The 56449-nt window shown below is 72.7% G+C and carries 51 protein-coding genes (1 of these 51 cut by a window edge); 14 read left to right on the plus strand and 37 right to left on the minus strand.

Going from position 1 to position 56449, the window contains the following annotated elements; genetic code table 11:
- Window positions 1-528: 528 nt before the first annotated feature.
- The 10 genes from tyrS to argC all read right to left on the minus strand — a co-directional run bounded on the left by tyrS (window position 529) and on the right by argC (window position 11273).
- A complete protein-coding gene (tyrS, locus tag SM418_RS29685; protein WP_371944349.1) occupies window positions 529-1809 on the minus strand; it encodes a tyrosine--tRNA ligase in 1281 nt (426 codons plus the stop codon).
- 174 nt (window positions 1810-1983) lie between these two features.
- Window positions 1984-2619: a DNA-3-methyladenine glycosylase gene (locus SM418_RS29690; protein ID WP_371944350.1), complete on the minus strand. Its 636-nt coding sequence runs from the start codon at window positions 2617-2619 to the stop codon at window positions 1984-1986.
- Window positions 2620-2702: 83 nt separating this feature from the next.
- Window positions 2703-4121 carry an argininosuccinate lyase gene (argH, locus tag SM418_RS29695; RefSeq protein WP_371944351.1) on the minus strand — a complete coding sequence of 473 codons (1419 nt, stop codon included), beginning with the start codon at window positions 4119-4121 and terminating at the stop codon, window positions 2703-2705.
- Between the two features lie 145 nt (window positions 4122-4266).
- Complete coding sequence (locus SM418_RS29700; RefSeq protein WP_371944352.1) at window positions 4267-5469, minus strand: argininosuccinate synthase; 1203 nt, start codon at window positions 5467-5469, stop codon at window positions 4267-4269.
- Between the two features lie 64 nt (window positions 5470-5533).
- On the minus strand, window positions 5534-6037 hold the full coding sequence (locus tag SM418_RS29705; RefSeq protein WP_371944476.1) for an arginine repressor: 504 nt from the start codon (window positions 6035-6037) through the stop codon (window positions 5534-5536).
- Between the two features lie 8 nt (window positions 6038-6045).
- Window positions 6046-6963, minus strand: coding sequence for an ornithine carbamoyltransferase (gene argF / locus SM418_RS29710; RefSeq protein WP_371944353.1), 918 nt, complete (start codon window positions 6961-6963; stop codon window positions 6046-6048).
- A 2-nt stretch (window positions 6964-6965) separates the two neighbouring features.
- The gene (locus SM418_RS29715; RefSeq protein ID WP_371944354.1) at window positions 6966-8159 is read right to left on the minus strand and encodes an acetylornithine transaminase; all 1194 of its coding nucleotides are present in this window, start codon (window positions 8157-8159) and stop codon (window positions 6966-6968) included.
- The gene (gene argB / locus SM418_RS29720; protein ID WP_371944355.1) at window positions 8156-9094 is read right to left on the minus strand and encodes an acetylglutamate kinase; all 939 of its coding nucleotides are present in this window, start codon (window positions 9092-9094) and stop codon (window positions 8156-8158) included. The genes SM418_RS29715 and argB overlap by 4 nt, the downstream gene beginning before the upstream one ends.
- Window positions 9091-10248 carry a bifunctional glutamate N-acetyltransferase/amino-acid acetyltransferase ArgJ gene (gene argJ, locus SM418_RS29725; protein WP_371944356.1) on the minus strand — a complete coding sequence of 386 codons (1158 nt, stop codon included), beginning with the start codon at window positions 10246-10248 and terminating at the stop codon, window positions 9091-9093. The genes argB and argJ overlap by 4 nt, the downstream gene beginning before the upstream one ends.
- Window positions 10245-11273: an N-acetyl-gamma-glutamyl-phosphate reductase gene (gene argC / locus SM418_RS29730; protein ID WP_371944357.1), complete on the minus strand. Its 1029-nt coding sequence runs from the start codon at window positions 11271-11273 to the stop codon at window positions 10245-10247. Before argC ends, argJ begins: the two co-directional genes overlap by 4 nt.
- Before the next feature lie 236 nt (window positions 11274-11509).
- Here argC and SM418_RS29735 point away from each other — a divergent pair, with 236 nt between their 5' ends.
- Genes SM418_RS29735 through SM418_RS29745 form a run of 3 tightly spaced genes read left to right on the plus strand, consistent with a single transcriptional unit; the run spans window position 11510 to window position 13820 of the window.
- Window positions 11510-12004, plus strand: a complete 495-nt coding sequence (locus SM418_RS29735) for a MarR family transcriptional regulator (RefSeq protein ID WP_371944358.1) — start codon at window positions 11510-11512, stop codon at window positions 12002-12004.
- Window positions 12001-12969: an ABC transporter ATP-binding protein gene (locus tag SM418_RS29740; RefSeq protein ID WP_371944359.1), complete on the plus strand. Its 969-nt coding sequence runs from the start codon at window positions 12001-12003 to the stop codon at window positions 12967-12969. The genes SM418_RS29735 and SM418_RS29740 overlap by 4 nt, the downstream gene beginning before the upstream one ends.
- Window positions 12966-13820: an ABC transporter permease gene (locus tag SM418_RS29745; RefSeq protein ID WP_371944360.1), complete on the plus strand. Its 855-nt coding sequence runs from the start codon at window positions 12966-12968 to the stop codon at window positions 13818-13820. Before SM418_RS29740 ends, SM418_RS29745 begins: the two co-directional genes overlap by 4 nt.
- Window positions 13821-14239: 419 nt before the next feature.
- Here the strand turns inward: SM418_RS29745 and SM418_RS29750 are convergent, their stop codons facing one another.
- On the minus strand, window positions 14240-14974 hold the full coding sequence (locus tag SM418_RS29750) for a DUF7873 family protein (RefSeq protein WP_371944477.1): 735 nt from the start codon (window positions 14972-14974) through the stop codon (window positions 14240-14242).
- Between the two features lie 70 nt (window positions 14975-15044).
- Window positions 15045-16664: an ABC-F family ATP-binding cassette domain-containing protein gene (locus SM418_RS29755; protein ID WP_371944361.1), complete on the minus strand. Its 1620-nt coding sequence runs from the start codon at window positions 16662-16664 to the stop codon at window positions 15045-15047.
- Between the two features lie 295 nt (window positions 16665-16959).
- Between SM418_RS29755 and SM418_RS29760 the strand changes: the two genes are divergently transcribed.
- From SM418_RS29760 to SM418_RS29775, 4 genes are all read left to right on the plus strand, one after another.
- Window positions 16960-19692: an ATP-binding protein gene (locus SM418_RS29760; protein WP_371944362.1), complete on the plus strand. Its 2733-nt coding sequence runs from the start codon at window positions 16960-16962 to the stop codon at window positions 19690-19692.
- 95 nt (window positions 19693-19787) lie between these two features.
- The gene (locus SM418_RS29765) at window positions 19788-20735 is read left to right on the plus strand and encodes an ABC transporter ATP-binding protein (RefSeq protein ID WP_371944363.1); all 948 of its coding nucleotides are present in this window, start codon (window positions 19788-19790) and stop codon (window positions 20733-20735) included.
- Window positions 20732-21505, plus strand: a complete 774-nt coding sequence (locus tag SM418_RS29770; RefSeq protein WP_371944364.1) for an ABC transporter permease — start codon at window positions 20732-20734, stop codon at window positions 21503-21505. Before SM418_RS29765 ends, SM418_RS29770 begins: the two co-directional genes overlap by 4 nt.
- Window positions 21502-22296 (plus strand): ABC transporter permease, encoded by a 795-nt coding sequence (locus SM418_RS29775; protein ID WP_371944365.1) that lies wholly within the window; start codon window positions 21502-21504, stop codon window positions 22294-22296. The genes SM418_RS29770 and SM418_RS29775 overlap by 4 nt, the downstream gene beginning before the upstream one ends.
- Before the next feature lie 51 nt (window positions 22297-22347).
- On the opposite strand, the gene pheT is transcribed toward SM418_RS29775, so the two are convergent.
- The 15 genes from pheT to SM418_RS29850 all read right to left on the minus strand — a co-directional run bounded on the left by pheT (window position 22348) and on the right by SM418_RS29850 (window position 38185).
- Window positions 22348-24855: a phenylalanine--tRNA ligase subunit beta gene (pheT, locus tag SM418_RS29780; protein WP_371944366.1), complete on the minus strand. Its 2508-nt coding sequence runs from the start codon at window positions 24853-24855 to the stop codon at window positions 22348-22350.
- A complete protein-coding gene (pheS, locus tag SM418_RS29785; protein ID WP_371944367.1) occupies window positions 24855-25964 on the minus strand; it encodes a phenylalanine--tRNA ligase subunit alpha in 1110 nt (369 codons plus the stop codon). Before pheS ends, pheT begins: the two co-directional genes overlap by 1 nt.
- Before the next feature lie 136 nt (window positions 25965-26100).
- Window positions 26101-27189 (minus strand): sensor histidine kinase, encoded by a 1089-nt coding sequence (locus SM418_RS29790; protein WP_371944368.1) that lies wholly within the window; start codon window positions 27187-27189, stop codon window positions 26101-26103.
- A 271-nt stretch (window positions 27190-27460) separates the two neighbouring features.
- Complete coding sequence (locus SM418_RS29795; protein ID WP_371944369.1) at window positions 27461-27964, minus strand: STAS domain-containing protein; 504 nt, start codon at window positions 27962-27964, stop codon at window positions 27461-27463.
- Window positions 27965-28240: 276 nt separating this feature from the next.
- The gene (locus SM418_RS29800) at window positions 28241-29056 is read right to left on the minus strand and encodes a TrmH family RNA methyltransferase (protein ID WP_371944370.1); all 816 of its coding nucleotides are present in this window, start codon (window positions 29054-29056) and stop codon (window positions 28241-28243) included.
- Window positions 29057-29090: 34 nt separating this feature from the next.
- Window positions 29091-29468: a 50S ribosomal protein L20 gene (rplT, locus tag SM418_RS29805; RefSeq protein ID WP_371944371.1), complete on the minus strand. Its 378-nt coding sequence runs from the start codon at window positions 29466-29468 to the stop codon at window positions 29091-29093.
- 70 nt (window positions 29469-29538) lie between these two features.
- Complete coding sequence (gene rpmI, locus SM418_RS29810) at window positions 29539-29733, minus strand: 50S ribosomal protein L35 (protein ID WP_067468638.1); 195 nt, start codon at window positions 29731-29733, stop codon at window positions 29539-29541.
- A gap of 183 nt (window positions 29734-29916) precedes the next feature.
- Window positions 29917-30465 (minus strand): translation initiation factor IF-3, encoded by a 549-nt coding sequence (gene infC / locus SM418_RS29815; protein ID WP_371944478.1) that lies wholly within the window; start codon window positions 30463-30465, stop codon window positions 29917-29919.
- A gap of 456 nt (window positions 30466-30921) precedes the next feature.
- On the minus strand, window positions 30922-31779 hold the full coding sequence (locus SM418_RS29820; RefSeq protein ID WP_371944372.1) for a shikimate dehydrogenase: 858 nt from the start codon (window positions 31777-31779) through the stop codon (window positions 30922-30924).
- Window positions 31752-32912, minus strand: coding sequence for an endolytic transglycosylase MltG (gene mltG, locus SM418_RS29825; protein WP_371944373.1), 1161 nt, complete (start codon window positions 32910-32912; stop codon window positions 31752-31754). The genes SM418_RS29820 and mltG overlap by 28 nt, the downstream gene beginning before the upstream one ends.
- On the minus strand, window positions 32909-33367 hold the full coding sequence (gene ruvX, locus SM418_RS29830; protein ID WP_371944374.1) for a Holliday junction resolvase RuvX: 459 nt from the start codon (window positions 33365-33367) through the stop codon (window positions 32909-32911). The genes mltG and ruvX overlap by 4 nt, the downstream gene beginning before the upstream one ends.
- A 37-nt stretch (window positions 33368-33404) precedes the next feature.
- The gene (gene alaS, locus SM418_RS29835) at window positions 33405-36074 is read right to left on the minus strand and encodes an alanine--tRNA ligase (protein WP_371944375.1); all 2670 of its coding nucleotides are present in this window, start codon (window positions 36072-36074) and stop codon (window positions 33405-33407) included.
- Between the two features lie 2 nt (window positions 36075-36076).
- Entirely contained in the window at window positions 36077-36412 is a 336-nt protein-coding gene (locus tag SM418_RS29840; protein WP_371944376.1) for a DUF6167 family protein, read from the minus strand.
- Entirely contained in the window at window positions 36409-36819 is a 411-nt protein-coding gene (locus SM418_RS29845) for a DUF948 domain-containing protein (protein WP_371944377.1), read from the minus strand. The genes SM418_RS29840 and SM418_RS29845 overlap by 4 nt, the downstream gene beginning before the upstream one ends.
- Before the next feature lie 103 nt (window positions 36820-36922).
- Window positions 36923-38185 carry a replication-associated recombination protein A gene (locus tag SM418_RS29850; RefSeq protein WP_371944480.1) on the minus strand — a complete coding sequence of 421 codons (1263 nt, stop codon included), beginning with the start codon at window positions 38183-38185 and terminating at the stop codon, window positions 36923-36925.
- Window positions 38186-38467: 282 nt separating this feature from the next.
- Between SM418_RS29850 and SM418_RS29855 the strand changes: the two genes are divergently transcribed.
- The 4 genes from SM418_RS29855 (at window position 38468) to SM418_RS29870 (ending at window position 40988) form a co-directional block, all read left to right on the plus strand.
- On the plus strand, window positions 38468-38965 hold the full coding sequence (locus tag SM418_RS29855) for a hypothetical protein (RefSeq protein ID WP_371944378.1): 498 nt from the start codon (window positions 38468-38470) through the stop codon (window positions 38963-38965).
- A gap of 106 nt (window positions 38966-39071) precedes the next feature.
- Window positions 39072-39674 (plus strand): thioredoxin-like domain-containing protein, encoded by a 603-nt coding sequence (locus tag SM418_RS29860; RefSeq protein WP_371944379.1) that lies wholly within the window; start codon window positions 39072-39074, stop codon window positions 39672-39674.
- The gene (locus SM418_RS29865) at window positions 39671-40357 is read left to right on the plus strand and encodes a DUF305 domain-containing protein (RefSeq protein ID WP_371944380.1); all 687 of its coding nucleotides are present in this window, start codon (window positions 39671-39673) and stop codon (window positions 40355-40357) included. Before SM418_RS29860 ends, SM418_RS29865 begins: the two co-directional genes overlap by 4 nt.
- A 64-nt stretch (window positions 40358-40421) precedes the next feature.
- Window positions 40422-40988 carry a TIGR03086 family metal-binding protein gene (locus tag SM418_RS29870; protein WP_371944381.1) on the plus strand — a complete coding sequence of 189 codons (567 nt, stop codon included), beginning with the start codon at window positions 40422-40424 and terminating at the stop codon, window positions 40986-40988.
- 39 nt (window positions 40989-41027) lie between these two features.
- On the opposite strand, the gene SM418_RS29875 is transcribed toward SM418_RS29870, so the two are convergent.
- A complete protein-coding gene (locus SM418_RS29875; protein WP_371944382.1) occupies window positions 41028-42263 on the minus strand; it encodes a DUF349 domain-containing protein in 1236 nt (411 codons plus the stop codon).
- Window positions 42264-42335: 72 nt separating this feature from the next.
- On the minus strand, window positions 42336-43082 hold the full coding sequence (locus tag SM418_RS29880; protein WP_371944383.1) for a peptidylprolyl isomerase: 747 nt from the start codon (window positions 43080-43082) through the stop codon (window positions 42336-42338).
- A 212-nt stretch (window positions 43083-43294) separates the two neighbouring features.
- On the opposite strand from SM418_RS29880, the gene SM418_RS29885 reads away from it, so the two are divergent.
- From SM418_RS29885 to aspS, 3 genes are read left to right on the plus strand one after another with little or no spacing between them, the layout of a single operon-like run.
- Entirely contained in the window at window positions 43295-44035 is a 741-nt protein-coding gene (locus SM418_RS29885; RefSeq protein ID WP_371944384.1) for an MBL fold metallo-hydrolase, read from the plus strand.
- Window positions 44036-44047: 12 nt separating this feature from the next.
- Window positions 44048-45328, plus strand: a complete 1281-nt coding sequence (hisS, locus tag SM418_RS29890; RefSeq protein WP_371944385.1) for a histidine--tRNA ligase — start codon at window positions 44048-44050, stop codon at window positions 45326-45328.
- Window positions 45325-47085: an aspartate--tRNA ligase gene (gene aspS / locus SM418_RS29895; RefSeq protein ID WP_371944386.1), complete on the plus strand. Its 1761-nt coding sequence runs from the start codon at window positions 45325-45327 to the stop codon at window positions 47083-47085. The genes hisS and aspS overlap by 4 nt, the downstream gene beginning before the upstream one ends.
- A 50-nt stretch (window positions 47086-47135) precedes the next feature.
- Here aspS and SM418_RS29900 read toward each other — a convergent pair whose 3' ends face one another.
- From SM418_RS29900 to ruvC, 8 genes are all read right to left on the minus strand, one after another.
- Complete coding sequence (locus tag SM418_RS29900; RefSeq protein ID WP_371944482.1) at window positions 47136-49310, minus strand: RelA/SpoT family protein; 2175 nt, start codon at window positions 49308-49310, stop codon at window positions 47136-47138.
- A gap of 625 nt (window positions 49311-49935) precedes the next feature.
- Window positions 49936-50460 (minus strand): adenine phosphoribosyltransferase, encoded by a 525-nt coding sequence (locus SM418_RS29905; RefSeq protein ID WP_371944387.1) that lies wholly within the window; start codon window positions 50458-50460, stop codon window positions 49936-49938.
- A gap of 18 nt (window positions 50461-50478) precedes the next feature.
- On the minus strand, window positions 50479-51657 hold the full coding sequence (secF, locus tag SM418_RS29910; protein ID WP_371944388.1) for a protein translocase subunit SecF: 1179 nt from the start codon (window positions 51655-51657) through the stop codon (window positions 50479-50481).
- A gap of 3 nt (window positions 51658-51660) precedes the next feature.
- On the minus strand, window positions 51661-53469 hold the full coding sequence (gene secD / locus SM418_RS29915; RefSeq protein WP_371944389.1) for a protein translocase subunit SecD: 1809 nt from the start codon (window positions 53467-53469) through the stop codon (window positions 51661-51663).
- A gap of 41 nt (window positions 53470-53510) precedes the next feature.
- Window positions 53511-53993, minus strand: coding sequence for a preprotein translocase subunit YajC (yajC, locus tag SM418_RS29920; RefSeq protein ID WP_371944390.1), 483 nt, complete (start codon window positions 53991-53993; stop codon window positions 53511-53513).
- A gap of 174 nt (window positions 53994-54167) precedes the next feature.
- Window positions 54168-55238, minus strand: coding sequence for a Holliday junction branch migration DNA helicase RuvB (gene ruvB, locus SM418_RS29925; protein ID WP_371944391.1), 1071 nt, complete (start codon window positions 55236-55238; stop codon window positions 54168-54170).
- A gap of 51 nt (window positions 55239-55289) precedes the next feature.
- A complete protein-coding gene (gene ruvA / locus SM418_RS29930) occupies window positions 55290-55892 on the minus strand; it encodes a Holliday junction branch migration protein RuvA (protein WP_371944392.1) in 603 nt (200 codons plus the stop codon).
- A protein-coding gene (gene ruvC, locus SM418_RS29935; protein WP_371966129.1) for a crossover junction endodeoxyribonuclease RuvC crosses the window boundary here: on the minus strand, window positions 55889-56449 show its 3' portion. 15 nt of this gene lie beyond the right edge of the window; only the last 561 of its 576 coding nucleotides appear in the window; its start codon lies beyond the right edge, outside the window; it ends in the stop codon at window positions 55889-55891. Before ruvC ends, ruvA begins: the two co-directional genes overlap by 4 nt.

Genomic DNA, 56449 nt, shown 5'->3' on the forward strand with positions numbered 1-56449 from the left:
TCAAAGAAACCCCGACCATCCCGAAAGACGGCCACGGGGCGACCCGACCCCAACAAGGGCCGAGCCGATAAAGGCACTGGCTTTTAACACGCTGTTGAGTTCTCAAGAAACGGACACCCACCGTGCCGAACCCCTGCTCACGCAGACCCGGCTCCGGGGCAACCCTTCAAGCTTACCCGATTCGCCCCGTTTGTCCAACCTTGGGGCGATTCGGCCTCCGCGTCCCAATCGTCGGAGACGTGACACGTCACCATCGAGATGGTCTGCAGAGGGTCCCCGTCGGGGCCGGCCGCCTGTTCGGCGTCCCGCTCCCCCGTGGGGCGAGTAGAACATTAGGTCCACCCGCCGGGGGCGTCAAATCGACCGTCCGCGGGCACGTTTCCCCAGTTCACATGCTGTTTTCAGGACTTTAACCATGCCCCGGACGGGGGCCTCGTAACCGCACTGTGACGTGTATCTACCGAAATTTTGCCCGCATCATGCCGACCGCCCGCCCGTGTCGGTCCGGGCGGGCGGTGTCGGGACGTTTCAGGAGGCGGCCGCCACCTCGATGCCGCCCACGTTGCGCTTGCCGCGTCGCAGGACGAGGAAGCGGCCGTGGAGCAGGTCGCCCGCCGCGGGCACGGCGTCCTCCGACTCGACCTTGGCGTTGTTGAGGTAGGCGCCGCCCTGGGCGATGGCGCGGCGGGCCTCCGACTTGCTCTTGCACAGGCCGGACTCCGCCAGGAGGTCCACGACGGTCGGCAGGTCGCCGGGCGGCACCTCGGCGCGGGGTACCTCGGCCAGCGCCGCCCTCAGCGTCCGCTCGTCCAACTCCTCCAGAGAACCCTGCCCGAACAGGGCTCGGGAGGCGGCCACGACACGGGCCGTCTCGTCGGCGCCGTGGACGAGCGTGGTCAGCTCCTCGGCGAGCGCCCGCTGCGGGGCACGCGCAGCGGGACGGTCGGCGCCCTGCTTCACCAGGTCCTCGATCTCCTCGCGGGGACGGAAGCTGAAGAACTTCAGGAACTTCTCCACGTCCCGGTCATCGGCGTTGATCCAGAACTGGAAGAACGCGTACGGCGAGGTCAGCTCCGGGTCGAGCCAGTAGGTCTCGCCGCCGGCGGTCTTCCCGAACTTGGAGCCGTCGGCCTTGGTGAGGAGCGGCGTGGTCAGCGCGTGCGCGATGCCGCCCTCCGCGCGGCGGATCAGGTCGACCCCCGCGGTGAGGTTGCCCCACTGGTCGCTCCCGCCCGTCTGCAGCAGGCAGCCGTACCGCCGGTACAGCTCCAGGAAGTCCATCGACTGGAGCAGGACGTAGCTGAACTCGGTGTAGCTGATGCCGGTCGAGTCGAGCCGGGCCTTGACCGTCTCCCGGGCGAGCATCCGGTTGACCGGGAAGTGCTTGCCGATGTCGCGCAGGAACTCGATGGCGGACATGGGGCCCGTCCAGTCGAGATTGCTGACCATGGTGGCGCCGGTCGGTCCCTCGTGGAAGTCGAGGTACTTCGACACCTGGCCGCGGACCCGCTCGACCCAGCCCGCGACGGTCTCCGCCGAGTTCAGGACGCGTTCGGCGCTCTTGCCGCTCGGGTCGCCGATCAGGCCGGTGGCGCCGCCGACGAGGCCGATGGGCCGGTGACCGGCCTGCTGGAAGCGCCGCAGCGTCAGGATCTGGATGAGGTTGCCGAGGTGCAGCGACGGCGCCGTCGGGTCGAAGCCGCAATAGAGCGTGACCGGTCCCGCGGCGAGCAGGGCCCGCAGTTCGTCCAGGTCGGTGGACTGCGCGATCAGGCCGCGCCACGCGAGATCATCCAGGATGTCGGTCACGGTCTCCCTCGTCTCCGGCTTGCTTTCCGTTCGCCCACCAGGCTGCACCAGCGGGCGCGTGTCATGCCAACGATATTCAACGGCCGCCCGCGAGGTGATCCGTAGCCCGGACTGGGCGGCGGCGCGGACGCGGCAACGTCCGCCGCGGCGCCCGCCGCCGGCGGGCCGCAGAGGTCACTCGTCGGCGGTGATCTTCTTGCGCCGCCTCAGGACGTGCGGGCGGTACGGGGACACGGTCGGGTCGCCGTCGATCCAGAACCGCCACGGCACCTCCTTGGCGCCGTTCACGCCGGTTCGCGGCCCGTTGCGGATCAGCGCGGGGTCCGCGGCCTCGCCCCTGAGGACGGTCATCTCCCCGCCGGGCGTGCACACGTCCAGCCCGTTCTGCTCCCGGACGACCCCGAGGGCCTGGCAGAGTCGGGCCGGGCCGCGCGCCAGGTCCCGGACGGTCGAGCGGGGACGGCGCGTCCGGGCCATGTCCTCCCCCGCGATGATCTCGCCCGCGCGGAGCAGCACCGCCATGGACGTCCCGTCCGGGCCGCAGACCAGGTTCATGCAGAAGTGCATGCCGTAGGTGAAGTACACGTAGACGTGCCCGGGAGGCCCGAACATGACCGCGTTGCGCCGCGTCCGCCCCCGGTAGGCGTGGGAGGCGGGGTCCAGCGGGCCCGCGTAGGCCTCCACCTCCGTCAGCCGGGCGGCCACATCCCCCTCCGCGGTGCGGTGGGTGATCACGTGCCCCAGCAGCGAAGGCGCGACCTCGTCGACCGGACGATCGAAGAAGTCACGTGGCAGCAGCTCTCCGTCCATCGCCTCACCGTGGTCTAGGGGGTCCGCCGGGACGCGCCCAGCCTAGGGGCGTCCCGGCGTCGACGGACCCGGCCCGGGCCGGGTCAGGCGTCGGAGCCGGACGCCCAGGCGGCGTGCTCGTTGACCAGCGTGCGCAGCTCGCCGATCTGCTCGCGGACGCGGTCGGGCGCGGTCCCCCCGTACGCCTTCCGCGACGCGAGGGCGCCCTGGACGTTCAGCACTTCGCGGACGTCCGGCGTGAGGTGCGGCGAGACCTTCCCGAGTTCCTCGTCGGTGAGGTCGTCGAAGTCCTTGTCGTTGACCTGGCACCAGACCACGAGGTGGCCGACGACCTCGTGCGCGTCGCGGAACGCCACGCCGCGCCGGACGAGCAGTTCGGCGAGGTCGGTGGCGAGGGCGAAACCGTCCGGGGCGAGGGCCTCCAGCCGCTCGGTGTTGACCCGCATCGTCGCGATGAGCCCGGACATGGCGGGCAGGACGAGCAGCAGCGTCTCGACGGCGTCGAACGCGCCCTCCTTGTCCTCCTGGAGGTCGCGGTTGTAGGTGAGCGGCAGCCCCTTGAGCGTGGTGAGCAGGCCGACGAGGTGGCCGATGAGGCGGCCCGCCTTGCCGCGCGCCAGCTCCGCGACGTCGGGGTTCTTCTTCTGCGGCATGATCGACGACCCCGTGGCGTAGGTGTCGTCCATCTCGATCCAGCGGAACTCCTGCGACGCCCAGAGGCAGATCTCCTCGCCGAGGCGCGACAGGTGGACGCCCGCGAGCGCCGCGGCGAACAGGAACTCGGCGACGAAGTCGCGGTCGGCGACGGCGTCCATGGAGTTGGGCGCGGCGGCGTCGAAGCCGAGCTCGTCGGCGGTCGCCTGCGGGTCGAGCGGCAGCGAGGACCCGGCGAGGGCGCCGGAGCCGAGCGGGGAGACCGCGGCGCGCCGGTCCCAGTCGCGCAGGCGCGCGATGTCGCGGGTGAGCGGCTGGACGTGCGCGAGGAGCTGGTGGGAGAACAGCACGGGCTGGGCGTGCTGCAGGTGCGTCATGCCGGGCGCGGCGACGCCGAGGTTGTGCTCGGCCTGCGCGATCAGCGCGGTCTCCAGCTCGACGAGCCGGGACACGACCTGGCGGGCGTGGTCGCGCAGGTACAGGCGCAGGTCGGTGGCGACCTGGTCGTTGCGGCTGCGGCCGGCGCGCAGCTTGCCGCCGAGGGCGCCGAGCCGCTCCAGCAGGCCGCGCTCCAGGGCGGTGTGGACGTCCTCGTCGGCGACCGTGGGCCGGAACTCGCCGGACCGGCACGCCTCCTCCAGGTCGTCCAGGGCGCCGATCATGCGTTCCAGCTCGTCGCCCGTGAGCAGCCCCGCCCGGTGGAGGACGCGGGCGTGCGCGCGCGAGCCCATCAGGTCGTAGGGGGCGAGCCGCCAGTCGAACTGGACGCTCACCGAGAGCCGCGCGAGCGCGTCCGACGGGCCGCCTTCGAACCGGCCGCCCCACAGCCGCGTCGGTGCCTTCGTCACGAAAAATCCTCTTCCCACCGCTGATCGTTTGTCGTCACCACGCCGTCCCACCGCGCGCGGGGACACCCTTGGGCGGCCTTTGCGCGCGCGGTGGGACGTCCGCCACAGGGTACGGCGAAACCGCCGGGCCCCGTGGACCGAGCCGTCACCCCTCCAGGTCGCGCTCCCGCTTGGCGGCGATCTTGCTGGGCAGGCTCCACAGCTCGACGAAGCCCTTGGCGAGGCTCTGGTCGAACGTGTCGCCGGTGTCGTAGGTGGCGAGGTCGTAGCTGTAGAGCGACGCGGCGCTGCGCCGGCCGGTGACGACGGCGCGCCCGCCGTGCAGGGTCAGCCGGACGTCGCCCGACACGTGCTTCTGGGCGTCGGCGATGAACGCGTCCAGGGACTCCTTGAGCGGCGAGAACCACAGGCCGTCGTAGACCAGCTCGCCCCACCGCTGGTCGACGGACCGCTTGAAGCGGGCGAGGTCGCGCTCGACGGTGACGTTCTCCAGCTCCATGTGCGCGGCCATCAGCGCGATCGCGGCCGGAGCCTCGTAGACCTCGCGGCTCTTGATGCCGACGAGCCGGTCCTCGACCATGTCGATCCGTCCGACGCCCTGGGCGCCGGCGCGCCGGTTCAGCTCGGCGACGACCTGGTACGGGGTCAGCTGGCGGCCGTCGAGCGCGACGGGCACGCCGGAGGCGAACGTGATGACGACCTCGTCGGCCTCGCGCGGCTCGGCGGGGTCGGCGGTGTAGTCGTAGACGTCCTCGATGGGGCCGTTCCAGATGTCCTCCAGGAACCCCGTCTCGACGGCCCGGCCCCACAGGTTCTGGTCGATGGAGTACGGCGACTTCGCCGACACGTCGATCGGCAGGCCCTTCTCCTCGGCGAACGCGATGGCCTTGTCCCGCGTCCAGGCGAAGTCGCGGGCGGGCGCGATGACCTTGAGGTCGGGGTTGAGGGCGGACAGGCCGGCCTCGAAGCGGACCTGGTCGTTGCCCTTGCCGGTGCAGCCGTGCGAGACGGTGGTGCCGCCGAACTCCTTCGCGGCCGACACCAGGTGCTTGACGATCAGCGGCCGGGACAGCGCGGACACCAGCGGGTAGCGGTCCATGTAGAGGGCGTTGGCCTGCATGGCGGGGACGCAGAAGTCCGCGGCGAACTCCTCCTTGGCGTCCACGACGACGGCCTCGGCGGCGCCGCAGGCGAGGGCCCGCTTGCGGATGGTGTCGAGGTCCTCGCCGCCCTGGCCGACGTCGACGGCCACCGCGATGACCTCCCCGCCGGTCTGCTCGGCGAGGTAGGGGATGGCGACGGAGGTGTCCAGGCCCCCGGAGTACGCGAGTACGACGCGCTCGCTCATGGTCATTGTCTCCTGTGCGAAGTGTTCGGATTCGGAAGGCTGGGATGGGGGCCGCGCGCGGCCCCTAGCTTCGTCGTTCGCGCCCGCCGGTCAGCCTGAGGAGCGCTTGCGCGACGTCCTCCCCGCCGCTTGGGTCGCGGGAGATCACGAGGATCGAGTCGTCGCCCGCGACGGTCCCGAGGATGGTCGGCCATTCGGCGTGGTCGATCGCCGAGGCCAGGTACTGCGCGGCCCCGGGCGGGGTCCGCACCATGACCAGGTTGGCCGACGCCTCGGCCGAGACGAGCAGCTCCGCGGCGAGCCGGGAGAGCCGTCCGGTGAAGGTCTCGGCGGCCCCGGTGCGGGCCCGCCGGATCCGCTCGCCGCCCTCTCCGGGGACGGCGTAGATCAGGCTGCCGTCGTCGGCGCGCAGCTTCACCGCGCCGATCTCGACCAGGTCGCGCGACAGCGTGGCCTGGGTGACCTCGACGCCGTCGTCGCCGAGGAGCTTCGCGAGCTCGCCCTGCGAGTGGACGGGGTGCCGGGTCAGCAGCTCGATCACCCGGGCGTGCCGGGCGGCCTTGGTCATGGGGGTGGTCACCGGGAGCGCTCCAGCAGCCAGACGAGCAGCGCCTTCTGGGCGTGCAGCCGGTTCTCGGCCTCGTCCCACACCCGGCTCTGGGGGCCGTCCAGGACGGAGGCGGCGATCTCCTTGCCGCGGTAGGCGGGCAGGCAGTGCAGGACGATCGCGGCCGGGTCGGCGAGCGCGAGCAGCTCCTCGTCGACGGCGTAGGGCTCGTAGAGCGAGGTGTCCTTGCCGTCCTGGCCCATCGACACCCAGGTGTCGGTGGCGAGGACGTCGGCTCCGGCGGCGGCCCCGGCGGCGTCGTCGGTGACGGTCACGGACCCGCCGGTCGCGGCGGCGATCTCGGTGGCGCGGGCCACGACGGCCGGGTCGGGCGGGAGGGACGCGGGCGCGCCGACGCGGACGTGCATCCCGGCGGTGGCGCAGCCGAGCAGGTAGGAGTGCGCCATGTTGTTGGCGCCGTCGCCGAAGTAGGCGAGGGTGACGCCGGCGAGGTCGCCCTTGGCCTCCCGGACGGTCTGCAGGTCCGCGAGGATCTGGCAGGGGTGGAACTCGTCGGTGAGGGCGTTGACGACCGGGACGGTGGTGCCGGCGGCCATCTCGTCGATGCGCTCCTGCCCGGCCGTCCGCCACACGATGGCGCTGACCTGGCGTTCCAGGACGCGCGCGGTGTCGGCGATGGTCTCGCCGCGGCCGAGCTGGCTCGTTCCCGCGTCCATGATGAGGGGGTTCCCGCCGAGTTCGGCGATGCCCACAGTGAAGGAGAGCCGGGTCCGGGTGGACGGCTTGTCGAACAGGACGGCGACCGACTGCGGGCCTTCGAGCGGCCGGTGGCCGAACCGGTCCTTCTTGACCTTCGCGGCGAGGTCGAGGACCTCGGCCTGCTCGGCGGGGGCGAGGTCGTCGTCCCGGAGGAAGTGCCTGGTCATGATCAATCCTCCGTCTCGGGGGAGGCGGCGTCGAGGGCGGCGGGGATCGCGCCGGTGAACTCCCGCGCCTCCTCGGCGGTCAGGATCAGCGGCGGCGCGATCCGCAGCGCGGCCGGCTGCACCGCGTTGATCAGGAAGCCGGCGTCGCGGGCGGCGGCCTCCACGGCGGGGGCGTGCGGCCCGGTGAGGACGGCGGCGCGCCACAGCCCGCGGCCCCGCACGCCGGCGAGCAGCGGGTGGTCGACGGCCTCGAGCCCGGCGGCCAGGATGTCCCCCACCGCGACGGCGTTGGCGAGGAGGCCGTCCTTCTCGATGGTGCCGAGGACGGCGAGGGCGGCGGCGGCGCTGACCGGGTTGCCGCCGAACGTGCTGCCGTGGTCGCCCTTCGCGAACAGCTCGCCGTGCGCGCCGAACGCGACGCACGCGCCGATCGGCAGTCCCCCGCCGAGGCCCTTGGCGAGGGTGATGACGTCCGGTCTGGCGTTCTCGTGCTCGAACGCGAACCAGGTGCCGGTGCGGCCGATCGCGGACTGGATCTCGTCGGCGACGAGCAGCGCGCCGGTCGCGTCGCAGATCTCCCGGGCGGCCTTGAAGTAGCCGTCCGGCGGCGGAACGACCCCGGCCTCGCCCTGGGTGGGCTCCAGGAAGACCGCGGCGCAGTCCCCGTCCACCGCGGCCTTCAGCGCGTCGGCGTCACCGTAGGGGACGAACCGGACATCGATGGCGAACGGCCCGAACGGCTCGCGGATCGACGCCTTGCCGGTCAGCGACAGCGCCCCCATGGTCCGGCCGTGGAACCCGTTCTCCGCCGCGACGAAGTACGGCCTGCCGTTCGCCTTCCCGTACTTGACGGCGAGCTTCAGCGCGCACTCGTTCGCCTCGGTGCCGCTGTTGCTGAGGAACACCCTGCCGTCGCCGCCGAGCAGCTCGCGCAGCCGCTCGGCGAGCAGCACCTCGGGCTCGTGCAGGAACAGGTTGGACGTGTGCGCCAGCGTCGCGACCTGCGACGACACCGCCTCGACGAGGGCCGGATGCCCGTGCCCGAGCGAGCTGACCGCGATCCCGGCGATCAGGTCGAGGTACTCGCGGCCGTCGGTGTCCCAGACCCGGCAGCCCTCGCCGCGCGCCAGCGCCACCGGCGGCACGCCATAGTTCGGCATGAACGCGGCCTCGAACCGTTCCCGGAGCCCGCTCACGCCGTCACCTCAACCGGGTCGCCCGGGGGGCTGGGCAGCACCATCGTTCCGATCCCTTCGTCGGTGAAGATCTCCAGCAGCAGCGAGTGCAGGACGCGGCCGTCCAGCACGTGGGCCTGCGGGACGCCGCCGCGCACGGCCGTCAGGCAGGCCTCCATCTTCGGCACCATCCCGGCCGACAGGCTCGGCAGCAGGGCGGCCAGCTCGTCGGTGCCGAGGCTGTCGATCACGTCGTCGCTGTCCGGCCAGTTCGCGTAGAGGCCGTCGACGTCGGTGAGGACGACGAGCTTCGCCGCGTCCAGCGCGACGGCCAGCGCGGCGGCGGCCGTGTCGGCGTTGACGTTGTAGACCTGGCCGTCGTCGCCCCGCGCGATGCTGGAGATGACCGGGACGCGGCCGTCGTCCAGCAGCGCCCGGACGGCCCCGACCTGCACCTCGACGATCTCGCCGACCTGGCCGATGTCGACCGGCTCGCCGTCCACGATCGCCTGCTTGCGCTCGGCGGTGAGCAGGTTCGCGTCCTCGCCGGACATGCCGAGCGCGAACGGCCCGTGCCGGTTGATGAGGCCGACGACGTCGCGCTGCACCTGCCCGGTCAGCACCATCCGGACGACCTCCATGGCCTCCGGCGTGGTGACCCGCAGCCCGGCTGTGAACGTCGAGTCGATGCCGTTGCGGGCGAGCGCCGCGTTGATCTGCGGGCCGCCGCCGTGCACGATCACCGGCTTCAGCCCGGCGTAGCGCAGGAACACGATGTCCTCGGCGAACGAGTGCCGCAGCTCCTCGTCGCTCATCGCGTGCCCGCCGTACTTGATCACGACGGTCTTGCCGTGGAACCGCTCCAGCCACGGCAGCGCCTTGATGAGCGTCTCGGCCTTGGACAGCACGCCCGCCCGGTTGCCGCGGATCTCCGCGCCGCTGGTGATCGCGCTCATGTCGAGTACGCCGAGTTCTCGTGGACGTAGTCGGCCGTGAGGTCGGTCGTCCAGACGGTGGCGCTGTGCGGGCCCGCCGACAGGTCGACGGTGATCGTCACGTCGCGGGGCCGCAGGTCGACCTTGTCGCGGTCGTCGCCGACCGAGCCGTTCCGGCACACCCACACGCCGTTGATCGCGACGCTGAGGTGGTCCGGCTCGAACACCGCGTCGGTGGTGCCGACCGCCGACAGCACCCGGCCCCAGTTCGGGTCCTCGCCGTGGATCGCGCACTTGAGCAGGTTGTTGCGGGCGATGGAGCGCCCGACGGTGACCGCGTCGTCCTCGGCCGCGGCGCCGACGACCTCGATCGCGATGGCCTTGGACGCGCCCTCGGCGTCCACGAGCAGCTGCCGGGTGAGGTCGCCGCACACCTCGGTGAGCAGCGCGGTGAACTCCTCCTCGTCCGGGACGGTCTCCGCCGCGCCGGAGGCCAGCAGCAGGACCGCGTCGTTGGTGGACATGCAGCCGTCGGAGTCGAGCCGGTCGAGGGTGACGCCGGTGGCCGCGCGCAGCGCCCGGTCCAGCGTCGGCGCCGGCAGGTCGGCGTCGGTCGTGATCACGCAGAGCATCGTCGCCAGGGACGGGGCGAGCATGCCCGCGCCCTTCGCCATCGCGCCGATCATGTAGCCGCCGGCGCCCTGCCGGAAGGAGATCTTGGCGACGGTGTCGGTGGTGCGGATGGCGTCGGCGGCGGCGAGGCCGCCGTCACCGCGCGACAACTCGGCGGCGGCCTTGCCGACGCCGGGCAGCAGCAGGTCCATGGGGAGCCGCTCGCCGATCAGCCCGGTCGAGCAGACGGCGATCTCGCCGGCGGAGTCGTCCAGCAGCTCGGCGGCCGCCTCCGCGGTGGCGTGGGTGTCCTGGAAGCCCGGCGCGCCGGTGCAGGCGTTGGCGCCGCCGGCGTTGAGCACGACCGCGCGGACGCGGCCGCCCTTGAGGACCTGCTCCGACCACAGGACGGGCGCGGCCTTCACGCGGTTGCGGGTGAAGACGCCGGCCGCCGCGCGGGACGGCCCGTCGTTGACGACGAGGGCCACGTCTCGGGTCCCGCTGTCCTTGAGTCCGGCGACGACGCCGGCGGCGCGGAAACCCTGGGGGGCGGTGACGCTCAAGGGGACACTCCGATCGTGGTCAGCCCGAGTTCTTCCGGGAGGCCGAGGGCGATGTTGGCGCTCTGGACCGCGCCGCCCGCGGTGCCCTTGGCGAGGTTGTCGACGGCGGCGACCACGACGATGCGGCCGGCCGCCTCGTCCAGGGCCGTCTGGAGGAGGACGGTGTTGGCGCCGAGCGTCATGGACGTGGCGGGCCACCGGTCCTCGGGCAGCAGGCCGACGAACGGCTCGCCGGAGTACGCCTTCTCGTAGGCGGCGCGGAGCGTCGCGGCGGTCACGCCGGGGCGGGCCTTGGCCGTGCAGGTGGCGAGGATGCCGCGGCTCATCGGCGCGAGCGTCGGGGTGAAGGAGACCGTGACCGGCTCCCCCGCGACCCTGCTCAGGTTCTGCACCATCTCCGGCGTATGCCTATGCGTCCCGCCGGCCGCGTACGCGCTCACCGAGCCCATGACCTCGCTGCCGAGCAGGTGCGGCTTGAGGGCCCGTCCGGCGCCCGAGGTGCCGGACGCGGCGACCACGACGACGTCGGGTTCGGCGAGTCCTGCGGCGAACGCCGGGAACAGCGCCAGCGACACGGCGGTCGGGTAGCAGCCGGGCACCGCGACCCGCTTGGCGCCGCGCAACGCGTCCCGGTGGCCGGGCAGCTCCGGGAGCCCGTAGGGCCAGGCGCCCGCGTGGGGCGTCCCGTAGAAGGCCTCCCAGGCGGCCGCGTCGGCGAGCCGGTGGTCGGCGCCGCAGTCGATGACCAGCGCGTCCTCGCCGAGCCGGGCGGCGAGCGGCCCGGACTGGCCGTGCGGCAGCGCCAGGAACACGACGTCGTGGCCGGCCAGGGTCTCCGGGGTGGTCTCGGCCAGGACGCGCCCGGCCAGGGATCGCAGGTGGGGCTGGTGCGCGCCCAGCTCGGTGCCCGCGTTGGAGCCCGCCGTCAGCGCGCCGATCTCGAACTCTGGATGTCCCGCCAGGATGCGCAGCAGCTCGCCGCCCGCGTACCCGCTGGCGCCGGCGACCGCCGTCCGGATTCCCATCTCCCCTGCCCTCTCGAAGACAACAGGCAAAAGTATGCATGACACTGGATGGCTATCCAACTCTGGGACCGTCTTTTCTCACCCAGTGAGATGAGCGCCACGCTGCGACCCCTCCCGCATTCGTCAACCGCAGTTGACATCCGGGCACTGTCAACCTACGTTGACATCATGGATCCGAGAGTATTTAGAGGTCTAAAGATTTGCTAGCTAAAGATGAGACCTCTAATATCGTCGCCATGGAGAACCTCGGCATCGGCGACCTCAAGCCCTTCGGGACCATGGAGGAGTGGCCGGTCGGCAGGCTCTTCGCCGCGGCCTCGCGCCTGTCGGGTCCCGTCGTGTGGCGGATCGTCGAGAAGCACGGCATCAGCCCGGCCGGGTTCTTCCTGCTGCGCCTGCTCATCGTCGAGGACGGCCTGCGTCCCGGCGAGGCCGCCAAGCGGCTGCACGTCACCCCCGCCACGGTCACCTCGGTGGCCGACACGCTGGAGCGCAACGGCCACGTGCGGCGCGAGCGCTCCTACCGCGACCGGCGCGGCGTGATGCTGCGCATCACCGACTCCGGCCGCCGGCTGCTCGCCGAGAAGGCCGGACCCATCGGCCGGGACCTCGGCCGCCTCTACGCCGTGGACGCGGCCGACGAGGAGGCCGTCCGGCGGTTCCTGCTCAACATGATCAAGCGGTTCGAGAACTACCCCCACGAAGAGGAAGCGGAGGGAGACGGCGCATGACCGAATCCCCGCAAGCCGCCGTTCGCACGGTCGATCTGCGGAAGACCTATCCCGCGTCCGGGCCGCGTCCCGCGGTGCCCGCCGTGCAGGGCGTCGACCTGGACGTCCCGCGCGGCGAGTTCTTCGGGCTGCTCGGCCCGAACGGCGCCGGCAAGTCCACCACCATCGGCATGCTCACCACGCTGGTCGTCCCCACGGGCGGCAGCGCGCGCGTGTCGGGCCTCGACGTCGTGAAGGACGCCGTCGAGATCAAGCGGCGCATCGGCGTCGTGTCGCAGAACAACACCCTGGACAGCGACCTCACCGTCGCCGAGAACCTGGAGTTCCGGGGCCGGTACTTCGGGCTCGGCGCCCGCGACGCCCGCCGCCGCGCCGCCGAGCTGCTGGAGTTGTTCGGGCTCACCGAGCAACGCGGCGGCAACCCCTTCGAGATCTCCGGCGGGCAGGCCAAGCGGGTGATGATCTGCCGGGCCCTCATGCACGGGCCCGAGGTGCTGTTCCTGGACGAGCCGACCGCCGGCCTCGACCCGCAGACCCGCACCAATCTGTGGGAGGTGCTGCGCGGGCTCCAGGCGGCGGGGCAGACGATCCTCCTCACCACGCACTACATGGAGGAGGCCGAGGCGCTCTGCGACCGGGTCGCGGTCGTCGACCACGGCAAGATCCTGGCCAGCGGCACGGTGGACCAGCTGAAGGCCGGCGCCGGCGCCGACACCGTCATCACCGTCACCTACGACGCCGCGGCGCCGAAGGAGATCAAGAAGCTCGCCGACCGGGACGGCATCAGCAAGGTCGAGGTGAACGACGGCCAGGTCCGCGTCTTCGCCGCCGAGCCGGACGGCATCCTCGGCGAGCTCGTCACGATCGGCTCGTCCGCCGGAGTCGGCGTCACCGACGCCACCCAGCTCCGTCCGAGCCTGGAGACCGTCTTCCTCACCCTCACCGGAAGGGACTATCGCGAATGAGCGCCTCCACCGCGGCCCCGGCCGTCCTGGCCCCGCCGCCGCCGGCGCGGGCGACGATCCCGCGCACGTTCGCCGCGATGATGGCGCGCGAGGCGCGGGTCATGCGCAAGAACTTCCTGTCGACGTTCACCCGGGTGCTGGTGCAGCCGGTGATGTTCGTGTTCGTGTTCGCCTACGTCCTGCCGAAGCTCGGCGGCGGCGCGATGGCGGGCGGGCCGGGCGGGCCGGCGTTCTCCACCATCCTCGTGCCGGGCCTCGTCGGCTCGTCCATCATCATGCAGGCGATGATGGCGGTGATCTTCCCGCTGATGATGGAGCTGACCTGGCAGAAGTCGATCACCGACCGGGCGCTGGCGCCGGTGCCGATCCCGCTGCTGGCCGCGCAGAAGATCATCGCGGCGGCGGCGCAGGGGCTGATCGGCGGGCTGCTGGTCTTCCCCGCGGTGCTGTTCATCCACGCCGACGGCCAGGCGCCCGAGGTGCACGTGGACAACTGGCCGGTGCTGATCCTGGTGATGGTGGCCGGGTCGCTGCTGGCCGCCGCGGGCGGCCTGCTGCTCGGTACGATCATGAACCCGCAGAAGGTCCAGGTCCTGTTCGCGATGGTGCTGCTGCCGATGACCATGCTCGGCTGCGTGTACTACCCGTGGTCGGCGCTGGACGGCATCCGCTGGCTGCAGATCCTCAGCCTGTTCAACCCCCTCGTCTACGTCAGCGAGGGGCTGCGGAGCGCGCTCACCCCAGACATCCCGCACATGCCGGAGTGGGCCTTCCTGCTGGCCATCGTCGGCGGGACGGTCCTGCTCACCTGGGCGGCGACCCGCACCTTCACCAAGCGCGTCCTCACCTGAACCGCGCGTGAGCGGGGCCCGGGGGTTTTGCCATCCCCCGGGCCCCTGTGGTTACCGCCCACTTCGCACGCCGATGTCGGGTGGACGCGGATCATCCTTGTCGTCTCCGGCGCGTTACCGTTACGCCATCGCCCCACGAGCGGAGCGAGCCGGATTCGAACCGGCATGCCCGGAGCGTCGTCCACGTCCGCGCGACCGGCGATCGGCGGTGAATGCTGAGCCTGGAGCGAGAATCTGAGGTTGAGCGGGCGGCTGCCTCTACCTGTTGGGCCACCCCGGCACGGGTGCCGGGGGCGGGATTCGAACCCGCACTGAACGCTCACCCTGGTCAGCTTCGGCTTCGGCTTCAGCTTGCGCTCCTCGCGCACCCCCCGCGCGGCGGCGGGGGGATCCTATTGAGTTGTCACGGGCGTTCCGGCTCAGCCGAAGATGTAGCCGAACACGGCGTCACCGACGCGCTGGTCGGTCACCTCGGCGCCGTTGCCCTCCTCCCGCGCGAACTTCACGGCGTCCCGCAGCTTCTCGACGCGGTCGAGCAGCTCGTTGACGCGCCTCGCCGGCAGCGAGCCGGAGAACTTGACCGTCGTCCAGTGGCCGACGGCGATGTCCTCGTAGTAGACCTCGACCTGGGCCGGGTGCTTCTCGGTCGCCTCCGCCTTGACGTGGTTGCGCGGCACCTTCTTCGTCTTCACCGTGCGGACGGGCTCGGTGCGCCACACGTCGGTGGACGGGTCGAAGGTCCACGTCTCCGCCGCGTCCAGGATCGGCAGCTTGCGCAGGAAGGCGTGCAGCTCGGTCAGCTGCTTCTCCAGGAACAGCAGGTAGGTGACCGGCACGTCGCGCAGCAGCGTCGTGCCGTCCACGGTCACGTCGGCGCGGGCGACGCAGTTCGCCCAGTCCTTGGTGGCGGTGACGTCGAACAGCCGCGTGAGCGAGCGCGTCACGTCGCGCAGCACGCCCTCCACCGTGACCTGGACGCGGGTGGACTCGGCGGGCAGCTGCTCGCCGTCCTCGTCCTTCGGCTGGTAGGTCCGCGAGATGCCCGACAGCAGCGGGGCCTTCTGGGTCGACTGGTGGGCCGCCGCCAGGTCCTGGACGGACTTGCTCTTCACGCCCTTCTCGACCGCGATGATCTGGTTGAGCTTCGTCGGCATCTCGTTCACTTCCCCTCGATCGCGAGTACGACCGTAACAGCGGAGATATCGCAAGATCACCACATTTTCGCTACTCCACCGGCTCGGTCTCGCTGAGACCGGCGGCGCGGTCCATGCGCAGCCAGCGGGTGATGGCGAGAGTGCGCAGGAACGGCGGGTCGTGGCTGACCACGATCAGCGCGCCCTCGTAGGCGGCGAGGGCCTGCGCGAGCTGCGCGGCGCTGGCCATGTCGAGGTTGTTGGTCGGCTCGTCGAGGAGCAGCAGCTTCGGCGCGGGCTCGGCGAGCAGCAGCGACGCGAGGACCGCCCGGAACCGCTCCCCGCCCGACAGCGTCCCGGCGCGCTGCTCGGCCCGCGCGCCCCGCAGCAGGAACCGCGCGAGCCCGGCCCTGATGTCGCCGACCTGGGCCGACGGCGCCTGGGCCCGGACGTTGTCGATGACGCTCAGGTCGTCGTCGAGGACGTCCAGGCGCTGCGGCAGGTAGCGGACGCCGTCCACGCCGATCCTGACGGACGTTCCCTCCGGGACGCGCTCGCCGGTCAGCGCCCGCAGGAACGTCGTCTTGCCGGACCCGTTCGGGCCGGTCAGGGCGATCCGCTCCGGGCCCCGGACGATCAGTTCGGTGAGCGTGCCGGGTTCCGGCTCGGGTGCGGTCAGGCCGGTCACGGTGAGGACCGTGCGTCCGGCCGGGACGCGGGTCGCCGGCAGCTCGACGCGGATCTCGGCGTCCCCGCGGACGCCCTCCTCGGCCTCGGTGAGCCGCGTCCGGGCGTCGGCGAGCCGCTCCTCGTGCATGATGCGGTGCTTGCCGGCCGACTCCTGCGCCGCCCGCTTGCGGTTCCCCATGACGATCTTCGGCTCGCGCTTGCTCTCGGACATCTTCCTGCCGTACCGCTGGCGGCGGGCCAGCTTGACGTGGGCCTCCTCCAGTTCGCGTTTCTGCCGGCGAAGGTCGGTCTCGGCCGCCCTGACCGTCCTCTCCGCGGCCTCCTTCTCGACGGCGAGCAGGTCCTCGTAGGCGGACAGGTTGCCGCCGAACGTCCGGACCGCGCCGTCGCGCAGGTCGGCGATCTCGTCGACGCGGTCGAGCAGTTCCCGGTCGTGGCTGACCACGACGAGCACGCCCGTCCAGGACGCGACGGCGTCGTGGAGGCGGCGCCGCGCGTCCAGGTCGAGGTTGTTGGTGGGCTCGTCCAGGAGCAGGACGGCCGGACGGGCGAGGAACTGCGCCGCGAGCCCGACCATGACGGCCTCGCCGCCCGAGAGGGTCGCGACGGTCCGGTCCAGGCCGAGGTGGTCGAGGCCGAGCCGGTCGAGTTCGGCACGGGCGCGCTCCTCGACGTCCCAGCCGTCCCCGACGGCCGTGAAGTTCTCCTCGGTGGCCTCGCCCCGCTCGATGGCGTGCAGCGCGGCGCGGGTCGCGCTGATGCCGAGCAGGTCCGAGACGGTGGCCGCACCGTCCAGGACGAGGTTCTGCGGCAGGTAGCCGATCTCCCCGTCGACGGTGACCGTGCCCGACGCGGGCCGCAGCTCACCGGCGATGATCTTGAGCAGGGTGGACTTGCCGGAGCCGTTGACACCGATCAGCCCGGTCCGGCCTGTCCCGAACGCGGCGTCGAGCCCGTCCAGGACGACGGTGCCGTCCGCCCAGGCGAAGGACAGGTCCGAGCACACGATGGCGAAAGACATGTAAGGCGGTCTCCATGGGTTGCGAGCGGTTTCGGGGCTGCATGGAGACACCGCGGGATCGCGCGACGCGCCGGTGGGCACGAAAAAGCCCGGCGGGACGAGGGTCCACTCTGAGGTCACGTGCGCGGGCCGGTGACGGCACTACGCGCGGTGTCGGACCTCAGATCCTCAATGGACTCCCCTGCCGGGCGACAATGTGGCGCCAGCGAGGTTACCCGAGCACCTATCGCGACGCAAGTCGTGATAACGGATTTTCCGGTGGATCCTCACCGGGCCGCCCGGCATGCTGGACCGAATGGGTACCGTCAGCCCCGTCTTCGCCGGGCGCACCGCCGAACTGGCCGCGTTGCGCGGGGCCCACGCGCGGGCGTGCGCCGGAGAGCCCGCCGCCGTGCTCGTCGGCGGCGAGGCCGGCGGCGGCAAGACACGCCTGGTCGGCGAATTCACCCGCGGCCTGCGGACGCTGACCGGCGGCTGCCTCGACCTCGGCGCGGCGAGCCTGCCGTACGCCCCGTTCAGCGCGATCCTGCGGCGCCTCGGCCGGGACGCGGTCACCTCGCTCATGCCCGCGTCCAGCCTGCCGGAACTGGCCCGGCTGATGCCCGCCCTGACCGCCGCGCCACCGCCGCCCGACGACGGCACCGGCCAGCTGCGGCTGTTCGAGCACGTCCTGACGCTGATCGAGCGGTCCGGCGCGTCCGCACCGCTCACCCTGGTGATCGAGGACGCGCACTGGGCCGACCGCTCCACCCGCGACCTGCTGTCGTTCCTGTTCCGCAACCCTCCGCGCGCCGGAGTGCTGCCGGTCGTCACCTTCCGTCCCGAGGAGCCCGGCGCCCGGCCGCTGCTCGCCGAGCTGGCCCGCCTCCCCCATGTGACCCGCCTGGACCTGCCGCCCCTCACCCTGACCGAGGTGGCCGACCAGGTGCGCGGCATCCTCGGGGCCGCCGACCCGGCGCTGGTCCGCGACGCTCACACGCGCGCGGGCGGCAACCCGCTGTTCGTCGAGGCGCTCGTCGCGAGCCCGGACGAGACGGTCTCCCGGTCCCTGCGCGACCTGCTCCTCGCGCGCGTCCAGCGCCTGCCCGGGCGGTCCCGCACGGTGCTGGAGGCGGCGAGCGCCGCCGGCGACCGGGTGGGGCACGGGCTGCTGGCGGCGGTGACCGGCCTGCCCGACCCCGCGCTGAGCGAGGCGCTGCGCCCCGCCGTCGCCCACGGCCTTCTCGTCCCGGACGGGGACGGGTACGCGTTCCGCCACGCGCTCATCCGCGAGGCCGTCCACGAGGACCTGCTGCCCGGCGAACGCTCCGCCCTCCATCGCCGTTACGCCGAGGCCATCGAGCGGTCACCGGGACTCAGTGACGCGCCGGCGAGTGCGCTGGCCGTCCACTGGCAGGGCTGCGGGGACCATGCGAGGGCGCTGGCCGCCGCGTGGTCGGCCGCAGCCGAGCGGCACGCGGCCACCGCGTACGCCGAACAGCTCACACTGCTGGAACGCGTCCTGGACCTGTGGCCCAGCGTGCCCGCCGCCGCCACCGTGACCGGGGCCTCCCGGTGCCGGGTGCTGGAGTCCGCGGCGGGCGTCGCCGGGATGGCCGGCGACCCGGGCCGCGGGCTGCCCCTCGTCCAGCGGGCGATGGCAGAGGGAGGGGACGACCGCGGCCGCGCCGCGCGGCTGATGGCGCTCAGGGCCACGATGCGGGGATTCCAGGGCCGAGAGGACGAACTGGACGACCTGCGCGAGGCCGAGCGCCTCGCCGCGGCCCCGTCACCGGAGCGCGTCCAGGTGCTCTCACAGCTGAGTTCCCGCCTCCTCGTCTACGGAGAGCACGACGAGGGGGCAAGGCTCGGCCGGGAGGCGATCGAACTGGCGCGCGGGCTCGGTCTCGCGAGCGCGATCCCCCCGCTGGAGGCCGTCGTGGCCGCCGCCACGGCGCGGGACGGCGAGGGCGACCTGGCCCCGCTCGAACGGGTCCGGCACCGGGACCTCGACGCGTGGATGCGCGTCCGTACGATCAACACGCTGGCGCACTGCCACCTGAACCGGGGCGACGGCGACCGCGCGCTGGCGCTCGCGGCCGACGGGCTCGCCGCCGCGGAGGACACCGGGGTCGCCTGCAGTGCGGGGCTGCCCCTCGCGGTCAACCTGGTCGAGGCGCTGTACCGGCTCGGCCGCTGGGACGAGGCCGCGGAGGAGATCCAGCGGTCCCTGGACCGGCACCACACGTCCGCCTTCCGCGTCCAGATGACGATCTGGCGGATCGCCCTGCTGGCCGCCCGGGGCGGCGGCGCGGAGCCCGATCCGGAGGTGCTCGCGCTCCCGCTGGACACCGGGTTCCCGCAGACCGTGCTTCCGCTCGCGCAGATGATCATCGAGTGGCGGCTCGCGGAGGAGGACCGTCCGGCGGCCCGCGCCACCGTGGACGCCGTCCTGCGGCACCCGCGGCTCACCGTGCAGCCCTGCCACCTGTGGCCGCTGCTGGAGGCCGCGGCCCGGGCCGGCGGCCCGCGCCTTCCCGAGATCGCCCGGCTCGCCGCGCGGCTGCCGGCCGCGACGCCGCCGGCGGCCGCGCACAAGGCGGCCGTGACCGCGCTGGCCGGCGGCCCCGCCGGCTGGGACACCGCCATCACGACGTGGGAGAAGCTGGCGCAGACGTACTCGCTCGCGCGGGCGCTGTTCGACGCGGCCTGCGCCGACCTCGCGGCCGGGAACCGCGCCGCGGCCGCCGCCCGGCTCGATCGCGCCGCCGGGATCGCCGACCGGCTCGGCGCCGCCCCGCTGGCGCGCCGGATCTCCGAACGCGCGCGGCGCGCCGGGCTGGCCGGGCCGTCCGGCGGGCCGCTGACCGCCCGCGAGTCGGAGGTGATGCGGCTGCTGGCGCGGGGTCGCTCCAACCGGGAGATCGCCGAGGAACTGGTCATCTCCCCCAAGACCGCCAGCGTCCACGTCTCCAACATCCTCGCCAAACTCGGCGTCGGCTCGCGCGGCGAGGCCGTCGCCGCCGCCCGCGACCGCGGCCTTGCCTAAGAGACCGGCCTAGGAGACCGGCCTAGGAGACCGGCCGAGGAGATAGGCCGCCGCCTTATGGCTCCGGCCCCCTCCTTACGGCGACGGTCGAAGGCATGGAAGCCGCCGTGGACACCACAGGGCTGCGCCGCGTCTACAAGCGCGGCCGCCAAGAGCCCGTCGTCGCCCTGGACGACCTGACCCTGGCCGTCGAACAGAACGAGATCCACGGGCTGCTCGGGCCGAACGGGGCGGGCAAGACCACCCTCGTCAAGATCCTTTCCACCGTGCTGCTGCCGTCGGGCGGGTCGGCGCGGATCCTCGGCCACGACGTCGTGGCCGACACGCGGGCCGTCCGGTCGCGGGTCGGGCTGGTCCTCGGCGGCGACCGCGGCCTCTACGACCGGCTGTCCGCCCGCCGCAACCTGCTCTTCTGGGGCGCGCTCTACAGGCTCGACTCCCGGACGACCCGGACCCGCGCCGACGCGCTGCTGGAACGGGTCGGCCTCGCCGACCGCGCCGACGACCGCGTGGAGCGGTTCTCGCGCGGGATGCGGCAGCGGCTGCACCTCGCGCGGGGGCTGCTGCACGAGCCTCGGGTGCTGTTCCTGGACGAGCCGACGTCCGGGCTCGACCCGGTCGCGGCCGGGGCCTTCCGGCGGCTCGTCCTCGACCTGCGTGCGGAAGGCCGCACGTTCCTGCTGGCCACGCACGACATGGACGAGGCCGCGGCGCTCTGCGACCGGGTGACGCTCATCGACGGCGGCCGGATGGTGCTGACCGGCGACACCGCACGCGTCGGGCGGTTCCTCGGCGACCGCGAGTGCGTCGACTTCACCCATCCCGACCCGGCGCCCGCCGAAGCCCTGGCGCTGCTGCCGGGCGTGACCGACGTCGAGCATCGGGACGGAACGGCGTGGCGCGTCCACACGGCCGACCGGGACGGCGCCCGCCGCGTCCTCGCCTGGCTGCTGGACCGCGACGTCCTCACCGCCCGGCGCGGCGAGCCGACCCTCGAAGAGGTCTACCTGCGCACGATCGGCGACCGGGGGATGCGCGTATGAGCACGCTCCGCGTGATGTGGCAGGCGGTCCTGCTGCAGCTGGCGCTGTCGAGGCGCGGGCCGGAGCACGCGCTCATCCTGCTGATCGCGCCCATGCAGACGACGACCATGCTGGCGCTGACCCTCACGGCGCACCGCCCCGACGTCGTGGCGAACGCCGTCCTGGCGCCGGGCCTGATCGGGCTCTGGGTCGCCGCGCTCGACTACGCCGGGCGCATCGTCCCCGAGGACCGCTGGGCCGGACGGTTCTCCCCGATGGTCGCGGCCCCCGTCCCGCTCGCCCCGGTCGTGGCCGGACGGGTCGCGATGGTGGCGCTGGTCGGCGCGGCGGCGTTCGCGGAGTCGTGGCTGGTGGCGGCCCTCGGGTTCGGCCGGGTGCTGGCGATCGCCGACCCCGCGCTGTTCGCGGTCGCGGTCGCGGCCACCTGCCTCGCGACCGTCGGAACGGCGACGCTGCTGTCGGCGGTGCTCGCGGTGTCGCGGGCGCGGGACGTCCTGCAGAACTCCCTCGGCTACCCCTTCTACATCCTCGGCGGGATCCTCGTCCCCGTCGCGGCGCTGCCCGGCTGGTTGCATCCCCTCAGCCGGGTGGTGTTCCTGTCATGGAGCGCGGAGCTGCTGCGCGGCGCCGTGCGCGGCGACGCGCACGGCCGGCCCGGGTCGGTCGCGGCGATCCTCGGGCTGGGCGCGGCGGCGATGGCGGCGGGCCTGTGGCTGACGCGGCGCTACGTGAACCGATCCCGCCGCGAGGGGACGGTGGAGTTCGCATGAGGCACCTGCTCCGGATCGTCCGGGAGTCGCTGATCCTCGGGTTCGCCGAGATGGGCGCCGTGTACACCTGGCGGACGTGGACGTTCGGATGGCTGGTGCGGCTGCTCTGCCAGGCCGCGTTCTACGCGCTGCTGGGCCGCTACGTCGGCGACGAGGCCACCATGCGGTACGTGCTGATCGGCAACGTCGTCGTGCTCGCCTGCATGGAGTCCACGATCGTGGTGATCTCGCTCGCCGGCGAGCGGCGCATGGGGACGCTTCCACTGCTGGCCATCGCCCCGTCCGGGCACCTGCCGGTGTATCTCGGGCGCGGGCTGCAGTGGACGGTGACCGGGCTGACCAGCTCGCTGGTCGCCTGGCTCGTCCTGCCCCCGCTGCTCGGCGTCCCGCTGCCGTGGCCGCGCGCCGCCTGCGCGTTCCCGGTCATCTTGCTCGTCCTCGCGAGCAGCTACGGGTACGGGTGCGCCCTCGCGGGCATCGCGCTGCGGACGCGCGGCGTCGAATGGCTGGTGCTCAACGCCGCCTACGGGATCGTGATGACGTTCGGCGGCGTGAACGTCCCGGTCGACGTCTGGCCCGCACCGCTGGAGTTCGCGGCGCAAGCGCTGCCGGTCGTGCACGGGCTGCAGGCGGTGCGCGGGATCTTGGACGGCGCGTCCCCCGGCCACGTCATGCGCCTGCTCGGGACCGAGGCGCTGGTCGGGGCCTGCTGGTACGCGGTGGCGGCGCTGTCGATGGACCGGCTCGTGACCGCCGGCCGCCGCGACGGGAGCCTCGGCTACGCGGGCTGAAACAAGGACGTGCCCCGGACCGGGGGCCCGGGACACGTGCACGCTCCGCGGTCAGACGCCGCGCAGGACGGCTCCGGCGCGGTCGGACGCGGCCGCCACCGCGGCGTCACGAGCCTGCGACGCCTCCTCGGCGGTCAGCGTCCGGTCCGGGGCGCGGAACCGCAGCGAGTACGCGAGGGACTTGCGCCCCTCCCCCACCTGCTCGCCGGTGTAGACGTCGAACAGGCGGATCGCCTCCAGCAGGTCCCCGGCGCCGTCGCGGAGCGCCGATTCGACCTCGGCGGCGGGCACCGCGGAGTCGACGACGAGCGCGACATCCTGCGTCGCGACCGGGTAGGACGACACGTGCGGCGCGCGGACGGAGACCGGCTCGCCCAGGCGGCGCAGCTCCAGCTCCATCGCGCACGTCCGGGCCGGCAGCCCGTACGCCTTGGTGACGCGCGGGTGCAGCTCGCCCGCGTGGCCGACCAGGGTGTCGCCCGCGTAGAGCGCGGCGCAGCGACCGGGGTGCCAGGGGGCGTGCTGGTCCGCCTTGACCGTCAGCTCCACGCCGGCCTCGCGGGCCACCGTGCGGCCGGCCTCGATCGCGTCCGCCCACAGCGCCGGACGGCCCTCGCCCCACCAGCCCGACGGCTCCCGCTCGCCCGACAGGACGACCGCGACGCGGTGCGGCTGGTCGGGCAGCGCCTCCTCCAGCGAAGCGATCTCCTCGGAGGTCGGGCCGCGGTCGACGGCGAGGCGCGGCGCGCGCTCCGGCGCGTCCGGACGGGGCCGGAACACCACGCCCAGCTCGAAGAGGGCGACGTCGCCGAAGCCGCGTCCCGCGTTCAGCGCCAGGACCTTCAGCAGGCCCGGCAGCAGCGTGGTCCGCAGCAGCGGCTCCTGCTCCGACATCGGGTTCGCCAGCCGCAGCGCCCGGCGGCGGGCGTCGTCGGCCGGGAGCTGGAGGCCGTCCAGGTCCTTCTCCGCGAGGAACGGGAACGCGAGGGCCTCGACGTAGCCGGCGCCCGCGAGCGCGCGGCCGACCCGGCGGCGCAGCCGCTGCCCGGTGGTCAGCCCCTTGCCCGCGCTGGGGCGGGGCGCCCTGGCCGGGATGTCCTCGTAGCCTTCGAGGCGGATGACCTCCTCGGCGAGGTCGTTCGGATCGGTCAGGTCGGGGCGCCAGGACGGCGGCGTGACCGTCAGGACGTCCTCGCCGGTCACCGCGCAGCCGACCTGCTCCAGCCGCCGGACGACCGCGTCCCGTCCGTACGCCACGCCCGCGACCTTGTCCGGGTGCCCGGCCGGCATCGTGACCGTGACCGGCGGGGCCGGCGCCTCGGCGTGCGTCACGCCCGGCACGATCTCCGCGCCGCCGAGCTCGGCGAGCATCCGCACGGCCCGGTACGAGGCGTACAGCGGCAGCTCGCGGTCGACGCCGCGCTCGAACCGGTGCGACGCCTCGCTGTGCAGCCGGTGCCGGCGGCTCATCCGGGCGGTGCCCATGGCGTCGAAATGCGCGGCCTCGACGACCATGTCGGCCGAGCGCTCGTCGATCTCGGTGGCCAGCCCGCCCATCGTGCCGGCCATCGAGATCGGACCCGACTCGTCGGTGATGAGGATGTCCTCGGGGTCGAGGGTCCGCTTGACGTGGTCGAGCGTCTCCAGCTTCTCGCCCGGCGCGGCACGCCGCACCACGATCGGGCCGGTGAGCTTGCCCCGGTCGAACGCGTGCAGCGGCTGCCCCAGCTCCAGCATGAGGTAGTTGGTGATGTCGACCGCGAGCGACACCGGGCGCATCCCGGCCCTGTGCAGGCGTACCTGCATCCAGATCGGGGTCTTCGCGTCCGGGTCGAAGCCGCGCACCTCCCGCAGGACGAACCGGTCGCAAGCGGTTGGATCGCCGATGCTCGCCGGGTAGGCCTCACCGCCCTCCACCGGACGGGCTCGGCCCGACGCCGTCCCTTCGGGGAGCTCCACGTCGGCCGGGTCCTTGAACGGCACCCCGTAGGCGGTGGCCGCCTCGCGGGCGAGGCCCCGGATCGACAGGGCGTAGCCGCGGTCGGGGGTGACGGCGATGTCGAGGACGTCGTCGCGCAGCCCGAGCAGCTCGATCGCGTCCGCGCCGACGGGCGTGCCGGGCGGCAGGACGAGGATGCCGCCGTGGTCGTCCCCGACGCCCAGTTCGCTGGCCGAGCAGATCATGCCCTCGGACATGCGGCCGTAGGTCTTGCGGGCGCCGATCTCGAACCCGCCGGGCAGCACGCCCCCGGGCAGGATCACCACGACACGGTCGCCGACGGCGAAGTTGGTGGCGCCGCACACGATGCTCTGCGGCGCGCCGGTGCCGTTGGCGTCGCCGACGTCGACCCGGCAGTGGCGGATCGGCTTCTTGAAGCCGGTCAGCTCCTCGATCGCCAGGACCTCGCCCACGACGAGCGGGCCGGTGATGTCGGCGCCCGCCTGCTCGACGGTCTCGACCTCCAGACCCGCCGCGATCAGCTCGGCGGCCAGCGCGCGGCCCGTGACGCCGGCCGGCAGCTCGGCGTACTCGCGCAGCCAGGAAAGCGGGGCCCGCATCAGATCTCCGTCCCGAACGGGAGGGTGAACCGGACGTCGCCCTCCACCATGTCGTACATGTCCTCGACGCCGTGCCGGAACATCAGCGTCCGCTCGACGCCCAGCCCGAACGCCCAGCCGCTGTAGCGGTCCGGGTCGACGCCGCAGGCCACCAGCACCCGCGGGTTGACCATGCCGCAGCCGCCCAGCTCGATCCAGCCCTCGGAGCTGCACGTCCGGCACGGGTCGGCGCCCGGCTCGGCGGACGCGCCCCGGCACACGAAGCACTGCATGTCCACCTCGGCGGACGGCTCGGTGAAGGGGAAGTACGACGGCCGGAACCGCGTCCTCAGCCCCTCGCCGAACATGCCGGTGACGAACGCGTCGATGCCGCCGCGCAGGTCGGCCATCGTCAGGCCCTCGTCGACCGCGAGGCCCTCCAGCTGGTGGAAGACGGGGCTGTGCGTGGCGTCCAGCTCGTCGGTGCGGAACGTGCGCCCCGGCGCCACCACGTACACCGGCAGCTCCCGGGACAGCAGCGACCGGATCTGCATCGGCGAGGTGTGCGTGCGCATCACCAGGCCGGACCCCTCCGACTCAACGAAGAAGGTGTCCTGCATGGTGCGGGCCGGGTGGTCGGGCAGGAAGTTCAGCGCGTCGAAGTTGTACCACTCCGCCTCGACCTCGGGGCCCTCGGAGACCTCGAAGCCCATGGAGACGAAGACGTCCACCATCCGCTCCTGCATCGTGGTCAGCGGGTGGCGGGCGCCGCGCGGAGCGCGGTCCCACGGGAGCGTGACGTCGACGGTCTCCTCGACGAGGACCCGCTGGTCGCGCTCCTCCTCCAGTTCGGCCTGGCGCTCCTTCAGCGCCTTGGACACCGCGCCCCGGGCGGCGCCGATGCGCTTTCCGGCGTCGGCGCGGGCGGCGGGCGGCAGCGCGCCGATCTCGCGGTTGGCGAGGGCCAGCGGGGAACGGTCGCCGGCGTGCGCGAGGCGGACCTGCTTCAGGGCGTCGAGGTCGGCGGCCGCGGCGATGGCCGCGAGCGCCTCGTCACGGGCCCGCTCCAGCTCCTCGGGCTGCAGCGCGGACACCTCGACGGGGTCATAGGACTTGTTGGGTGCAGACATGGTGGTGTGATCGACTCCGGTCGGCGTGGGACGCCCGCAGTCTAGTGCGCGGACGGTGAAGATCCGGAAAGCGTGCGCGAGACGCGCTGGCCCTGTCGGGACCCGGTGGCGCCGTGACCGGCGGCGTGCGCCGCGCTCAGCCGGCGTAGTCGGGGGCCCCTGCGGGCACGGTAAATCGGAACTCGGCGCCGCCGCCGGGCGCCCGCCGGACGGTGATCACGCCGCCGTGCGCCTCGACCAGGCCCTTGACGATGTAGAGCCCGAGCCCGGTGCCGCCGCGTCGGTTGCCGCCGGGACCGCGCCAGAACTGCCGGAAGACGCGCTGGACGGCCTCGGGCGGAATGCCCTCGCCCTCGTCGCGCACCGACACGGCGGCTCCCTCCTCGTGCGCGTCCGGCTCGACCACAATCGTCACAGTACCCGCTCCGTGGCGCACCGCGTTCTCCACGAGGTTGCCGAGGATCTGGTCCATCTTGTCGGGGTCGAGCCACATCTCGGGGAGCTCGCCGCGCGTCTCGAAGCGGAACCGGTCCTCCGGCTCGCCGGCCGCGACCCGGCCAGCGATGATCTTGCGGACCTCGCCGGGGATGTCGACGACCTGGCGGCGCATCTCCAGCCGGCCCGCCTCGATGCGGGACACGTCCAGCAGCTCGGTGATCAGCCGGGTGACCCGGTCGGCGTCGGCGTTGACGGTCTCCAGCATGACCCGCTTCTGGTCGTCGTTGAAGCGGTGCCATTTGGCCAGCAGCGTCGCGGTGAAGCCCTTCACGCTGGTCAGCGGGGAGCGCAGCTCGTGCGCCACGGTGGAGACGAGGTCGGCGCGGTCGCGCTCCTGGCGGGCGCGGTGCACGGCGTCGCGCAGGCACACCGTGAACCGTTCCACCCGGCCGCGCTCGCCCCGCCGGTAGGCGGCGGTCACCAGCACCTCGGTGCCGCCGGGCAGGAACAGCACCCGCTCGGGGTGGCGGGTGCGGGTGCACAGGCCGTCGTAGGGGGCCAGGCACTTCCACCAGTCGCGCCCCTCGGCGTCGTGCAGCGGCAGGACGTCGCGGAAGTCGCGGCCGACGGCGGACCCGGCGGCGATCCCGGTGATCCGCGTGGCGGCGGCGTTGAACACCAGCACGCGGGCGTCCCGGCCGGCGACCATCAGCCCGTCGGGCAGGTCGTCGGCCGCGCCCCCCTCAGGGCCCGCCCCGGACCCTCGCTCGGGTACGCGCGCTGCCACGAGAGGGGACTCCTCTCCGCCCACAGCGGCCTCCAGAACACCGATGAGAACGCGGCCTGTCGAAAAGAGACTCTAGCCGGAGTCGGCCGTCTTGCGGGACCCGGAAACCGCCCGGCGGCAAGGCATCTGTAGCCTTCCGGGCGGGGTGCCGCCCCGCCGGACAGCGGCCTCACCAGCCCGGATCCCCGCCCTCGCCCGCACGCCGTGCCGGCAGTCCTGACAGGGACTACTTACGGGACTTCTTTCCAGGGATCACCGGGATTCCCAGGGATCACCGGGACGTCGCCGAAGGGCCGGGCGCGGCCCACACGTCGTCGGCGCGGGCGTGGATCGCGAACAGCCGGTGCAGCCCGGTGATGCGGAGCAGCCGGAGCTGGGCGGGCCGGACCCCGGTGAGGACGATCTCGCCACCGTCCGCCGCGATCTGGTTGTGCGCGGCGACGAGCGCGCCGAGACCGGCGGCGTCGCAGAACGGGACGGCGGTGAAGTCGGCCACGAGCCGGCGCGGCCCCGTCCCGGGCAGCAGGCCGTGCAGCTCGACGAGCCGGTCGCGCAGCGTGCCGGCCGTGCGCAGGTCGATCTCCCCGGCCACCGCGAGGACGGCCGTGCCGCCCCGGACCAGGGCGATGTCGATGCGCAGGCCGCCGGCCGCGTCGCGTGCGCCGGAGCCGCCCGCGGCGGGAGGGCGCGCGCCGGTGCCCGCGCCCGCCCGGCACCTCGCCACGGAGAACACGCGCCGGCGTGCCTTCCCGGCGGGCCTGGTCTCCTCGGTCATCACGTTCGCCCCCACTCTGCACGGCGTCACCGCCGCCCCTGGTCAACGCACTGATCAACACGGTAGGCAGCGGGTGGAACGGCGTAATCCCCCGCCGGTCCCCACCGCGCTCCTACCTGCGGATGAGCCGCACCCGGCGGCCAGGCCCCCGCCCGCCGCCCGTGCGCGGTCCATCCTCCCAGCTCATCGGCCGGGAAGCGGCGCATCAGGCGACCGCTTGCGGCCATCTGATCACGGAATGCAGTGAACCCGCGCGACCGTCCCCCCGTACGCGCGTCACGTCGTGCGCTGCGCGCGCGCCGAGGCGTAGAGGCATACGGCCGCGGCCGTCGCCAGGTTCAGGCTCTCGGCACGGCCGTAGATGGGCACGCGGACGACCTCGTCCACGTGCCGGAGTATCTCGCGCGGGAGCCCCCACGCCTCGTTCCCGAACACCCACGCGGTGGGGCGCGCGAGCAGCCCCGTGTCGATCGCGTCGTCGAGGGTGCGGTCGCCCGCGCCGTCGGCGGCGAGGACGGTGAGCCCCGCGCCCTTCAGTTCGGGGATCAGCGCGTCGAACCGCGGGCCGGTCACGACCGGCAGGTGGAACAGGCTGCCCGCCGAGGCGCGCACGCACTTGCCGTTGTAGGGGTCGACGGACGCGTCGGTGAACACGACGGTCTCCGAGCCGGCCGCGTCGGCGGTGCGCAGCACGGTCCCCGCGTTGCCCGGGTCGCGGACGTGGGCGAGCACGGTGACGAGCCGGGGACCGGCCTCCAGCGCCTTGCCCAGCGGGACGTCGACGAACTCGCAGACCGCCAGCAGCCCCTGCGGGGTGACGGTCTGGGCCAGCTCCGCCATGACCTCGCCGCTGACGCGCAGCACCGGCGCGCCCGCGCGCTCGGCGGCGAGCACCAGCTCGGGGTGGCGGGCCTCCGCCTCCGCCGTGGTGAACAGCTCGGCGAGGCCGCCGGGGATCTCCAGCGCCTCCCGCACCGCCTGCGGCCCCTCGGCGAGGAACCGGTTCTCGCGGCGCCGGAACGCGCGTTTGGCGAGCCGCCGAGCGGCCTTCACCCGCGGTGATCGGAGAGAGGTCAGCTCGCGGCCCGCCATGTCGCTGTGATCGCCTGTGCGCCGGTCACCCGGCTCAGGCCGCCTCCGAACCCTCGGCCGGGAGCGCGTCCTTGGCGATCTTGACCAGGGCGGCGAACGCCGGCGCGTCGTTGACGGCCAGCTCGGCCAGCATGCGGCGGTCGACCTCGACCTCCGCGGCCTTCAGGCCCTGGATGAACCGGTTGTAGGTGATCCCGTTGGCGCGGGCCGCGGCGTTGATCCGCTGGATCCACAGCCGGCGGAACTGCCCCTTGCGGTCCTTGCGGTCCCGGAAGGCGTAGGTCATCGAGTGGAGCTGCTGCTCCTTGGCCTTGCGGTACAGGCGCGAACGCTGACCGCGGTAGCCGCTCGACCGCTCCAGGACGACCCGACGCTTCTTGGCGGCGTTGACGCCCCGCTTCACGCGTGCCACGTGCTGAACTCCTTCGTGGGGGCCGGGGCCATGCGGGCCTCGGCCGGTCGCTGATATTGCCGGTCGAGCGCTACTTGCGCAGCAGCTTCTTGATGTTCTTGGCGTCGGCGTCGGCCACCACGGCGGGGCCGGACAGCCGGCGCGTCCGCTTGGTCGGCTTGTGCTCGAGCAGGTGGTTCTTGTTGGCGCGGCGGCGCATCACCTTGCCGGAGCCGGTCAGCTTGAAGCGCTTCTTGGCACCACTGTGGGTCTTGGTCTTCGGCATGGTCGCCGTCGTCTCCCTCTTTCCCGGCCCCCGTGCCGTGCCGCACGGGGGCGCGCCTGATCGGCGCATCCCACGGAAGTTCGTGGACGCGCCGGGTCAGGCTTCAATGTACGTGCGCCGCGACCCCGCTCAGCCGCGAGGTCGCGGTGTCGGGACCGCCGCGAGGCCGTCCCGGAGCGGCCGTCAGGCGGTGCTCTCGGCCTCCTGCCCGCGGGCCGTCTTCTTCTTGTGCGGACCGATCACCATGATCATATTCCGGCCGTCCTGCTTGGGCCGCGACTCGACGAAGCCGAGCTCCTCGACGTCGTCGGCGAGCCGCTGCAGCAGCCGGTAACCGAGCTCGGGACGGGACTGCTCACGACCGCGGAACATGATCGTGACCTTCACCTTGTCCCCGGCCTTCAGGAACCGCACCACGTGACCCTTCTTGGTCTCGTAGTCGTGCGGGTCGATCTTCGGGCGGAGCTTGATCTCCTTGATGACCGTGTGCGCCTGGTTCTTCCGCGCCTCACGCGCCTTCATCGCGGACTCGTACTTGAACTTGCCGTAGTCCATGAGCTTGGCGACGGGCGGACGCGCGGTGGGCGCCACCTCGACGAGGTCGAGATCCGACTCACGCGCGAGTTCAAGGGCCTTGGCGATGGGCACGATGCCCACCTGTTCGCCGTTCGGGCCGACGAGCCGGACCTCGGGCACGCGAATGCGGTCGTTGATACGCGGTTCGGCGCTGATGGGACCTCCTTGGGGCCGTTCTCAAGTTCGTTGGACCGGTCGTACCCCGAGGCTTCCACGAGAAAAGCCCCGTACGACGCACGCACGGGGCCACCTTCGGTCTCCCTGGACGGACGAGCCGTCCGGGGACGACGGCGGGACGGGCGCGCAACGCCCGTTCGCCGGACCGATACCCACCGGCCTTCCGGCCGGTCAGGTGGGAGGTGGCCTCCGCTTGATCGCCCGGCGCGCGCCATCGCCCGGATCGCGCGCACAGGGCCGGTCGACCACTAAGACTACCACCTCCGGTGGCCTGTCAAGGCGGGCTTCGTTGTCTCCGGCACCGCTTCGGGCGCCTTCGTGAGGTACGCCACTCTCCCCAACAGCTCCGTGCATCTCGGCATTCCCCGGATCCGCGCGTTCCGTTCGGCGCGACCACTCCGGAGGACGTCCGGACCGGCAGGGACGTCAGGGACGTCAGGCGCGGCGGGCGAGTTCGGCCTCCCCGGCGGCCCGCATCGCCGCCACCGGAACGTCCTCGCGGCCGGTCATCAGCGCGACCTGCCGGACGGCCTGGTGCAGGAGCATCGCGAACCCGCCCACGACCGTCCCGCCGGCCCGCTCCACCGCCGCCGCGAGGGCCGTGGGCCACGGCGCGTACACCACGTCGAACAGGGACGCGCCCGACGCGGCGACCGGTTCGGCGAGCGCGTCCGCCGCGCGTCCCGGCAGCGTCGACACCACGAGGTCCGCCGGAAGGTGCGCTGCCACCCGGTCGAGGGGCACGACCCGGACCGCGAGCCCGAACCGCTCCCCCACCTCGGCGGCGCCGGCGGCGCGCTCGGGGGTCCGCGCCGCGAGCACCGCCTCGGACGTGCCGAGCCGGGCGAGCGCGGCCAGCGCGGACGCCGCGGTCGCGCCGCCGCCCAGCACGAGCGCCGACGGCGGCGCCTTGAGGCCCGCCTCCGTCAGCGCCGCCTCGATACCGTGCACGTCGGTGTTGTCGCCGTGCCTCCGCCCGTCCCGCAGGACGATCGTGTTCGCGCCGCCGACCCGCACCGCCAGGTCGGACACCGAGTCGACGAGGTCCAGCGCGACCCGCTTGAGCGGCATGGTCAGCGACAGGCCGGCCCACTCGGGGCCGAGACCGTCCAGCAGCGCGGCCAGTCCGTCCTCGCCGCACTCGATCGCCTCGTAGGACCACGTGTCCAGGCCCATCGCCGCGTACGCCGCGCGGTGCAGGACCGGCGACAGCGAATGCGCGATCGGCGACCCCAGCACCGCGGCCCGGCTGCCCGGTTCCCCCGTCACTGGCCCGGATGCGCCTTCTGCCACGCCCGGAACTCCTTCTCGATCTCCAGCCGCTCGGCCTCGGTCGTGGCGAATCTCGTGATCTTGTTGGTCGGGTCGGTGGCGATGAAGTACAGCCACGTCCCGTCCTTCGGCGCGAGCGCCGCCTCGATGGCGTCCGGACCGGGGTTGGAGATCGGACCGGGCGGCAGCCCGGTGTGCCTGTAGGTGTTGTACGGCGAGTCGATCTGGAGGTCCTTCTCGGTGACCGTCAGCCGCCGCTCGTTCAGCGCGTACAGCACGGTGGTGTCGAACTGCAGTTTCATGCCCTTCGCCACCCTGTTGTAGATCACCCGGGAGATCTTCGGCAGGTCGCTGGGCCTGCCGCCCTCGGCCTGGACCAGGCTGGCCAGCGTGATGACCGTCGCCGGGTTCATGCCCGCCTTGCGCGCGTTGCCGACGAGGTCGACGCTGCTCGCCTCCTGGTTGAACCGGTCCACCATCTGCTTGAGGATCTGCTCGGCCGAGCCGTTCGGGTCCAGGTCGTAGCGGCCCGGGTACAGGTACCCCTCCACCTTGCCCTTCGCGTACGACGGCAGCCCGAGGCTCTTCGGCTTCCGCGCGGCGGCCTGGAACTCCTTCTGCGAGATCCCGGTCTTCTTCGCCAGCAGCTGGTAGACCTCGACGGCCCGGCGGCCCTCCGGGATCGTGATCTGGTTCCCGGCCCGCGACTTCGGGTTCAGCAGCTGCGCCATCGCCGCCGCCGACGACATCTTCAGCCGCATCTGGTAGAAGCCCGGCTGGATGCTGGATGCGCGGGTCTCCTTGTTGTACGTCTTCACGAACGCGCGGGCGCTCTTGACGACGCGGTGCTGCTCCAGCGTCGCGCCGATCACCGAGCCGCTGGCGCCTTCCTTGATCTGGACCGTGACCTTGCCGGCGCCCTGGCCCGCGTAGTCCGGCGGGTTCCACCGGTTGTCGAGCCACGCGTACCCGAGGACGCCGCCGGTGCCGAACACCGCCACGAGGAACGCCAGCGCGAACATGGCCGCGGCCCGGCCGCTGCGCCTGCGCCGCTTCTGCCGCTTGCGGGCGCGCCGCTGGTCGCGCCGGCCGTACCGCTCGTCCGGCGGACGCCCGTCGCCGTAGGGGTCTGAGAAGAGGTCCAAATCGTTCATGAGCTCCCCCGGACGATCTCTCCTGGGGGGCGCCCAGTCAACCGCTCCGCGTCGAGGGCCGCCTGCAGCAGGACCGCCGCGGCGGCCTGGTCGACGACCTTGCGCCTCGCTTGACCGTGTACTCCACCGGCCCTCAGTCCGCTCTCGGCGGTGACGGTGGTGAGCCGCTCGTCGTGCAGCCGGACCGCCTCCGCGGGAAGGCGGTCCGCCAGCCGGGCCGCGAACCTGCGCGCCGCCTGCGCCGCCGGCCCCTCCCGGCCCGACAGCGAGGTGGGCAGGCCCACGACGACCTCGATCGCCTCGTACTCGGTGACGAGTTCCACGAGCCGGTCGATGTCGCCCTTGCCGCTCTTCACTGTTTCGAGCGGGGAGGCGAGGACCCCGCCCGGGTCGCACTTGGCGACCCCCACGCGCACGCTCCCCACGTCGACTCCCAGCCGGACGCCGTTTCTCATGTCCTCGGCTCCGGTCGCCTACCCCGTCGCGCCGGCCTCACGCGGCCCCTACTGCTCGTTCGACCGCGGCGAGGGCGTCCCCGACGGCCGCGGGGTTCGCACCGCCGCCCTGCGCCAGGTCGTCCTTGCCGCCGCCTCCGCCGCCGAGGGCCTTGGCGGCGAGGCCGACGAGCGCGCCCGCCTTGAGGCCGCGCTCGCGCGCGCCCTCGGTGACGGCGACGACCACGACGGGACGGTCCTTCGGCACGCCCGTGACCATCACGACGGCGGGCCGGGCCATCAGCCGGCCCCGGACGTCAACGGCCAGCTTGCGCAGGTCGTCGGCTCCGGTGCCGTCCGGGGCGCGGTGGCCGACGAACGCGATGCCGCCGACGTCCTTCGCGCCGTCGGCGAGCGCCCCGGCAATCGCGAGGACCTGCTGGGAGCGGAGCCTGTCCAGCTCCTTCTCGGCGTCCCGGAGCCGGGAGACGACACCGGAGACGCGCTCGGGCAGCTCCTCCTTGCGCGCCTTCATCTGCTCGGCGAGCTGCGCGACGAGCACGCTCTCGCGGGCGAGGAACCGGAACGCGTCGATGCCGACGAGGGCCTCGACGCGGCGGACGCCGGCGCCGATGGACGACTCGCCCAGCACCTTGACCAGGCCGAGCTGCCCGGAGCGGGCGACGTGGGTGCCGCCGCACAGCTCGCGGGAGTAGTCGCCGACCTCCACGACCCGGACCTCGTCGCCGTACTTCTCGCCGAACAGCGCGAGCGCGCCCATCGCGCGGGCCTCGTCGATCGAGGTGTGGAAGGCCCGGACGTCCAGGTCTCCGACCAGGACCTCGTTGACCTCGTCCTCGACGTCGCGCAGCACGCTCGGCGGGACGGCGCCGGACGCGGTGAAGTCGAACCGGAAGCGGCCCGGCGAGTTCTCCGAGCCGGCCTGCGCGGCGGACTCGCCGAGCGCGCGGCGGAACCCGGCGTGCACCATGTGGGTCGCGGTGTGCGAGCGGGAGATCGCCCGGCGCCGCTCCACGTCGACCTCGGCGTAGGCGGTGTCGCCGGCCTGCGCCTCGCCGCTGCGGACGCGCCCGCGGTGCACGACGAGGCCCGCGAGCGGCGCCTGCACGTCCGTGACGTCGATGACGGCGCCGTTGCCGAGCCGGATCAGGCCGTGGTCGGCGAGCTGGCCCCCGCCCTCGGCGTAGAACGGGGTGCGGTCGAGGACGACCTCGACCTCCGCGCCCTCGCCGGCGGCGGGCGCGTTGGCGCCGTTGACCAGGAGCCCGACGAGGCGGGCGTCGCCGGCCAGGCTTCCGTAACCGGTGAAGTCGACCTTGCCTCCGGCACCGGTGAGCAGCTCGTCCAGGACGGAGACGTCGAGGTTGCCGGTCCGCTTGTCGCGGGCGTCCTTCTTGGCGCGGTCCCGCTGCTCCTGCATGAGCCTGCGGAAGCCGTCCTCGTCGACCTGGAGGCCCTGCTCGGACGCCATCTCCAGGGTGAGGTCGATCGGGAAGCCGTAGGTGTCGTGCAGCTTGAACGCCTGCTCGCCCGCCAGCCTCGCGCCGCCGGAGCGCTTGGTCTCCTCCACCGCCGTGTCGAAGATCGCGGTTCCGGTGCGGAGCGTCTGGAGGAAGGAGTCCTCCTCGGCGTCGATGACCGTGTGGATGTTCGCGGCCGTGCGTACCAGCTCGGGGTACTGCTCGCCCATCGCGCTGATCGCCACGGCGGCCAGCTCGTGCATGAGCCCGGCGTCCTGCCCGCCGAGCAGCCGCAGGTTGCGGATGGAGCGGCGCAGGATGCGGCGCAGCACGTAGCCGCGACCCTCGTTGCCGGGACGGATGCCGTCCGCGACCATCATCGTCCCGCTGCGGACGTGGTCGGCGACGACGCGCAGCGACACGTCCGCGCGGTGGTCCCGGCCGTACTTGGCGCCGGTCAGCTCCGCGGCGCGGTCGAGGACCCGCCACAGGGTGTCGGTCTCGTAGATGTTGTCGACGCCCTGCAGGATCGCCGCCATGCGCTCCAGGCCCATGCCGGTGTCGATGTTCTTGGCGGGCAGGTCGCCGAGGATCGGGAAGTCGGTCTTGCTCTCCCCGGGACCCCGCTCGTACTGCATGAAGACGAGGTTCCACACCTCCAGGTAGCGGTCCTCGTCGGCGACCGGGCCGCCCTCGCGGCCGTGCTCGGGGCCGCGGTCGTAGTAGATCTCCGAGCAGGGCCCGCAGGGGCCGGGGACGCCCATCGACCAGAAGTTGTCCTCCATGCCGCGCCGCTGGATGCGGTCGAGGGGGACGCCGACCTTGTCGTGCCAGAGCCGCTGCGCCTCGTCGTCGTCATGGAAGACGGTGACCCAGAGCTTCTCCTCGGGGAACCCGAAGCCGCCGTCCTCGCGCGAGGCGGTCAGCAGCTCCCAGGCGAAGGGGATCGCCTGCTCCTTGAAGTAGTCGCCGATCGAGAAGTTGCCCAGCATCTGGAAGAACGTGGCGTGCCGCGTGGTCCTGCCGACCTCCTCGATGTCGGGCGTCCGCACGCACTTCTGCGCGCTGGTCATCCGCGCCGACGGCGGGGTGCGCTGGCCGAGGAAGTACGGCTTGAACGGGACCATGCCGGCGTTCACCAGCAGCAGGGTCGGGTCCTCGGCGACCAGGCTGGCCGAGGGCACCACCGTGTGCCCGCGCTCCTCGAAGAACCTGAGGAAGCGGCGTGCGACCTCTGCCGACTCCATGATCAGTGGCCATCCTTGTCGTCGTCGATGATCGTGTATCGCGCCTTCAGCACCCGGCGGGGCCGGGACCCCCGCAGCCCGGGAAGCTCGGCGTCCGGCGGAGCCTGGTCCATGCGGACGGCCTCGCGCAGCTCCTCCTCGCGGGCCTGCATCCCGGTACGGACGTCGGCGGCGAAATGCCTCAACCGCTCCCCGGTGCCCTTCCCGGTCGCCACCGCGCGCGCCGCGACCCCCTCGGGGGACAGGCTCCGTGCGACGCGCTCCACGCGCCGCTTGACGCGGTGCGTGACGTAGACGCCGGTGCCGGCGCCTACCGAGAGCCAGAACAGCCGCCTCATCCCCGCCCCTTCCCGGAGGAGCGGGCCTGAAGCTGCGGCCGGTCGGACGCGGCCCGCCCGTCGCCGCTCTTGAGGGCCTTGCGGACCCCGTAGGAGAAGGCCGCGGCCTTCACCAGCGGGCCGCCCACCACCGACGTCATGACGGTGGTGACGGCCGAGACGTTCTGGGTGACGCCGGCGACCTGCTTGGTGATGACGTCGGTGCGGCCGAGCTGCTCGTTGGCGCGCTTGACCGTGCGGGTCATGTCGTCCAGCAGGGGTGCGGCCTGGTCGCCGAGGTCGCGGACGACCTTGCCCGCCTCGCCGAGGAGACGGGAGAGCTTCAGCAGGGTCAGCGCGATGAACGAGACCAGCACCGCCCAGAACACGGCCACGATGAGGCCGGCCAGCTGTCCACCAGTGAGCATCGGGCTTTCCGTTCGTGCGAATTCGGTTCGGGCCGGTTACGGCGTGACAGACCTTACCGGGCGGCACGGCACTGTGGCGGTATCACCGGCCCGGTGAGAGCGATCAGCGCCGGTCCCCCGCGCCGCGCAGGACGGACCGGATCCGCGCGAGCACCTCGGTGAAACGCGACTCCGCGCCATGCCTGGTCGGGAGATAGTACTCCCGCCCGTCCACGGAGTCGGGCGCGTACTGCTGCCGGACGACGCCGCCGGGATGGTCGTGCGCGTACTTGTAGCCCTGCCCGTGCCCGACCTTGGCGGCGCCCTTGTAGTGGGAGTCGCGCAGGTGCCCGGGGACGGGCCCGGCGAGCCCCTTGCGGACGTCGCCGAGCGCCCCGTCCACCGCCATGATCACCGCGTTGGACTTGGGCGCCAGGGAGAGATGGATCACCGCCTGGGCGAGGTTGATGCGGGCCTCGGGCAGGCCGACGAACTCCACCGCCTGCGCGGCGGCGACCGCCGTCTGCAGCGCGGTCGGGTCGGCCATCCCGACGTCCTCGCTGGCGTGCACGATCAGCCGCCGGGCGATGAACCGCGGGTCCTCCCCGGCCTCGATCATCCGGGCGAGGTAGTGCAGCGCCGCGTCGACGTCGCTGCCGCGGATGCTCTTGATGAACGCGCTGATGACGTCGTAGTGCTGGTCGCCCTCGCGGTCGTAGCGGACGGCCGCCCGGTCGACGGCCTTCTCCAGGACGCCGACGTCGATCTCGCCGCCGTCGTCGACGACGAGGGAGGCGGCCTCCAGGTAGGTGAGGGTGCGGCGGGCGTCGCCGCCGGCCAGCCGGACGAGGTGGTCCTCGGCGGCGGGGTCGAGGGTCACCGCCCCGTCCAGGCCGCGCTCCTCGGCGAGCGCCCTGCGGATCACCTCGCGCAGGTCGTCGTCGCCGAGCGGCTCCAGCGTGAGCAGGAGGGAGCGGGACAGCAGCGGGCTGATGACGGAGAAGAACGGGTTCTCGGTGGTGGCGCCGATGAAGGACACCCAGCGGTTCTCCACGGCGGGGAGCAGGGCGTCCTGCTGGGCCTTGTTGAACCGGTGGACCTCGTCGACGAACAGGACCGTCTGCCGCCCGGTCATGCCCAGCTCCCGCCGGGCCAGGTCGATCTCGGCGCGGACGCGCTTCACCCCGTCGCTGACCGCGGAGATCTCCACGAACCGACGGGACGTGACGTGGCTGACGACCGTGGCGAGGGTGGTCTTGCCCGTGCCCGGCGGGCCCCACAGGACGAGCGACATCGGCACGTCCCGGTCGACGAGCTGCCGGATCGGGGTGCCGGGGCCGAGCAGGTGGCCCTGGCCGACGACCTCGTCCAGCGCGCGGGGGCGCATCCGCACCGCGAGGGGCTGCTCCGCGCCGGGCGCCGCCGGGACGGACGGGCCGGGCCCAGATGCGGGCCCCGACGCGGACCCGGGGGCCGCCGGGCGCTGCCCGGGCGCGTCGAAGAGGCCCTCCGGCTCGCCCGATTCCGCCCTGCTGGTCACGCTCCGACACTATCTCGCGGCGCGGACGTTCCCGGACGTCCCGCACCCGGGCGCCCTGGGCGGGAACGGGAACCCGGGGATAGGCTCCGGCGTTGGAACAGCCCGGAAGGCGCGTTCAGGAGTGTGACGGTGTCCGGTACGGCCCTGCATCGGCGCCACGGGCCGGCTGGGCTGGTCGTGGCGCTGTTCGTCGTGGCCGGGCTCGTGTTCAGCTACGGGATGGGCCACGGGCCGCCGCCGCGCGTGTGCACCGAGCAGGCCGTGAGCATGCCCGTCGGCGCCGGCCCCGCCTCCATGTCCGACGGAGCGACGTCCAACGGAGCGACGCCCGATGTGGCGATGCCCGATGCGGCGACGCCCGTTGCAGTGACGGCTGCTTCACTGTCCCAGGTCCTGCAGGGTCCCGCCGGCGAGGCGCTCAGCGCGCCGGTGAAGCATCCCCCGTCGATGCCGCTGGACGTCTGCCTGTGCATGGCCGTCCTGTTCACCCTCCTGCTGCTGGCGCTGGTCACGGGGCTGCGCCGGCCCCTCTCGCGCCTGCCCGCACGCGTCGGCTGGTCCCTCGCGCCGCCCGGCGCCGCCTCCACCCTGGCTTCGCCGCCCGTCCTCCAGGTGCTCCGGCTGTGATGAGCCGGCCGTAAGGCCGCACGCAGCGCCGCTTCGCCGCAGTCGCGACGCGGCGCCTGCCCACATCTCCGTACTGATCCACAGCACCCCTGAGAGGACCGCTCTCATGTCCAAGAGCGCCCGCAAAAAGAACGCCCGCAAGAACGCGCTGACGCAGCGCGAGATCCCGTGGGGCGGCATCGCCTTCTTCACCGTCATCGGGTTGGTGGCGGTCATCGCCATCGGCTACACGTTCATGCAGACGAGGTCGTCGTCCGCGGACTCCAAGTCCATCGCGGGCCTGGTGACCAAGGACGACCTCGGCCGGGACCACACCAACGGCGCCGTCAAGTACGACTCCGACCCGCCGATGGGCGGCGACCACAACCCCGTCTGGCAGAACTGCGACGGCCGCGTCTATGACGCGCCGCTGCAGAACGAGAACGCCGTGCACTCCCTGGAGCACGGCGCCGTCTGGATCACCTACCGTCCCGGCCTGGCCGCTGGCCAGGTCGACGCCCTCAAGAGCAAGGTCACCGGCACCGACTACACGATGCTGAGCCCGTACCCGTCCCAGGACGCGCCGATCAAGCTCACCGCCTGGGGCCACCAGCTCACCCTGGAGGACGCCTCCGACCCGCGCGTGGACGAGTTCCTGCGCGGCTTCGTGAGCGGCCCGCAGACGCCCGAGCCGGGCGCGGCCTGCAACGGCGCCAAGGACGCCCCGTGAGCGAGGCCGGCCCCGGGGACGAGGACGCCGTGAACGAGGACGCCGTGAACGAGGGACCCGTGAACGGGAACACGGTGCCGCGGGGTCGGCGCGCCGCCGTCGTCCTCGCGGTCCTCGTCCTGATCGCCGGGGCCGTCCTCGTGACGATGGCCGTCGCCCGCTCGGGACGTCCCGGCACGGACGGTCCCGAGGCCGGGTTCGCCCGCGACATGAGCGCCCACCACGCGCAGGCGGTGCGGATGTCGTTCATCGTCCGGGAGCGCACCGACGACCCGGAGGTCCGGCTGCTGGCCTACGACATCATCACCACGCAGCAGGCGCAGATCGGCATGATGACGGCCTGGCTGGACGAGTGGGGCCTGCCGAAGGCCGACCCGACCGGCCGCATGCGCTGGATGTCCGGGCACGGCGGCCACCGCGGCGGCGCGGCCGCCATGCCGGGGCTGGCCACCCGCGGGCAGCTCGCCGAGCTGGAGAAGGCGTCCGCCCGTCCCGCGGAGGTCCTGTTCCTGCGGCTGATGATCGCCCACCATCGCGGCGGCGTGGCCATGGCGGAGGCGGTGCTGGCCCGCACGGGGCACGACCGGGTGCGGCGGCTGGCCGGCACGATGGTGGAGGGCCAGCGGTCGGAGATGGCGCGGATGAACGCCATGCTGCGGGAGCGGGGCGCGCCCGCGGCGTGAGCCGAACCGGCGACCTTGGCGATAGCGCTTGACAGCGCGGCCGGATCGCGGGTCACTGACCACCATGGCTCACGACCTCAGCGGCTACCACCGGGCCCTCGACCTGTTCGAGGGCCTGGTCGCCGGCGTCCCCGGGGACGGCTGGGACGCGCCGTCGCCCTGCGAGGGGTGGAGCGCCCGGGACGTCGCCGGACACGTGACCGCCGGCCAGTGCCTGATCCGGGCGCTGGCGGCGGGCGAGCCCGAGCGGGACGTCGGCCGGGACCCGGCCCGGTTCGTCCCGGGCGACGTCCTGATGAGCTGGCGGACGACCCGCAAGGAGTGCGCGGCGGCGCTCACCCCGGACGCGCTGCGCCGTCCCATCCCGTTCGGCGGCCTGGGCGAGCTGCCGCTCGGCGACTGCCTGGGGGCCTACATCCTGGAGCCGCTCGTGCACGCCTGGGACCTGGCCCGGGCGACGGGCCAGCCGTCCCGCCTGGACCCGGACCTCGTCCACCACGCGTTCGCGACGGCCCAGGTGGTCGCCGCCCCGCTGCGCGCCTCCGGCCGCCTCGCCGCGCCCCTCGCGGCGCCGAGAGGGGCCGACGAGCAGACCCGCTTGCTCGCCTTCCTCGGCCGCAGCACCGCGTGAACCCCGGCCCGGCAGGCTGACCCCGGCCTCCGGGAGACGCTACGAGAACTCGGCGAGGGTCCGTTCGGCCTCTTCGAGCCACGCGCGGCGGGCGCTGAGGGCCTCCTCGGCCTCCTTGACATCCTTGTCGCGGCCGGCGTCGCGGGCCTTGCCGAGGCGCTTCTCCAGCTGCTCGATGGAGCTGCGCAGCTGCCCGACCGTGGCCTCGGCGCGGGCGCGCGCCTCGGGGTTGGTGCGGCGCCACTCGTTCTCCTCGGCGGAGCGGACGGCCTCCTCGATCTTGCGGAGCCGGCCCTCCAGGCGGTCGCGCTGGTCGCGCGGGACCATGCCGGCGGCCTCCCAGCGCTCCTGGACCGTGCGCAGCGCCTGCCGGGCCTGCCGGACGTCCCGGACGGGCAGCAGCCGCTCGGCCTCGGCGAGGATCTTCTCCTTCTCCTCGGCGTTGCCGCGGAACTCGGCGTCGCGCTCGGCGAACGCGGCGCCGCGGGCCTGGAAGAAGGTGTCCTGGGCGCCCTTGAAGCGGGTCCAGAGGTCCTCTTCGGCGTCCCGGGAGGCGCGTCCGGCGCTCTTCCAGCGGCGCATCAGGTCGCGGTAGGCGGCGGCGGTCTCGCCCCAGTCGGTGGAGCCGGACAGCGCCTCGGCCTCGGCGACCAGGCGCTCCTTCTCCCGGCGGGACTCCTCGCGCTGGTCGTCGAGGGTGGCGAAGTAGGCCTTGCGGCGCTTGGTGAACGCGTTGCGGGCCGACGACAGCCGCTTCCACAGCGCGGTCTCGGTCGGCCGGTCGATGCGGTCGGCGGCCTTCCACTCCTCGACCAGCAGGCGCAGCCGCTCGCCGCCGTTCTTCCAGTGCGTCTCCTCGGCGGCGATGCGCTCGGCCTCGGCGACGATCCGCTCCTTGACCTCGCGGGCCTCGTGGCGGTGCTGCTCGCGCTGGACCTTGACCTCCTCGCGGCGCCGCCCGACCTGCTCGGTCAGGCCGTCCAGGCGGCGGACGAGCGCGTCGAGGTCGCCGACGGCGTGCGCCCCGGCCACGGCCTCGCGGAGCCGGTCGATGCTCTGCTGGGCCTGGGCGGGCTGCAGATCGGTGGTGCGCAGCCGCTGTTCGAGCAGGCCGATCTCGGTGGCGAGCGCGTCGTACTTGCGCTTGAAGTAGGCCAGAGCCTCTTCGGGCGCGCCGGCCTGCCAGGACCCGACCACCCGCTCGCCGTCAGAGGTCCTGACGTAGACGGTGCCGTCCTCGTCCACCCGGCCCCAGGGATCGGTCGCGCTGGACACCCTTGCCTCCTGAATCGCGGGTCCGGACAACTCGCGCCATCCGGACCCTCAACACCTTAGTATCCCGTTCGCCTATTTCCCGGCGATCGTGACGTCCTGGATCTCGACCTTCTTCTTGGGCTTGCCGTCGCCCGCGGGGTTCGACCCGTTCTTGGCGATCTTGCCGAGCACGTCCAGCCCCTTGGTGATCTTGCCGAACACCGTGTACTCCGGCTTGAGCTGCGAGTCCTTGTAGACCATGAAGAACTGGCTGCCGTTGGAGTCCGGCGAGTCCGAGCGCGCCATCGCCAGCGTGCCCTCGGTGTAGGTCGCGCCGGCGGTGTTCTCGGTGGTGAACCGGTAGCCGGGCCCGCCGCGGCCGGACGCCGCAGGGTCCCCGCACTGCAGGACGTTGAGGCCGCCGCTCGTCAGCCGGTGGCACTCGGTCTTGTCGAAGTAGTTCTTCTGCGCGAGGAACACGAACGAGTTGACCGTGCAGGGCGCCTTGTCGCCGTAGAGCTGCATCTCCACGTCGCCCTGGCTCGTCTTGACCGTGGCCTGGACGATGCCCGTGTGGGCGGGCTCGCCTGGCGGGGTGCCGACGTCCTTGACCTCGCCGCCGTCGGTCTCAGGCTCGTAGACGCACCGCGGGCCGGCGGCCGTGGACTCGTCCTTCTTGAAGACCATGAACGCCGCGACGCCGGCGACGACCACCGCCACCGCGGCGACCGAGCCGATGACCTTGAGGCGGCGCGCCTTCGCCGCCTCCTGCGCGCGCCGCTGCTCCTGGCGCTCGTACCGCTGGCGCGCGAGCTGCTTCTTGCGGTCCTTCCCCGCCACGGGCCTCGCCTCTCCGGTGTGATCAGGTGAACGTGCAGCGCATAGTAGCGGTACCCGCGAGTAAAAGCGCCTCCGTGGTCAGGGAGCGTCTCCCCCGGGGCCGGACCGCCCCCGGACGCGACACGGCGACGGCCCTATCTCGTTCGCGGTGGCCGTGGCCCCGCCGGTACCCTCGGACACGCCCACCGAGATGGTTCTAAGGAAGGACGACCGTGCTCGTCGCCGGGTTCCCCGCTGGATCGTTCGCCGCGAACTGCTACATCGTGGCGCCCGCCGCGGGTGAGGAGTGCGTGATCATCGACCCCGGCCAGGACGCCGAGGCCGGGATCGAGGAGATCCTGCGCGAGCACCGGCTGAAGCCGGTCGCGGTGCTGCTGACGCACGGCCATCTCGATCACGTCTGGTCGGTGGCCCCGGTCTGCGGCGCCAAGGACGTCCCCGCCTTCGTCCACCCGGACGACCGCGACCTGCTCACCGACCCCGCGAAGGGCCTGTCCCTCGGCGCCGGGCAGCAGCTCTTCGGCGGCCTGGAGCTGTCCGAGCCGGACGACGTGCGGGAGCTCACCGACGGGTCGGTGCTGGAGCTGGCGGGGCTCGGCTTCACCGTCGACCACGCCCCGGGCCATACGCCCGGGTCGGTGACGTTCCGCACGCCGCGCACGCAGCAGATCCCGGATGTGATGTTCACCGGCGACCTGCTGTTCGCGGGGTCGATCGGGCGCACCGACCTGCCGGGCGGATCGTACGAGGAGATCCTCGCCAGCCTGTCCCGGGTGTGCCTGGCCATGCCCGACGACACCGCCGTCCTGCCCGGCCACGGGGAGCAGACCACAATCGGCCGTGAGCGCGTCACCAACCCGTTCCTCGCCGGGCTCGCGCCGGGGGGTTCAGGGGGCTCGTCCCCGCTGGACGGGACGGGCGTGCCCGCGGACGGACCCAACAAGGGATTCTGAGCCTAAAAGACCATGAGTTCGAGCTTCCGGGCCCCCAAGGGGGTCAGTGAATACGTCCCGCCTCGCGCGGACCTCTTCTACGCCGTGCGCGAGGCGTTCGCCGAGCAGGCGCGGCTGGCCGGCTACGGCTACCTGGAGCTGGCCGTCTTCGAGGACACCAACCTCTTCCGGCGCGGCGTCGGCGAGTCCACCGACGTGGTGTCCAAGGAGATGTACACCTTCGAGGACCGGGGCGGCCGGTCGCTGACGCTGCGTCCCGAGTTCACCGCGTCGGTGCTGCGCTCCGTCCTGGAGAACAACCTGCACAAGGGCGCGCTGCCGGTGAAGGTGTGGACGACCGGGGCCGCGTTCCGCGCCGAGCGTCCGCAGCAGGGCCGCTACCGGCAGTTCTACCAGCTCGACCTGGAGGCGATCGGCAGCGAGGACCCGCAGGTCGACGCCGAGACCATCGCGATCGCGGCCGGCTGGTACCGCTCCCTGGGGCTGACCCGGGTGCGGCTGCTGCTGAACTCGCTCGGCTGCAAGGAGTGCCGTCCCGCCTACCGGGCCCTGCTGCAGGACTTCCTGCGCGCCCTGGACCTCGACGACGACACCCGCGCCCGCGTCGAGATCAACCCGCTGCGGGTGCTGGACGACAAGCGTCCCAAGGTGCGGGAGCAGCTCGCTGGCGCCCCGCTGATGGCCGACCACCTGTGCCCGGCGTGCAAGGCCCACCACGACCGGGTCCGGGAGCTGCTCACCGACCTCGGCATCACGTGGGAGGACACGCCCACCCTCGTCCGCGGCCTCGACTACTACACGCGCACGACCTACGAGTTCGACCACCCGCTGCTCGGCGCCCAGTCCGGGATCGGCGGCGGCGGACGCTACGACGGCCTCTCGGAGGACATCGGCGGCCCGCCGCTGCCGGGCATCGGGTTCGGCCTCGGCCTGGACCGCACCATCCTGGCGCTTGAGGCCGAGTCGCAGGAGGGCGGGGGCGCGGCGTTCGCCGCCGGGCCGCGCTGCGAGGCGTTCGGCGTCGCGCTCGGCGACACCGCCGAGCGCCGCATGTTCGCGCTCGTCGCCGACCTGCGCCGCGCCGGGATCGCCGCCGACATGGCGTTCGGCGGCAAGAAGCTGAAGGGCGCCATGAAGGACGCGGACCGCTCGGGCGCCCGCTACGCCGTGATCCTCGGCGAGCGAGATATCGCGGACGGCGTCGCCCAGGTCAAGGACCTGGCCGAGGGCGAGCAGACCGCCGTCCCGCTCACCGACCTCACCACGACGTTGAAGGAAAGGCTGTCGAAATGATCCGCACCCACGAGGCGGGGACGCTCCGCAAGGAGCACGCCGGGCAGCAGGTCACGCTGGCCGGCTGGGTCGGGCGCCGCCGCGACCACGGCGGCGTCACGTTCATCGACCTGCGCGACGCGTCCGGCACCGCGCAGGTCGTCTTCCGCGAGGAGGACGCGGCGCACGACCTGCGCTCGGAGTACTGCGTCAAGATCGTCGGCGAGGTCCGCGTCCGGCCCGAGGGCAACGAGAACCCCGAGCTGCCCACCGGGGCCATCGAGGTCGCCGCGTCCGAGATCGACGTGCTGTCGGACTCCGCGCCGCTGCCGTTCCCGATCGAGGGCGACGTCAACGTCAACGAGGAGATCCGGCTCAAGTACCGCTACCTCGACCTGCGCCGCGAGTCCGTCGCCCGCGCGATGAGGATCCGCTCGGAGGCGTCGTTCCTGACGCACGAGGTGATGCGCGAGCACGGCTTCGTCAACGTCGAGACGCCCACCCTCACCCGGTCGACGCCCGAGGGCGCCCGCGACTTCCTCGTCCCCGTCCGGCTCCAGCCGGGCCACTGGTACGCGCTGCCGCAGTCGCCGCAGCTGTTCAAGCAGCTCCTGATGGTCGGCGGGCTGGAGCGCTACTACCAGATCGCCCGCTGCTACCGCGACGAGGACTTCCGCGCCGACCGGCAGCCCGAGTTCACCCAGATCGACATCGAGATGTCGTTCGCCGACCAGGACGACGTCCTGAAGGTCGGCGAGGACCTCGTGGCGCGCCTCTGGAAGGACATCGCGGGCTACGAGGTCCCCCTCCCGATCCCCCACATCACCTACGCCGACGCGATGGCCCGCTACGGCTCCGACAAGCCCGACCTGCGCTTCGGCCTGGAACTGTCCGACATGACGGAGTACTTCGCCGACACGTCGTTCCGCGTGTTCCAGGCTCCCTACGTCGGAGCGGTGGTCATGCCGGGCGGCGCGTCCCAGACCCGCAAGGAACTGGACGCCTGGCAGGACTGGGCGAAGGCCCGCGGCGCCCGCGGCCTCGCCTACGTGCTCGTCCAGGAGGACGGCACGCTCGGCGGCCCGGTCGCCAAGAACCTCTCCGGCGCCGAGAAGGAAGGCCTGGCCGCCAAGACCGGGGCGTCCCCCGGCGACGCGATCTTCTTCGGCGCCGGCAAGCGGCACGCCACCCAGGAACTCCTCGGCGCGGCCCGTCTGGAGATCGGCCGCCGCCGCGACCTGATCGACGAGTCCGCATGGAACTTCGTCTGGGTCGTCGACGCCCCGATCTTCGAGTCCGTCGAGGACGACAAGGGTGAGCACATCGGCTGGACGTCCGTCCACCACCCGTTCACCGCGCCGAAGCCGGAGTTCGCCGACACCTTCCACGAGGACCCGGGCAGCGCCCTCGCCGACGCCTACGACCTCGTCCTGAACGGCAACGAGATCGGCGGCGGCTCCATCCGTATCCACCGCGCCGAGATGCAGCAGCGCGTCTTCGACGTGCTCGGCCTCTCCAAGCAGGAGGCCGAGTCGAAGTTCGGCTTCCTGCTGGAGGCCTTCAAGTTCGGCCCCCCGCCGCACGGCGGCATCGCCTTCGGCTGGGACCGCACGGTCATGCTCCTCGCCGGCCAGGACACGATCCGCGACGTCATCGCCTTCCCCAAGGCCGCGTCCGGCTACGACCCCCTGACCGCCGCACCGACCCCGATCACCCCCCAGCAGCGCGCCGAGGCGGGCGTCGACGTGATCCCCGAGGACGACCCCGCGGAGTCCTGACCCGGACCGAACCGAGGGCGGCCGCTCCCCGCGGCCGCCCTCGCCTGCTCCTACCGGGTGGCGCCGCTGGTCACCCGGTAGACGTCGTAGACGCCGTCGATGGAGCGGACGGCCTTCAGGACGTGGCCGAGGTGCTTCGGGTCGCCCATCTCGAAGGTGAAGCGGCTGACGGCCACGCGGTCGCGGGACGTGGTGACCGAGGCCGACAGGATGTTGACGTGCTGGTCGGACAGGACGCGGGTGACGTCCGACAGGAGGCGGGGGCGGTCCAGGGCCTCGACCTGGATGGCGACGAGGAAGACCGATTCCTCGCTGGGGGACCACTTGACGTCGATGAGCCGGTCGGGCTGCGCCCTCAGGCTGGCGACGTTGGCGCAGTCGTCGCGGTGGACGGAGACGCCGTGGCCGCGGGTGACGAAACCGACGATGTCGTCGCCGGGCACCGGGGTGCAGCAGCGGGACAGGCGGACCCAGACGTCGGGGTCGTCGGCGACGACGACCCCGGGGTCGCCGGCGGGGCGGCCGCGCCTGCGCCGGGTCGGGAGGGCGATCTCGGCGAGGTCCTCTTCGGCGCTCTCCACGCCGCCGAGGGCGTCCACCAGGCGCTGGACGACGTGCTGCGCGGAGACCTGGCTCTCGCCGACGGCCGCGTACAGGGACGAGACGTCCGGGTAGCGCATGTCGCGGGCGAGCGCGAGGAGGGCCTCGCCGGACATCATCCGCTGCAGCGGCATGTTCTGCTTGCGCATCGCGCGGGCGATGGCGTCCTTGCCGGACTCGATCGCGGTGTCGCGGCGCTCCTTGGAGAACCAGTGCTTGATCTTGTTGCGGGCGCGGGCGCTCTTGACGAAGCCGAGCCAGTCGCGGCTCGGGCCGGCGTCCGGCGACTTGGAGGTGAAGACCTCGACGGTGTCGCCGTTGTCCAGGGCCGATTCGAGCGGGACGAGCCGGCCGTTGACGCGGGCGCCGATACATCGGTGCCCGACCTCGGTGTGGATCGCGTACGCGAAGTCGACGGGGGTCGCGCCCTGCGGGAGCGCGATCACGTCGCCCTTCGGGGTGAACACGAACACCTCGGAGACGGACAGGTCGAAGCGGAGCGACTCCAGGAACTCGGCCGGGTCGGCGGTCTCCTTCTGCCAGTCGAGGAGCTGGCGGAGCCACTGCATGTCACCGGCCTTGCGGCCGCCGACCGTCTCCTCCTTGTACTTCCAGTGCGCGGCGACGCCGTACTCGGCGCGGCGGTGCATGCCCCAGGTCCGGATCTGCAGCTCGACGGGCTTGCCCTCGGGGCCGATCACCGTGGTGTGCAGCGACTGGTACATGTTGAACTTCGGCATCGCGATGTAGTCCTTGAACCGGCCGGGGACGGGGTTCCATCGCGCGTGGATCGAGCCGAGTGCGGCGTAGCAGTCGCGGACGCTGTCGACCAGGACCCGGATGCCGACCAGGTCGTAGATGTCGTCGAAGGAGACGTCCCGCGCGATCATCTTCTGGTAGATCGAGTAGTAGTGCTTCGGCCGCCCGGTGACGGTGGCCTTGATCCGGGCCTCGCGCAGGTCGGTCGAGACGTTCTCGATGACCTCCTGCAGGTAGACGTCGCGCCGCGGGGCGCGCTCGGAGACCAGGCGGGCGATCTCGTCGAACCGCTTGGGGTACATCGTGGCGAACGCGAGGTCCTCCAGCTCCCACTTCAGCGTGTTCATCCCGAGGCGGTGCGCGAGCGGCGCGAACACCTCCAGGGTCTCGCGGGCCTTCTTCTCCTGCTTGTGCCGCGGCATGTAGCGCAGCGTGCGCATGTTGTGCAGCCGGTCGCCGAGCTTGATCACCAGGACGCGGATGTCGCGGGACATCGCCACGACCATCTTGCGGACGGTCTCCGCCTCGGCGGCCTCGCCGTACTTGACCTTGTCGAGCTTGGTGACGCCGTCGACGAGCGCGGCGATCTCGTCGCCGAACTCGGCGCTCAGCTGGTCGAGGGTGTAGGGGGTGTCCTCGACGGTGTCGTGGAGCAGCGCCGCGCAGAGCGTCTCGGTGTTCATGCCGAGTTCGGCGAGGATGGTCGCGACCGCGAGGGGATGCGTGATGTACGGGTCGCCGCTCTTGCGCTTCTGGTTGCGGTGGTAGTGCGCCGCGACGTCGTAGGCGCGTTCGATGAGCCGGAGGTCCGCCTTCGGGTGGGTGTTGCGGACCGTCTTGATCAGTGGTTCGAGTACCGGGTTCATAGCGGGGCCGCGCTGGGCGCCCAACCTGGCGAGCCTGCGGCGCACCCGGGCGGCGGACGGCGGGATCGTGGCCGGCGTGGGCCTGGACGGGACGTCGGGCTTGGACGCTTCATCGGCGTCCTCCGTTGCGGAGGTGCGCTCGGCGGGGGGAGCCTCTGCTCGGGAGGCCCGCGCGGCGGGCCTCACCGCCGGCGGGTCTTCGGCGGCCGGCGTGCCGGCCGTGACCTGATCTTCAGTGGCCTGATCTTCGGCGGCCCGGTCTTCCGTGGCCCGGTCTTCGGCGGCCTGAGCCGCGGTGGCCGGGGGCTCGGTGGCCGGGGGGCCTTCGTGGGGCGGAGCGCTCTCTTCGGCGGGAGGTCCGGGCGGTGGCGCGCGGCGATCAGGGCGCCGCGGTGGCGCGGTCGACGCGCCGGCCGCCTTCACGGCCCGATCCCCCGCGGACTCCCGCGCCGGATGTTTCGCGGCCGTGCGCGCCGCGGCGGCGTCGCTCACCGCGCCGGTCGATACCACCTCACCGGGCACCCAGCCTCCTTTGACCGTCCGGGCGCTGCAGTGCACGCCCCGCGGGTCGCGCCCGTCCCCACCGGACCCTGATGGCGCCAGTGTATCCGGCGGGCTTTTCGCACTAGACCGTAACCAGCGAATGGACGTCCAGATTCCCCAGTTTGTCGCGTCCATGCAGGAAGGACAGTTCGAGGAGGACCGACAGCCCGACGACGTCGCCGCCGCCGCGCCGGACGAGTTCGGCGGCCGCCCTCGCCGTGCCCCCGGTGGCCAGGACGTCGTCGACGATCAGCACGCGCTCGCCGGGTTCGAGGCCGTCGGAGTGGATCTCGATCGTCTCGGTCCCGTATTCGAGGTCGTAGGTCTCCTCGTGCGTCCGCGCGGGCAGCTTGCCCTTCTTGCGCACCGGGACGAACCCGGCGCCGAAGTGGTAGGCGACGGGCGCGGCGAGGATGAACCCGCGGGCCTCGATACCGACGATCTTGTCGATGGTGCCGCGGCCGTGGTGGTTGACGATCGAGTCGACCACGCCGGCGAACGCGACGTGGTCGGCAAGCAGCGGGGTGATGTCCTTGAACATCACCCCCGGCTTCGGGTAGTCGGGGATGTCGCGGATCCGCTCCTGGATCAGCTTTCCGAGGTCCACGCTGGAAGGTCTCCCGCCCTACTTGCCGCCGCGGCGCTGCTGCCGCGATCCCCGCTTGGGCTGCTGCCGCGACCCGGTCTGCACGACCTTCCGCACGGTGACGGTGTTCCGCACGTCCTCGGCGGGATCGCCCGCGTCGTCGCCCCGGTCGTCGCCCCGGTCGTCGCCGGCCTCCGCCGAGGGCTTCCCGGACGCCCCCGCGCCGGCCTTGACCTTGGCGGTCGTGACCTGCTTGTGCGCGTTCCGCTCCCGGCGAGCGATGTTCTCCCGGATCTGCCGGAACTTCGGCTCGCGCTCCTTGAACTGGACGAGCAGCGGCGTCGCCACGCAGATCGAGGAGTACGTCCCGACGATCATGCCGACGAACAGGGCGAGCGACAGGTCCTTCAGCGTCCCGGCGCCGAACAGCGTCGTGCCGATGAACAGGATCGCGCCGACCGGCAGGATCGCCACCAGCGAGGTGTTCAGCGAGCGGACCAGCGTGCTGCTGAGCGCCTGGTTCGCGGCCTCGCTGTAGGTGGTCTTGGAGGTCGGGCCGAGCGGTTTGGTGACCTCCTTGATCATGTCGAAGACGACGACCGCGTCGTACAGCGAGTAGCCGAGGATCGTCAGGAAGCCGAGCAGCGTCGCCGGGGTGACCTCGAACCCGGACCAGGCGTAGACGCCCGCGGTGATGACGAGGTCGTGGATCAGCGCGACCACGGCGGCCACGGCCATCCGCCACTCGAACGCCACCGACAGGTAGGCGATGATCAAGACCATGAAGACGAGCAGCGCCTGCCACGCCTTCTTCTGGATCTCACCGCCCCACGAGGCGCCGACGACCTGGGTGCTGACCTTGCTCTGCGGGACGGCGAGATCCTGCGTGATGCTCGACTTGACCTGGGTGACTCGCGGGGAGTCCATGCTCTCCGTCGTGACCCGCCAGTCCTCGCCCGCCTTCTGCACGATCACCTGGTGGGCGCCGCCGTCGCTGACGGCCGTGCGCACCTGCTCGATCGAGGCGGCGGGGGCCTTGAAGGTGAAGACGGAGCCGCCCTTGAACTCGACGCCGAAGTTCAGCCCCTGGACGAGCAGGCCGGCGATCGACAGCGCCAGCAGCAGCCCGGAGATCGTGTACCAGATCTTCGGCCGGCCGACGATGTCGGCGCTGATCTCGCCCCGGTAGATCCGCGAGGTGACCGCGCGCAGTCCCATTGGTCAGGCCTCCTGGCTCGTCTTGGCGGCGGTCGCGGCCGAGTTCTGGGCGGCGCGGTGCAGCCGCCTCGGATCGAGCCCGGACATCGGATGCCCCCGGCCGAAGAACTTGGTGCGCGACAGCAGCGCGACCAGCGGCTTGGTGAAGAAGAACACCACGATGACGTCGATGAGCGTCGTGAGGCCCATCGCGAACGCGAACCCGGCGACGCCGCCGACCGCGAGGAAGTACAGCACCAGCGCGGCCAGGAACGTGACGGCGTCGGCGACGAGGATGGTGCGCCGCGCCCGCTTCCAGGCGTTCTCGACGGACGAGCGCAGCTTGCGCCCGGCCCTCAGCTCGTCCCGCAGCCGCTCGAAGTAGACGATGAACGAGTCCGCGGTGATGCCGATCGAGACGATCAGCCCGATGATGTGCGGGAGGGAGAGCCGGAAGCCCATGCCCTCACCGAGGATCACCACCGACAGGTAGGTGATGGCGGACGCCACGACCAGGCTGGACACCGCCACCAGGCCGAGGCCCCGGTAGTAGAACAGGCAGTACAGGACCACCAGGCCGAGGCCGATCGCGCCGGCGATGAGCCCGCCGGTCAGCTGGTCGGAACCCAGCGTGGACGACACCTCGTCGATGGAGCTCTGCGTGAACTCCAGCGGCAGCGCGCCGTACTTGAGCACGTTGGCGAGGTCGGTCGCGTACTGCTGGTTGAAGCTCTCGGGCGGCCCGTCGATGCTCGCGGTGCCGCCGGTGATCGGGCCCTCCCGGATCGCGGGCGCCGAGACGACCTGGCCGTCCAGCACGATCGCGACCTGCGCCTGCGCCGAGGACGGGTCCTGCTGGTAGGCGCGGGACGCGTCGGTGGTGACCGCGCCGAACTGGCGGCCGCCCTTGCCGTCGAACTTGAGGGACACCGACCAGCTCGCCTGGCCCTGCTGGGCGTTCGGCGGCATCGCGTTCGCCTCGTCGACGTTCTCGCCGAGCACCCGGACCGGCCCGAGGATGTACTTGGTGACCTGGCCGTTCTCCTCGTCCTGGTCACAGGCGGCGACGAACTGGCGGCTCGGGTCGTTCGCGCCGGCGGCGCGCCGGTCGCCGCTGTAGCAGTCGAGCGCCTCGAACTGCTTGATGACGGCCTTGTCGGTCACGCCCGGGTAGTCCTGCGCGGGGGCCGTCGCCTGCCCGGACGGCTGGATCAGCGGCGAGGACGGCGAGGCCGACGGGCTCGCCGCGCCGGACGGCGTCGGCGTCGGCGCGGTCAGCGCCCCCGACAGCGCCCGGCCGCGCGGGGTGGCCGACTCGGACGGCGACGCGCCCCCCGACGGGGACGCCGAGGCGGACGCCGAAGCCGACGGCGAGGGGCTCTTGCCGCCGCCCGTCCCGCCCTTCTTCGTGGCGGAGGGGCTCGGCGACGGGGCCGCCGCGGTCGCCGAACGCCCGTCCGCGCTCGCGAACACCTGGCGGAACTGCAGCTTCGCCGTGGTGCCGATCAGGCTGACGACGCGGCCCTGCCCCTCACCGGGGACGTTCACCACGATGTTGTTGCTGCCCTGTTTCGCGACCTCGGCGTCGGAGACGCCCAGCCCGTTGACGCGCTGCGTCATGATCTTGACGGCCTGGTCCATCTGCTCGGCCGGAGGATTCTTCCCGCCCGGGGTCTTCGCCGTGAGGGTCACGGTCGTCCCACCGGCGAGGTCCAGTCCGAGCTTGGGCGTCGTCCGCCCTTGCCAGACCGCCAGGCCGGAGAGAACGACCAGGACCGCGAACAGCGCGAGGAGGGTGCGCCCGGGCCTGGGCGCGTTTCTGGGCGAAGCCACTTGTCGTCGTACTTCCCGTCTATGTCGTCACCGAGGGAGGGTCAGGCGGAGGGCTTGTCGGCCGCCTTGACCTTGGTCTTCCCGTTCGGCTCGGACTCGGGCTCGGCGTCCTCGTCCGCTTCGGTGCCCTTGGCCTCGGTGTCGCCGTCCTTGGACAGGTCGACGGCGCCGTCCTCGTCCAGCCCGTCGGCGTCCTCGTCGAGCTCGTCGTCGAGGTCATCGGGCTCGGGGTCCTTCAGGACCTGCATGACGGCCTGCTTGACGAAGCGGACCTCGACACCGTCGGCGATCTCGAGCACGACACCGTCGTCGTCGACCTCCACGACCGTGGCGCGCATCCCGCTGGTCGTCAGCACGCGGACGCCGGGTTGTACGTCGTTCTGCATCTGCATCTGCTCTTTGCGCCGCTTGCTCTGCGGGCGGATGAGCAAGAAGTAGAAGACCAGGGGAACGGCGAGGAGCAGCAGCAGGTTGAAAGCCCCGCTACCGCCGGAATCCGCCGCGAGAATCATGTCGCTGCCCATTACGGGAGCATCCTTCCGATGTCGATTGCCCAGCCTGTGACCGGAACGGCCACGCGCACGGGACCGCCGGCTGGAGACGGTGAACCAAGTCCCGGAGTCTAGAGAGTACGCGAGGCCCCGGCAACGACGCGACGAACGACGACACCGGGAAGTTCCCAACCCGTTATCGGATGATCATGGATCGGGCCGGTCGGCGTCTTCGTCCACGTCGAACAGGGTCCCCGCCAGCGGCGCCGTGGGCGGCTGGGCGAGGCCCAGGTGCGCCCACGCGGCGGCCGTGGCGACGCGCCCGCGCGGCGTCCTCGCCAGCAGTCCCTGCCGGACGAGGAACGGCTCGGCGACGACCTCGACGGTCTCCGGCTCCTCCCCCACCGACACGGCGAGGGTGGACAGGCCCACCGGGCCGCCGCCGAACTTGCGCATCAGCGACTCCAGGACGGACCGGTCGAGCCGGTCCAGTCCCCGTTCGTCCACCTCGTACAACGCGAGGGCCGCCCGCGCTGATTCCTGGGTGACGACCCCGTCGGCGCGGACCTCGGCGAAGTCGCGGACGCGGCGCAGCAGCCGGTTGGCGATGCGGGGCGTGCCGCGGGACCGGCCCGCGACCTCGGCCGCGGCGTCGTCGCTGATCTCCACGTCCAGCAGCTTCGCCGACCGCCGGACGATGACCTCCAGCTCGGCGGGCTCGTAGAAGTCCATGTGCGCGACGAAGCCGAACCGGTCGCGCAGCGGCCCGGGCAGCATCCCCGCCCGCGTGGTGGCCCCGACCAGCGTGAACGGCGCGATGTCGAGGGGGATCGCGGTCGCGCCCGGCCCCTTGCCCACGACGACGTCGACCCGGAAGTCCTCCATCGCCATGTAGAGCATCTCCTCGGCGGGACGCGCCAGCCGGTGGATCTCGTCCAGGAACAGCACCTCGCCCTCGGCGAGGGTGGACAGCACCGCCGCGAGGTCGCCGGCCCGCTCGATCGCGGGCCCGGAGGAGATCCGCAGCGGCTGCCCCAGCTCCGCCGCGATGATCATGGCGAGGGTGGTCTTGCCGAGGCCGGGCCCGCCCGACAGCAGCACGTGGTCGGGCGTCCGGCCGCGCCGCAGCGCGCTGTGCAGCACGAGCGAGAGCTGCTCGCGCACCCGTTCCTGCCCGACGAAGTCGTCGAGCTTCTTCGGCCGCAGCGCGGCCTCGATCCGCTGCTCCTCGGCCCCGCCGGCGTCCGCCGAGACCAGCCGCTCGAACTCCTCGCTCATCCCGTCACCTGTGCGGGCACGGCCCCACACCCCCCGGTTCGCCGCCGCTCATCATTTGCTCAGCTTCTTCAGCGCGGCCTTCAGCAGGACGGCCACGGGCGGCGCCGCGCCGCCGTCGAGGTCAGCGGCGACGGCGTCCACGGCGGCGTCGGCGTCCCTGGCGGACCAGCCGAGGTTGACCAGGCCCATGTGGACCTGCTCGCGCCACGCCTCGGCGGGGACGGGCGCGCGGACCTCGTCGGCGCCGCCGACCGGGCCGCCGAGGCGGTCCTTGAGCTCCAGGACGATCCGCTGGGCGCCCTTCTTGCCGATGCCGGGCACTTTGGTGAGGGCGGCGAGGTCCTCGCCGGCCAGCGCGCGGCGCAGCGCGTTCGGCGTGTGCACGGCGAGCATCGCCAGGGCGAGCCTGGGCCCGATGCCGCTGGCGGTCTGCAGCAGTTCGAACACCGTGCGCTCGTCGTCGTCGGCGAACCCGAAGAGGGTGAGGCTGTCCTCGCGGACGACGAGCGACGTCGGCACGTTCGCCTCGTCGCCGACCCGCAGCCCGGCGAGGGTGGCGGGCGTGCACTGCACCGAGAGGCCGACGCCGTGCACGTCGATCACCGCGCCGTCGGGCCCGGCGGCGGCCACCCGGCCGCTGACGAAGGCGATCACTGGACACTTCCTCCTCTGCTGCGGGCGGCGAGCCGGGCGCGTTCGGCCCGGGCCGCCTCCTCGATCCGCGACAGCCGGGCGCGTACGAGCCGCTGCTGCGCTCCCCCGCGCCACACGTGGCAGATGGCCAGCGCGAGCGCGTCGGCCGCGTCCGCCGGCCTGGGGGCCGTCTCCAGCGACAGCAGCCGGGTCACCATCCGGGTCACCTGCGCCTTGTCGGCGCGCCCGTTGCCGGTGACGGCGGCCTTGGCCTCGCTCGGCGTGTGCAGCGCGACGGGCAGGCCGCGGCGGGCCGCCGCCAGCATCGCGATGCCGGCGGCCTGCGCGGTCCCCATCACGGTCCGGACGTTGTGCTGGGCGAACACGCGCTCGACGGCGACGGCGTCCGGGCGCAGCTCGTCCATCAGGGCCTCGATGCCGGTCTGGATCGCCAGCAGGCGCAGGGCGTGGTCCTCGTCGGCGTCGGTCCGGACGACGGACACGTGCACCATGTGGAGCCGCTTGCCCGGGGCGCCCTCGACGACCCCCACCCCGCACCGGGTGAGCCCGGGGTCCAC

It is taken from the genome of Actinomadura chokoriensis (assembly GCF_041463665.1).
GTDB lineage: Bacteria > Actinomycetota > Actinomycetes > Streptosporangiales > Streptosporangiaceae > Spirillospora > Spirillospora chokoriensis_A.

What these genes read in the sequence shown, in the direction of transcription:
- SM418_RS29860 (WP_371944379.1), top strand. Translation starts at nt 39,072, where the DNA reads ATGTCCAAGAGCGCCCGCAAAAAGAACGCCCGCAAGAACGCGCTGACG.
- SM418_RS29795 (WP_371944369.1), bottom strand. Translation starts at nt 27,964, where the DNA reads ATGACCGAGGAGACCAGGCCCGCCGGGAAGGCACGCCGGCGCGTGTTC.
- yajC (WP_371944390.1), bottom strand. Translation starts at nt 53,993, where the DNA reads ATGGGCAGCGACATGATTCTCGCGGCGGATTCCGGCGGTAGCGGGGCT.
- SM418_RS29690 (WP_371944350.1), bottom strand. Translation starts at nt 2,619, where the DNA reads ATGGACGGAGAGCTGCTGCCACGTGACTTCTTCGATCGTCCGGTCGAC.
- SM418_RS29765 (WP_371944363.1), top strand. Translation starts at nt 19,788, where the DNA reads ATGGAAGCCGCCGTGGACACCACAGGGCTGCGCCGCGTCTACAAGCGC.
- SM418_RS29705 (WP_371944476.1), bottom strand. Translation starts at nt 6,037, where the DNA reads ATGACCAAGGCCGCCCGGCACGCCCGGGTGATCGAGCTGCTGACCCGG.
- SM418_RS29775 (WP_371944365.1), top strand. Translation starts at nt 21,502, where the DNA reads ATGAGGCACCTGCTCCGGATCGTCCGGGAGTCGCTGATCCTCGGGTTC.
- hisS (WP_371944385.1), top strand. Translation starts at nt 44,048, where the DNA reads ATGAGTTCGAGCTTCCGGGCCCCCAAGGGGGTCAGTGAATACGTCCCG.
- argC (WP_371944357.1), bottom strand. Translation starts at nt 11,273, where the DNA reads ATGGGAATCCGGACGGCGGTCGCCGGCGCCAGCGGGTACGCGGGCGGC.
- alaS (WP_371944375.1), bottom strand. Translation starts at nt 36,074, where the DNA reads ATGGAGTCGGCAGAGGTCGCACGCCGCTTCCTCAGGTTCTTCGAGGAG.
- rpmI (WP_067468638.1), bottom strand. Translation starts at nt 29,733, where the DNA reads ATGCCGAAGACCAAGACCCACAGTGGTGCCAAGAAGCGCTTCAAGCTG.
- SM418_RS29750 (WP_371944477.1), bottom strand. Translation starts at nt 14,974, where the DNA reads ATGCCGACGAAGCTCAACCAGATCATCGCGGTCGAGAAGGGCGTGAAG.
- SM418_RS29735 (WP_371944358.1), top strand. Translation starts at nt 11,510, where the DNA reads ATGGAGAACCTCGGCATCGGCGACCTCAAGCCCTTCGGGACCATGGAG.
- ruvB (WP_371944391.1), bottom strand. Translation starts at nt 55,238, where the DNA reads ATGAGCGAGGAGTTCGAGCGGCTGGTCTCGGCGGACGCCGGCGGGGCC.
- SM418_RS29700 (WP_371944352.1), bottom strand. Translation starts at nt 5,469, where the DNA reads ATGAGCGAGCGCGTCGTACTCGCGTACTCCGGGGGCCTGGACACCTCC.
- pheT (WP_371944366.1), bottom strand. Translation starts at nt 24,855, where the DNA reads ATGCGGGCCCCGCTTTCCTGGCTGCGCGAGTACGCCGAGCTGCCGGCC.
- SM418_RS29850 (WP_371944480.1), bottom strand. Translation starts at nt 38,185, where the DNA reads ATGCGCCCCCGCGCGCTGGACGAGGTCGTCGGCCAGGGCCACCTGCTC.
- SM418_RS29800 (WP_371944370.1), bottom strand. Translation starts at nt 29,056, where the DNA reads ATGGCGGGCCGCGAGCTGACCTCTCTCCGATCACCGCGGGTGAAGGCC.
- SM418_RS29760 (WP_371944362.1), top strand. Translation starts at nt 16,960, where the DNA reads ATGGGTACCGTCAGCCCCGTCTTCGCCGGGCGCACCGCCGAACTGGCC.
- SM418_RS29755 (WP_371944361.1), bottom strand. Translation starts at nt 16,664, where the DNA reads ATGTCTTTCGCCATCGTGTGCTCGGACCTGTCCTTCGCCTGGGCGGAC.
- pheS (WP_371944367.1), bottom strand. Translation starts at nt 25,964, where the DNA reads ATGTCTGCACCCAACAAGTCCTATGACCCCGTCGAGGTGTCCGCGCTG.
- mltG (WP_371944373.1), bottom strand. Translation starts at nt 32,912, where the DNA reads ATGAACGATTTGGACCTCTTCTCAGACCCCTACGGCGACGGGCGTCCG.
- SM418_RS29745 (WP_371944360.1), top strand. Translation starts at nt 12,966, where the DNA reads ATGAGCGCCTCCACCGCGGCCCCGGCCGTCCTGGCCCCGCCGCCGCCG.
- aspS (WP_371944386.1), top strand. Translation starts at nt 45,325, where the DNA reads ATGATCCGCACCCACGAGGCGGGGACGCTCCGCAAGGAGCACGCCGGG.
- secF (WP_371944388.1), bottom strand. Translation starts at nt 51,657, where the DNA reads ATGGGACTGCGCGCGGTCACCTCGCGGATCTACCGGGGCGAGATCAGC.
- ruvX (WP_371944374.1), bottom strand. Translation starts at nt 33,367, where the DNA reads ATGAGAAACGGCGTCCGGCTGGGAGTCGACGTGGGGAGCGTGCGCGTG.
- argF (WP_371944353.1), bottom strand. Translation starts at nt 6,963, where the DNA reads ATGACCAGGCACTTCCTCCGGGACGACGACCTCGCCCCCGCCGAGCAG.
- SM418_RS29845 (WP_371944377.1), bottom strand. Translation starts at nt 36,819, where the DNA reads ATGCTCACTGGTGGACAGCTGGCCGGCCTCATCGTGGCCGTGTTCTGG.
- SM418_RS29840 (WP_371944376.1), bottom strand. Translation starts at nt 36,412, where the DNA reads ATGAGGCGGCTGTTCTGGCTCTCGGTAGGCGCCGGCACCGGCGTCTAC.
- SM418_RS29740 (WP_371944359.1), top strand. Translation starts at nt 12,001, where the DNA reads ATGACCGAATCCCCGCAAGCCGCCGTTCGCACGGTCGATCTGCGGAAG.
- SM418_RS29770 (WP_371944364.1), top strand. Translation starts at nt 20,732, where the DNA reads ATGAGCACGCTCCGCGTGATGTGGCAGGCGGTCCTGCTGCAGCTGGCG.
- argB (WP_371944355.1), bottom strand. Translation starts at nt 9,094, where the DNA reads ATGAGCGCGATCACCAGCGGCGCGGAGATCCGCGGCAACCGGGCGGGC.
- SM418_RS29900 (WP_371944482.1), bottom strand. Translation starts at nt 49,310, where the DNA reads ATGAACCCGGTACTCGAACCACTGATCAAGACGGTCCGCAACACCCAC.
- SM418_RS29870 (WP_371944381.1), top strand. Translation starts at nt 40,422, where the DNA reads ATGGCTCACGACCTCAGCGGCTACCACCGGGCCCTCGACCTGTTCGAG.